Raw genomic sequence first — 57,671 nt, 5'->3', positions numbered from 1 at the left:
TACCACGCATCAATGGCGGCAGAGCCTGCTTTGGCGTTGGTGATCATGAAGGGCAACGACGCCGCAGCAAAGATGGGGAAGCGGCCGGGCTGGTAGCCAGGGTTGACGTACGAGAAATCAGAAATGCCGTCGCGTGCCATGTCGTAATGGTCAAACGCTTTGCCCAGTTGTTCCGACGGAAACAAGGTGGCGCTGATGGTGCCGCCCGAAGCCGCTTTCAAGCTTTCGCCCCACGCTTGCAAGGCAGGGTTGAGGGCGTGTTGTGCAGGCACCCAGCTGGCCATTTTGACCATGACGGGTTTGTCTTGCGCTTGGGCTGCACCGAAAGTGAGTGCGGCGATGGCGGTGGCGACCAGTGTGCGTGAGAGTTTGACTTGCATGGGTTCCTCGCAAAAAAAGTGGACGAAATAGACGGACGAAAAATGAATCAATACCAAGCGCGATACATGGGGGTGTGGACGGCTTGAACGTTATAAGTTGTAAGTGTTTTGAGTGGTGCTGACTACAGGTGTTTCCCCGTGTCACCGAGGTGGCACAGGGCGTGGCTGGCTGTTCGCGTTGGGGCGTGGCATCCAACGGATGGGTTGCGCTTTGACTTCGCGGGCTGGCGCACCGTGGGCGCGCAGGGTTTGGTCCAAGGCGATACCGGCTTCGTCGCGCAAAGCGGCTTCGCGGGCTTGGTCAATCGCGTGGGCGCGTTCGGCAGGGCTGTCAAATGCAGCGCCTTGGGCTAAGTGACGCAGGATGTGCAGCAGGTTGTCGCGCCCGCGGTCGTGGGTGCCGCCGTAGCCTTTGATCAACCGTCCGCATCGGGCCAGCGAGAGGCCCAATGCCGCGCTTTGCGCGCTGCCATGGGCGACGGCGCTCAGCCATTCCTCGATCAAGGCTTGTTCTTCGGCGTAGCGGTGGCCGCGCACGCGCAGCCATGTCAGGCTGGCCAGCAGACGCAACATCACCATGCCAAACACGCTGTGTGTGCCCACTTTGATGGGGAATGCCAAGGGCTGTTTGCCACGTACGACGCGGGCGTTGTCCCAGCGCGTGAGCGTTAAAGCCAAGGGCTTGGGAAGCAGCGCGGCGAATTCGGGAATGCCGGGTTTGAAGTGGTCAAACAGCTTCACCACGTCGTCGTCTTTGGCTTTGACTTCGCCACGCACACGGGCCCAGCGACTGGCGCGGCTCTTGAGGTCGGCGACGCGCACGATGTCGTCAAACGCCATCCACAAGGCCAGCCAGCGGGCGGTTTCTTGGGTGACGGCCGATTGGCCAGCGGGCTCGGTGGCCAGCACGGTGCGCAGGCGCTGCACGTACAGGTCCGCATAGGCTTGGCCTTGGTAGTCCATGAGCCGGTCAACGCCCAAGGTCAGCATCTCGTGGGTGGCGGCGGGGAACTGACTGGCCAGGCTGCTCGGCAACTCGTGGGCTGCGTTGGCAAGGGCTGATGTGGCGTTGGCTTTCGGAGCCAGCACCGCATCAACGTAACGTGATTGTGTTTTTTGGTTCTGCACCGCGTCCCACGCCAAGCTAAAGCCGCGCAAGCTGGCGCGTTGGCTGGCGCTGAGTTTGTCGGTGGGCGTGCCGTCGGCAATGGCGGCTTCGTAGTCGGCGCGTTGCAGTGGCAGCACACCGCTGGCCGCGATGCTGCCCAGCATCACCGCGCTGACCACCGTGCCTGCGTCGCGGGTGAGGCTGGCCATGTCCAGCACATGGCTGGCGCGGCTGTGTTGTTGCAGCAGTTGCACCAGTGCGGCGTCGTCCAAGCGGCCATCGCCCATTTGCATTTTTTCTTGCGTGGTCAAGGCGCGGTTGCCTGCGCTGATGAGCAAGGTGCGGTCGGCCGAACTCAAGCCGTTGCTGATTTGCCGTGCTGTTTCAAGCAGCTCGGACGACACCAGCAAATCAAGGCGACCGGGCAAGGGGTTGAGGCCAAACACCGGTTTGCGCCCGCCCAGCTCGCGGCTGTGGGTGGGGAACACTTCGAGGTAATAGGTGGTGGCCCCTGTGCGCTGTGCCACGCCGGGGATGGAGGTGGCTTGCGCGGGGTAGCCCGCGTGACGCGCGGCATCGATCAGCCAATCGGCCAACACGCCGCCGCCTTCGCCGCCGAGGGCGCACAACAAAATAGAAATAGGTTGGGTCATGGCAAGTCTTGAAGGGTCTTTAAGCCGGTTGAAGCACGCGCACCACTTGGCCGCGCACCGAGGCGATGAAGCGTTCCCACAGCGACGCGTTTTGCACCACTTCTGCGCGGTAGAACGACGGGCACAGCGTGGCTGCATGGGCGTTTTCGCCGCACAAGCCACAACCCACGCAGCCGTCGATCACGGTGGCCACGGGGTCGACCTTGAGCGGGTCGGGGTTGTCTTTGAGGGTGAGCGTGGGGCAGCCCGACAAGCGGATGCAGGCGTGGTCGCCGTTGCACACGTCTTCGTCCACGCCGTATTTCACGCGCTGAACGCGCTCGCCTTTTTTGAGCAAGCTGGCAATCCACGGCTTGATGCGTCGCTGGCGCTCTAGCTGGCATTCGCCCTCGGCGATGATGACTTTGAGGCCTTGAAAGTCGGAGGTGAAGGCGTCCACCAAGGTCTCGCGCACTTTGGCCACTTCGTAGGTGTGCACCGTGCGCATCCACTTCACGCCCAAGCCTTGCAGCGTGCGCTCGATGGTTTGGTTGGTGTGCGCCAAGCTTTGCCATTTGTCGGCGGCGGCGAGTTTGGCGGCGTCATCGGGGGTGGAGATGATGTCTTGCGTGCCCGTGGCCGAGGTGTAGCCGTTTTTGAAAATCAGCAGCACGGCATCGTCGCCATTGAACAGCGCGCTTTGCACGCCGGTCAGCAAACCGTTGTGCCAAAACCCGCCGTCGCCCATGATGGACAACACCCGCCGTTGCATGGCGGGCGACACCCCCGCGCGGCTGGCCAAGCTCATGCCGTAGCCCAAGATCGTGTGGCCGGTGGAGAAGGGCTCAAACGTGCCCAGCGCGTGGCAGCCAATGTCGGCGGCCACATGCACCGCGCCAATGTCTTGCTGCGCGAGTTTGATGGCCGAGAACACGGGCCTCTCGGGGCAACCCACGCAAAACCCCGGGGGACGCGCAGGCAGGGTTTGGCCTTTGGCGCTCAAGGTTTGGGTGACGGCGACACGGCGCTCGCGGTTGCCTTGCAGCCATTGCTGCACGCCGGACGTAGCGGTGGCGTCTGCTGCGCTGGCGCTGGATACCGTGGCATTGGCCGCTGGGGCTGTCAAATACGTGTTCACAAACTGCAACAAGCCCTGGGCCATCACCTCGGCGGTGTACTCGCCGCCTTGGGGCAACCAGTCTTTGCCGTGCAGGGGGGTGGGCACGTCGCGGCGGCGCAGCAGGGTGGCAATTTCTTGCTCGATGTACTCGGGTTGGCCTTCTTCCATCACCAACACGCCGCGTTTGCCAATGCAGAAGTTGGCAACTTGGTCAGGCACCAAGGGGCAGGTGACGTTGAGCACCAGCAGCGGAATTTTGGACTCGCCAAACGCGTCGGCCAAGCCGAACTGTTGCAGCGCGCGAATCAACGTGTTGTACAGACCGCCTTGCACGATGATGCCGAGGTCCGCGTGCTCGCCGTCAAAGTGTTCGTTCAGCCCATGCGCTTCGATGTAGGCGCGGGCGGCAGGAATGCGCTCTTGGTGCTTGAGCTTTTCGTGGCCAAAGGTGACGGGCGGGTGGGCGAGTCGGCTGTAGTCAAACTTGGCGGGCTCGTTCATCAAATGCAGTGCTGAGATCGCAGGCGCTTGGTTGTCTTTGGCCACAAAGCTTCCGCGCACATGGCAGGCGCGAATGCGCAGCTCCATCAAGGCGGGCATGTTGGATGCTTCGGACAGCCGAAACCCGTGCTCCACCATGTCCACCATGCGGCTCAAATCGGGGCGGGGGTCGAGCAGCAGCATGCCCGACTTCAGCGCATAGGCGTGGGTGCGTTCTTGGATGACCGAGGCGCCTTCGCCATAGTCTTCGCCCACCACCACCAGCACGCCGCCTTTGACGCCGGGTGACGACAAATTGCTCAGCGCATCGGCCGCCACGTTGGTGCCGACGATGGACTTCCACGTCACCGCGCCGCGCAAGGGGTAATGGATAGAGGCGCCCAGCATGGCCGCCGCCGAGGCTTCGTTGGCACAGGCTTCGACGTGCACGCCCAGCTCTTGCATGTAGTCTTTGCCCTGCACCATCACGTCGAGCAAGTGCGACACCGGCGCGCCTTGGTAGCCGCCCACGTAGGCCACGCCCGATTGCAACAAGGCTTTGGTGATGGCCAAGATGCCCTCGCCGTGAAACGTTTCGCCCGCGCCCATGCGCAGCATTTCCACTTCTTGGCTGAATGAAACTTCCACGGTGTGTCTCCTGTTATGGCGGCAGTGTGCGTGGGCTTGGCTCATTCATCCATACAATGAATCGACTAAGTACTATTAGTTTTATGCATATCAAAGACGTCGACCTCAACCTGCTGCGCCTGTTCGATGCGGTGTACCGCACCCGCAGCGTGAGCCGCGCCGCGCAAGCGCTGGGCCTGACGCAGCCCGCTGCCAGTCAAGGTTTGACGCGTTTGCGCCTGCTCATCCAAGACCCGCTGTTCACCCGCGCCCCAGGCGGCGTGCAGCCCACGGCCAAGGCCGATCGCTTGTCGGCGGCGGTGGCCTCGGCCTTGACCACCTTGGAGCTGGCGCTCAACGAGTCGTCCTCGTTTGAACCCGCCGTGTCAGCGCAAACCTTTCGGCTGCACTTGAGCGACATTGGCGAAGCGCGGTTTTTGCCCGCCCTGATTTCGGCGGTGCGCCGCCAAGCGCCCAGCATTCGGGTGGAGTCGGCGCCGCTGCCGCATGACGACATTGCCGCTGCGCTCAACAGCGGGCGCTTGGATGTGGCGATTGGCTTTTTGCCCACCGTCCAAGGCACACGCCAACACGCCTTGCTGCAAGACCGTTACATCGTGCTGCTGCGCAAAGACCACCCGTGGCTGAGCGCGGCGGACGCATCGCCTAGCGTGACGGTGGCGCCCATGACGCCCCTCTCGCGTTTGCGCCAACTCGACTACGCCGCCGTGCGCTCGCACGCCGAGACCCTGCACATCTTGCAACTGCTGCAACTCGAAGACCGGCTGCGCCTCACCGCTGCCCACTTTCTGGCCCTGCCCGACATCGTGCGCGACACCGACTTGGCCGTGCTCATGCCCCGCAACATCGCCCAAGGTTTTGCGCAAAGTGGCGACTATGTGTTGGTCGAGCCCCAGTTGCCGCTGCGCGATTTCACCGTCTCGCTGCACTGGAGCGCGCGGTTTGAGCACGACCCCGCCAACCGCTGGCTGCGCGAGCTGGTCACCGCCTTGTTCGAGGCCATGCCGCCTGCACAAACGGGTGTGTAGCCTTGGCGACGGTGGGGTGTTGGCGGGCCAAGCGAGGGGCTGAGCGATCGCATTAACATGCCAGTTAACCGCAATTGACCTTTAGGAGTTCTCTCATGGCCCACGCCGCATTCAACTGGCAAGACCCGTTTTTGCTCGACCAGCAACTGACCGACGAAGAGCGCATGATCCGCGAAGCCGCGGCCGCTTACTGCCAAGACAAATTGCAGCCACGCGTGTTGAACGCGTTTCGCAACGAAAAAACTGACATCGAAATCTTCCGCGAGATGGGCGAGTTGGGCTTGTTGGGCCCTACCATCCCCACCGAGTACGGCGGCCCTGGCCTGAACTACGTGGCCTACGGCCTGATTGCCCGCGAAGTCGAACGCGTGGACTCGGGCTACCGTTCCATGATGAGCGTGCAGTCGTCGCTGGTGATGGTGCCCATCAACGAGTTTGGCACCGAAGAACAAAAACACCGCTTCTTGCCCAAGCTCGCCACCGGCGAGTGGATCGGCTGCTTCGGCTTGACCGAACCCGATCACGGTTCTGACCCCGCCAGCATGGCCACGCGCGCCCAAAAGGTGGCCGGCGGCTACATGCTCAAGGGCAACAAGATGTGGATTTCCAACAGCCCCATCGCCGATGTGTTTGTGGTGTGGGCCAAAGAGGTGAGCGAAGGCGGCCAAGTCGGCCCCATCCGCGGCTTCATTTTGGAAAAAGGCATGAAGGGCTTGAGCGCTCCCGCCATCCACGGCAAAGTGGGTTTGCGCGCTTCGATCACCGGCGAAATCGTGATGGACGGCGTGTTTGTGCCCGAAGACAACGCCTTCCCTGAAGTGCAAGGCCTGAAAGGCCCGTTCACCTGTTTGAACAGCGCCCGCTACGGCATTGCTTGGGGTGCCTTGGGTGCCGCTGAAGACTGCTGGCACCGCGCCCGCCAATACACGCTGGACCGCCAACAGTTTGGTCGCCCGCTCGCGGCCAACCAGCTCATTCAAAAGAAGCTGGCCGACATGCAAACCGAAATCGCGCTGGGCCTGCAAGGCTGCTTGCGCTTGGGTCGCATGAAAGACGAAGGTACAGCCAGCGTGGAGATCACCTCCATCTTGAAGCGCAACTCCTGCGGCAAAGCCTTGGACATTGCCCGCATGGCCCGCGACATGATGGGCGGCAACGGTATCAGCGATGAGTTTGGTGTGGCGCGTCATTTGGTGAACCTCGAAGTGGTCAACACCTACGAAGGCACACACGACATTCACGCCCTCATCTTGGGCCGTGCACAAACCGGCATTGCCGCTTTTTCTAACTGAGTTTTTTTCAGGAGCTCGCCATGACTGACACCTCGCAACCCAAAGCCTCTCTCGATCTCACACGTCGCCAAACGCTGCAGGGCCTCGCCGGTTCTTTGGCCAGCTTCGCTGCGCCTGCTTTTGTCAGCAGCGCGGCGCTGGCGCAAGACAAGTTCCCCAACAAACCCATCACGTTGATCGTGCCATGGACAGCCGGTGGACCTAGCGACGGTGTGCTGCGCGCGTTTGCTGAGAGCGTCAGTCGCATCTTGGGCGTGTCGGTGATTTGCGAAAACAAACCCGGTGCGGGTGGTGCTTTGGGCGCAGCAGCCATGATGAGTGCGCGCCCCGATGGCTACACGCTGACGCAATTGCCCTTGGGCATTTACCGCCAGCCGCATATGCAAAAAACCAGCTATGACCCGATCAAAGACATCACGCACATCGCGTGCTTGACGGGCTACACCTTCTGCATCGCCGCGTCGCTGGACGCGCCGTTCAAGACGCTCAAAGAAATGGTGGCCTACGCCAAAGCCAACCCTGGCAAACTGGAATACGGCCACACCGGCACGGGCACCACGCCGCATTTGGCGATTGAAGAGTTCAGTCAAAAAGCGGGCATTGAGCTCAACCCGATTGCCTACAAAGGGGCGTCTGAAATCGTTCAGTCTATTTTGGGCGGCCACATTCGCATGGCCAGCAGCACGACCGAGATCATTCCCTTGGTCAAAGAAGGCCGCCTGCGTTTGCTGGCCACCTTGGGCAGCAAGCGCACCAAAGCGTTCCCCGACATTGCCACCGTCAAAGAAAACGGGTGGGACACCATTTCTGAATCGCCCTTTGGCATCGGTGGTCCCAAAGGCATGGACCCCGCCGTGGTGCGCGTGCTCAACGATGCGTTCAAGAAAACCTTGGACGACCCCAAAGTCATCGAGACCTTGGACAAGTTCTACCAGCCCGTGATTTACATGAACAGCGAGGACTACACCAAGTACGCAATGCGCACGTTCGAGGCCGAAAAGGCAACGGTCGAACGCTTGGGTTTGGCCAAAAAGACGTGATGGCCATGTCGCTGCTCGACACCTTGGCGTTGCAACGTGCTGCCTATTTGGCGCACCCCGTGCCCAGCTTGGACGAGCGCAAAAGCGACTTGAAAAAGCTGCAAGCCTTGGTGCGCGACAACCGCGACGCCATCGTGGCCGCCATCTCGGCCGATTACGGCCACCGCTCCACGCACGAGACCTTGTTTGCTGAAATCTTCCCCGTGCTCGATGGCGTGGACCACGCCCTCAAGCACCTCAAAAAATGGATGAAGCCCCAGCGCCGCGCCGTGGACTTTCGCAACTTTTTGGGCGCGAGCAACACCGTGGTGCCCCAGCCCTTGGGCGTGGTGGGCGTCATCGTGCCGTGGAACTTCCCCATTAACCTGAGCTTTTTGGGCCTGATCGCCATCTTCTCGGCGGGCAACCGCGCGATGGTGAAGATGTCCGAGAACTCGCGCCATTTGGCCAAGCTGTTGATCGAGAAAGTGCCCGCCTATTTCCCGCCCGAGAAGCTCGCCTTCTTTGACGAAACCGGCGGCGTGGGCATTGAGTTTTCCAAACTCAAATTCGACCACCTGATGTTCACGGGCTCTGGCCAAACCGGTCGCGCCGTGATGGCCGCTGCTGCGCACAACCTGTGCCCCGTCACCTTGGAGTTGGGCGGCAAGTCACCCGCTTTGGTGTGTGACGATTTTTCGCTGCGCACGGCGGCCGAGCGTTTGCTGTTTGTGAAGTGCTTCAACGCGGGCCAGATTTGCACCACGGTCGACCATGTGTACCTGCCCAACACGGCGGTCACCGAGTTCGTGGCCTTGGCCCAAAGCATCGTCACCCAACGCTACCCCTTCATCGACAGCCCTGATCTGACGGCCATCATTGACGACACCGCGTTTGCCCGTATCACCCACGCCATGGACGAAGCGCAGGCCCAAGGCGCCACCTTGGTGCAGCTGATTCCCGGCAAAAAATGGGACGCCCAAACCCGCAAAATCGCACCGCACTTGGTGCTCAACTTGCCCCCAGACACAGCGCTGCACTCGCGAGAAATCTTCGGCCCCGTGCTGCCCGTCATTGGCTATGCGTCGCTGGAAGAGCCGATCCGCGCCATCAACAACGGCCCACGACCGTTGGCGTTTTACCCCTTCAGCCACAACAAAAAGGTGGTGAATGAGTTGCTGGACCGCGTCATGTCAGGCGGCGTCAGCGTGAACGATGCGCTGTTTCATGTGGCGCAGCACGACTTGCCGTTTGGCGGCGTGGGCGAGAGCGGCATGGGCCACTACCACGGCTATGAAGGCTTTGTGACCTTCTCCAAAATGCGCCCCATCTTCAAGCAAGCGTCGTTCAGCGCGGTCAAGTTTTTGTGGCCGCCGTATGGCAAGTTCGCCAGCAAGTATTTGGACTTTTTAAGCCGCTAAGTCTTTTTGTTCACCAACACAATGCCTGCCGCCACAGCCACCAGTGCGGCGAGGGTGTGCGTGGACACCGTTTCGCCCAACCACAACGCGCCAAACACCATGGCAAATACGGGCGTCAAAAACACGAACGAGCCCAAGCGTGTGGCGGGGTAGTGGCGCAGCAGCCACATCCACACCAAGTAGCTGGCAAACGCGCCCGCCACGGTTTGAATGAGCAGCGAACCCCACGCAAACGCGCTCAGGTTGAATTGCCACACCTCGCCCAACTCGACCGACACAAACGGCAGCAAGACTGCACTCATGGTGACTTGGTAATACAAGAGTTTTTCGGGGCTGATGCTAGCCAGTCGTGTGGTGCGAATGACCACGGTGGTCAGGGCCCACAGCGCACCAGACGCTAACGCCAAGGCATCGCCCAGTCCAATCGCACCACTGGCACCATTGGCGTGCAAGCCGTCTTGCAAGGCAAATGCCACCGCCGCAAATGCCAGCCCCAAGCCCAGCCATTGCACAGCACGCAATCGCTCGGTGGGCACAAACAGCGGCAGCAACAACGACACCCAAAACGGTGAGGTGTACAAAAACAGCGTCAAACGCGAGGCGGTGGTGTGTTGCAAGCCCACGTAAATGCACACAAATTCCCCGCAAAACAGCACACCTGCCAGCAGGCCTGCGCGCAACGTGCCATCGCGTTCAAACAGCGCCACGCCACGGCGGTGGCACCACACCCACAACAAAGCCGTGGCGCCCATGAACCGAATGGCCGCTTGCAGCACGGGCGGCACTTCGGGCAGCGTGGCTTTGACCAGCACTTGCTGAAAGCCCCAAAACAGGCAGCAAGCCACCAGCAGCGCAATGGCCAGTGCATCCAAATGGTCGCGACGTTGGGTCATGGGGGTCCTTCGAGGTTCAGCTTTGAACTTAACATGCCGCATCTGTTTCCACGCTGACAAGCCCCCTTTTTCATGAACCGTCGCGACTTCAACCTCCACCTTCAACGCAGCGCCCTCGCGCTGGCCATGGCCCCTTGGCTCACCGCCACGGCCCAGCCGAGTGAGCAGGTCCGTCGCTGGCGCACCAACCCCTTCGCGCTGGGTGTGGCCAGTGGCCGCCCCCGATCCGACAGCATGGTGCTTTGGACGCGCCTGTTGATCGCCGAAGAAGACCGCGCCTCCAGCGGCCCCGATGCGCTACGCGTGCAAGTGACGGTCTATGCCGACGCCGCCCTCAAACGTCGCGTGCAAAAAATGGACGTGGTGACTGATGCCAGCCGAGGCCACAGCGTGCATGTGCATCTGCAAAACCTGCAACCCGCCACCGACTATTGGTACCGCTTCAGCCAAGGCGACGCCTTCAGCACCGTGGGCCACACCCGCACCGCACCCGCTGCCAACGCCGATGTGCAGCAGCTGCGCATCGCCTTGGCCTCGTGCCAGCATTACGAGCACGGCCAATACATTGCGCATCAAGAGATTGCCCAGCAGTCGTTGGACTTTGTGCTGTTTGTGGGCGACTACATCTACGAGAGCACCAACCCGCAATACGCCGTGCGGCAACACAGCAGCGGCGAGCCCAAGACCTTGCCGCAATACCGCGAGCGCTACGCCCAATACAAACGCGACCCGCACCTGCAAGCCGCGCACGCCGCCCACCCGTGGGTGCTGATGTGGGACGACCACGAAGTGGTCAACGACTACGCCAACGACCAAGACCGCAACTACACCGACCCGCAGCAGTTTTTGCTGCGCCGCGCCGCCGCTTACCAAGCCTACTTTGAGCACCAACCCGTGTTGATCGGCCCCGACCCACAAAGCCCGCAGCAAGCCTCAATGCGTTTGTATGAGCAATTCAACTGGGGCAAGTTGGCCGACCTCTGGACTCTCGATTGCCGCCAATACCGCAGCCCCCAAGCCTGTCGCGACCCTGTGCGTGGCGGTGGCCGCATGGTGACGCAGTGCGATGAGCTCGACGACCCCAAGCGCAGCATGTTGGGCGCCGAGCAAGAGCGGTGGTTGGACCAAGGCCTGGCCACCTCGAAACGCACTTGGCGCTTGCTGGCGCAAGCCACCTTGATTGCCCCCACCAGCATCCCCGCACCCGTGGGCCGCGCCACTTACAACGACGCTTGGGACGGCTATGGCCCAGCCCGCCAACGGCTGCTGCAAAGCGTGGTCGATCACAAGTTGAGCAACGTGGTCACCTTGGGCGGCGACGTGCACATGAACGTGGCGTCGAACCTGCGTTTGGTGCCCAACGACCCGCAATCGCCCATCGTGGCCAGCGAGTTTGTGACCACCTCCATCACCTCACGCGGCATGGGCGACAACGTGCTGAGCGTCATCAAAGCCAACAACCCCGACTTGCTGCACGCCCGCGCCGATGAGCGTGGCTACAGCCTGATCACCGTCACACCAAGCAGCGTGCGCTGCGATTTCAGAAGCACCGCGTTTCCTGCGGGCAAAGAGGCGGGGCTGAAGACGCAGGCGAGCTATGTGGTGCGCAGCGGCAAGGCGGGGCCAATGCTGGCCTGATGCCGCTGGTTTCTCGCCTTTCGCAAGTTGTCGAGTGGCGAGCCCCGTTTAAGCGTTAGACCACCACCGAAATTTTGGCTGCTGCGGCGCGAGCGCGCGCCAAAGCGTTGGCATTTTTAGCCAGCGCCACGGCCATGCGTCGGTAAGGGCGCGTGGTGGGTTTGCCGAAGATACGCACATCCACATCGGGCTCGCTCAGTGCATCGGCCACGCCGGTGTAGGTGGGGTTGACGCCATCTTGTGTGGCCAGCACCACAGCGCTGGCGCCTTCGGTGCACACGATGTTGGCAATGGGCAAGCCCAAAATCGCACGGGCGTGTAAATCAAACTCGCTCAGGTTTTGGCTGATCATCGTGACCATGCCGGTGTCGTGCGGACGCGGGCTAAGTTCGCTGAAGATCACCTCGTCTTTCGTCACGAAAAACTCCACACCAAACAAGCCTGCGCCGCCTAAGTCGGCCGTCACTTTTTCGGCCATGTCTTGCGCGGCTTTGAGGTAGTTGGGCAGCATGGGCTGCGGTTGCCAGCTGTATTGGTAGTCGCCGCGTTCTTGCACATGGCCGATGGGTTCGCAAAACAGCGTGGGGCCCTTGCGTTGGCGAATGGTGAGCAGGGTGATTTCAAATTCGAAGTTGATGAACTCTTCGACGATCACTTTCTTGCGGTCGCCGCGCATGCCCGCGCACGCGTAGTCCCAGCTGGCTTGAATGTCGGCGGCGGTTTTGGCCACGCTTTGGCCTTTGCCCGACGAGCTCATCACGGGTTTGATGACCACCGGAAAGCCAATCGCGTTGGCCTGTGCCAAGAGTTCTTCCGCAGACTCGGCGTAGTTGAACTTGGCGGTGCGCACGCCCAAACCCACCGCCACATCGCGGATGCGGTCGCGGTTCATGGTGAGGTTGACGGCCTTCGCGCTGGGGATAACCTCAAAGCCTTCTTGCTCCACGTCCAACAACACCTCGGTGCGGATGGCCTCGATCTCGGGCACGATCAAATCAGGTTGGTGCTGGGCGATGGCGGCACGCAAGGGTGCTTCATCCAACATGTTGAACACGCACGATTCGTCGGCCACCTGCATGGCGGGTGCGCCCGCGTAGCTGTCGCAAGCCACCACATAGCAGCCCAAGCGCTTGGCGCTGATGACGAATTCTTTGCCCAGTTCACCTGAGCCCAAAAGTAAGATTTTTTTCATGCGTGACCCCGTGTGTGTCTGAGTTTGGTGTGCTCGAATTGTCTCTATTCGGGCACGGGCGGCGTATACAAACTACGCTGATTCAAATCACATCGACGCGATCACACCGCGATCCAGCGCGTAGCTACGGTCGCTCACCCAATCGGCGAAGTGGGTGTTTTGCTCAGACAGCAGCACGCTCACACCTTGGGCTTTGAGCGCCAAGATCATCTCGCCCATTTGCTCCACGATCACGGGGGCGACGCCTTCGGACGGTTCGTCGAGCAGCACCATCAGCGGGTTGCCCATGAGGGTGCGCGCCACGGTGAGCATTTGTTGTTCGCCACCGCTCATGTGGCTGGCGAGGCGCTGCTGCATCTCGGCCAAGTTGGGAAACAGCGCAAACACTTTTTCAAGGGACCACTGTGGCGCGGGGCTGCCATCGGCAAAGCTGCGGCCAGCTTGTTGGCCGATGGTGAGGTTTTCCAACACGGTGAGGTCGGTGAAGATGCGGCGGTCTTCGGGCACATAACCCAGCCCCAAGCGTGCGGCTTGGTAGGGCTCCGCCTTCGAGATGTCATGCCCCGCAAACAACACGCGCCCCGTGCGGCGCGGCATGAGCCCCATGATGGCTTTGAGCGTGCTGGACTTGCCCGCACCGTTGCGCCCAACGAGGGCCACCACTTCGCCACGTTGGACATGCAGCTGCGCGTCAAACACGACTTGCGCCGCGCCATACCAAGCGTTGAGGCTTTGCACATCGAGCAGGGGTGAGGTGGTCATAGGTGCGATGTGTGTGAATGGCCAAAGGTCTTGCCGCTGCCAAAGTACACGGCTTGCACTTGCGAGTTGGCCTGAATTTGTGCGGGCGTGCCTTCGGCAATCAGCGCGCCGCGTGCCATCACCAGCACGCGGTCGGCGTGTTCGAACACCACGTCCATGCTGTGTTCGGTGAAGAGCACAGCCACGCCGCGTTGGGTCACTAAGCGACGGGCGAGGTCCATCAGGGCGTGTCGTTCGTCGGGGGCCATGCCTGCAGTGGGTTCGTCCATCAGCAACAGGCGCGGTTGGTTGGCCAGCGCCATGGCCAGCTCTAAGCGTTTCACGTCGCCGTAGGCGAGGGCGCTGCAGGGGCGTGAGGCTTGGTCTTCCAAATGCACTTGGGCCAACAAGGCCAAGGCTTCGTCACGGCGGTAGCGGGTGGCGCGTTGCCAAGGGGCCAAGCTGCGACCGTCGGCAGAGAGCAGCGCCATTTGCACGTTTTCGGCCACAGTGAGCGAGGCAAAGGTTTGCGCAATTTGAAAGGTGCGGCTCACGCCCATGCGCCACAAGTCATGCGGTTGGCGGCCCAGCAGCGACACGCCGTTTAAGGTGATGCTGCCGCTGTCGGGCGCGAGTTGGCCGTTCACCAAATTGAAGGTGGTGGACTTGCCCGCGCCGTTCGGCCCGATGAGCGCCAGCAGCTCGCCCGCTTGCAAATTGAACGACACATCGTTGACGGCTTGGTTGCCGCCGAAGGCCTTGTGTACATGCTGAACATCTAACAATGCGCCACCACGGTGTGCGTTGGTTTGTGTTGGCGTACGAGTGGTTGCTGGAGGTGTGCGTGTGTTCATGTCGCACCTCGCTCCTCTGAGGCGCGCGCATCGCGTACACGCAGCCACAGGGCTTGCATAGATCCCGCGATGCCTTGCGGAAACACCAGCACCATCAGCAACATGCTGCCACCCAACACGGCGCGCCAGTAGTCGGTGCTGCGGGCCAAGCTGTCTTGCAACGCGGTGAAGGTCACCGCGCCAACCAACGGGCCGATCAGCGTGTGCACGCCGCCCAACAGCACCATGACCAAACCATCGACCGATTTGCTGACGCCCAATACATCGGGCGAAATGCTGCCTTTCGAGAACGCAAACAGCGCCCCCGCCAAACCTGCAAAGCCAGCGGCCAGCACGAATCCCAGCCATTGCACAAGCGCCACGTTCAAGCCCATGGCTTGGGCGCGGCCCACCGAGTCGCGGCTGGCGCGCAGTGCGTAACCCATTGGCGACATCAGCACGCGGCGCAATGCATAAACGCTGGCGCTCACCAGGGCGAGGGTCAGCCAGTAGTACGCCGCTTTGTCTTGCCACCACGCACTCGGCCACACGCCGGTGAGGCCGTTGCTGCCGCCCGTGAAGTCGTCCCACTGAAAACAGATGGACCACACGATTTGTGCAAAGGCCAAGGTGAGCATGGCCAAGTACACGCCCGACAAACGCACCGCAAACCACGCGATGGGCGCGGCCACCAAAGCGCTGACCAGTGGGGCCAACAACAACGCAGCTTCGGTGGACATGCCCGCGCGCAACACCAGCAGCGCCGCCGCATACGCGCCCACGCCAAAGTAAGCCGCGTGGCCAAACGAGTGCATGCCCGCCGGCCCCATGATGAAGTGCAAGCTGGCAGCAAACAACGCAGCCACCAACAAATCAATCCCTAGCACCAAGGTGTACGACGTGTCCGTGGTCAACAGCGGCAAGGCCCACAAGGCCGCGATCAGCAGCAGCCACAGGCGCTGTGTGCGCGCGCTGCCCAAAGCAAATGGCGCTTCTTGCTCGGTGTTGGCGCGTGGCGCACTTTGCGGTTTGCCCAACAGGCCCCAAGGCCGCACCATCAGCACAGCAGCCATCACCAAAAATTCGGCAACAAGCGTGAGTTTTGAAAATGCAAATGACACGCCAAACATATCCACCGTGCCCAGCGCAATGCACAGCGCTTTGATTTCGGCAATCAACAAGGCCGCCACAAACGCACCGGGAATGGAGCCCATGCCGCCAACCACGACCACCACAAACGCGTCGCCAATGGTGGCCATGTCCAACCCCAAGTGCGCGGGCTCACGGGGCAGTTGCAGCGCGCCACCCAAGCCCGCCAACGCGCAGCCCAGTGCAAACACGGCGGTGAACAAGTGGCGTGGGTTGATGCCCAGTGCGCCCAACATCTCGCGGTCTTGCGTGGCGGCGCGCACCAGCACGCCAAAGCGCGTGCGCTGCAAGCACCACCACAACGCAGCCAACACCAGCGGACCCGTGGCGATCAACAACAAGTCGTAGGTGGGAAAGCGTCGGCCCAAAATATCCACAGCGCCGCTCAGGCCCGGCGCACGCGGCCCCAGCAAATCTTCCGCACCCCATAGCCACAGCGTGCCGTCTTGAATCACCAGCGCCAACGCGAAGGTGGCGAGCAATTGGAACAACTCCGGCGCTTGGTAAATGCGGCGCAGCACCAGCACCTCGACCAGCGCACCCAATGCGCCTGTGACGAGCGCTGCACAAAGTAAAAGCAGAAAGTAAGCGGCGGTTTGGCTGGCCGCATCGCCCCACAGCGCGTCAGTTGCCCCGCCCATGAAGCCGCCCAGCAAGGTCGCTAAGGCTGCCGACAAACTGGGCGCCGCGTGTGACACCAGCGAGTACGCCACATACACACCCAGCATGAAGAACGAGCCGTGCGCAAAGTTGACGATGCGCGTCACCCCAAAAATCAGCGACAAGCCTGCGGCCACCAAAAACAAAGACGACGCGCTCGCCAGCCCGTTGAGGGCCTGCACAAAAAAGCTAGCGATGTCCATGGTGGTTGAGGCTTGAAATTAAAACGCCCGCAAGAGGCGGGCGTTGTGCTGGGTTGAGTGGCTTTTAATTGGCGGGCCGGAGTTTTTTCACAACGTCATCGCTGGGTTGCACGCTGGCGCCATCGATGTAGCGGTAGTCTACCAACACGCCTTTGCCGCCATCGTTCTTGGTGCGACCCAAGAAGGCCCCCATGGTGGACTGGTTGTCTTGTTTGCGGAACATCACTTTGCCGTAGGGCGTGCTAAAGCTCAGGCCGCTGAAGGCCGTGACCAGCTTCTCGCTGTCGGTGCTCTTGGCCTTGGTGATGCCTGCGGCCAATGCCTGAATCATGCTGTAGCCCACGACCGAGCCCAAACGGGGGTGGTCGTTGTACTTGCGGTGGTAGGCCAAGAAGAAGGCTTTGTGCTCAGGCGTTTGCACGCCGTACCAAGGGTAGCCGGTGACGATCCAGCCGTTGGGCGTTTCGTCTTTGAGGGGCTCCAAATACTCGGGCTCGCCCGTCAACAGGCTTACCACCTCGCGGCCTTGGAACAAACCGCGCGTGTTGCCTTCACGCACAAACTTGGCGAGGTCAGTGGCAAACAGCACGTTGAAGATGGCGTCGGGTTTGGCATCGGCCAGAGCTTGCGTCACCGAGCCTGCATCAATCTTGCCCAGTGCTGGCGCTTGCTCGCCCACAAACTCCACATCGGGTTGCGCGGCTTTCAGCAGTTGCTTGAAGGTGGCGGCTGCTGACTGGCCGTATTCGTAGTTGGGGTACACCACGGCCCAGCGTTTTTTCTTGAGCTTGGCGGCTTCGGGCACCAGCATGGCCACTTGCATGTAGGTGCTGGCGCGCAAGCGGTAGGTGTAGCGGTTGCCGTTTTGCCACACCATTTTGTCGGTCAGTGGCTCGCCCGCGAGGAAGAACACTTTGCGTTGCTTGGCAAAGTCGCCCAGTGCCAAACCAATGTGCGAGAGGAAGGCGCCTGAGAGCACATCCACCTTTTCGCGGCTCAGCAGTTCTTCAGCGGCGCGCACGGCGTCGCCGGGGGAGGCGTTGTCGTCACGCGTGATGAGTTTCAGTGGCTTGCCGTTCACGCCACCCGCAGCGTTGATTTCTTCGACCGCCAACTCCATGCCCTTTTTGTAGGGGTCGAGGAAGGCGGGCTGGGCTTTGTAGCTGTTGATCTCGCCAATTTTGATGACGTTTTGGGCCATGACGGGTAAGACGGGCAGGACGGCCACGCTCAAAGCGAGGGCGGCGGTGCGGAGTGTGGAGATGAGTGTGGTGTTCACGACAGTGGCCTTTGAAAGCGGGTGTTGGTTGTGACAACCAACATCAGAAAATTGTGAAGCTGAGATTGTCTTGCAAACCTTCGGCGCTATTGCATACGAGATAAAGCCCCGCAAACTTTGCAGCTTGCGGGGCCTTTTAAATTTTCAGTCCTCGTGTTCAGCACCCAGCGCGAGCCAAGTGCTGCTGGGGCCAATTACGCTTCCAAACGCGCAGCCAAAGCCACTTTGGTTGCGGTCATTTCAACGGGCAGGTGGTAGGCCAGTTGGGTGAACAACTCTTCGTGCAACTTCAACTCGTCGACCCAAGCCGCTTTGTCGATGCTGGTGACGGTGTTGAATTGGTCGGCGGTGAAGTTCAAGCCAGTCCAGTTGATTTCTTCATACGTGGGGCTCACACCAAACACGTTTTCAGCGCCTTGGGCTTGGCCCTCGATGCGGTCAATCATCCACTTCAAGACGCGCATGTTTTCGCCGTAACCAGGCCACACAAACTTGCCGTCTTCGCCTTTGCGGAACCAGTTCACGCAGTAGATCGATGGCAGTTTGGCTTTGGCAGCTTCCAACTTTTCGCCCATGTCCAGCCAGTGTTGGAAGTAGTCGCTCATGTTGTAGCCCATAAACGGCAGCATGGCGAACGGGTCACGGCGCACCACGCCTTGTTGACCAGCCGCGGCAGCGGTGGTCTCAGAGCCCATGGTCGCGGCCATGTAAACGCCTTCGGTCCAGCTGCGCGCTTCGGTGACCAAAGGCACGGTGGTGGAGCGGCGGCCACCGAAGATGAACGCGTCAATGGCCACGCCGTTGGCGTCGTCCCACTGGCTGTCCAGCGCGGGGTTGTTGGTGGCGGCCACGGTGAAGCGGGCGTTGGGGTGCGCGGCTTTGGCACCGGTTTCTTTGGCAATGGCTGGGGTCCAGTCCTTGCCTTGCCAGTCGATCAAGTGGTCGGGCAATGAGCCGGTGTCTTTTTCCATGCCTTCCCACCACACGTCGCCGTCATCGGTCAGCGCGACGTTGGTGAAGATCACGTCCTTGTCCAAGCTGGCCATGCAGTTGGGGTTGGTGTGGAAGTTGGTGCCGGGGGCCACGCCAAAGTAACCCGCTTCAGGGTTGATGGCGTACAACTTGCCGTCCGAGTGCGGCTTGATCCAAGCAATGTCGTCACCAATGGTGGTGACTTTCCAGCCGTCGAAGCCTTCTGGGGGCACCAACATCGAGAAGTTGGTCTTGCCGCAAGCACTGGGGAAAGCAGCCGCGACGTGGTACTTCTTACCTTGGGGGTTGGTCACGCCCAAGATGAGCATGTGCTCGGCGAGCCATCCTTGGTCGCGGCCCATGTTGGAAGCAATGCGCAAGGCAAAGCACTTTTTGCCCAGCAAAGCGTTGCCGCCGTAGCCCGAGCCGTAAGACCAGATTTCGCGGGTCTCTGGGTAGTGCACGATGTACTTGGTTTTGCTGCAAGGCCACTTCACGTCGGCTTGACCGGCGGCCAAAGGTGCGCCCACGGTGTGCACGCAAGGCACAAACGCGCCGTCGGTGCCGATCACGTCAAACACAGCTTTGCCCATGCGGGTCATGATGCGTTGGTTCACGGCCACGTAGGCGCTGTCCGACAACTCAATGCCCACGTGTGCAATGTGCGAACCCATGGGGCCCATGCTGAACGGCACCACATACATGGTGCGGCCTTTCATGCACCCGTCGAACAAAGGGTTCAAGGTGGCGCGCATCTCGGCGGGGGCCATCCAGTTGTTGGTGGGACCGGCGTTTTCTTTTTTCTCTGAACAGATGTAGGTGCGGTCTTCCACGCGGGCCACGTCTGAGGGGTCAGAGCAGGCTAGAAATGAGTTGGGGCGCTTGGCCGCGTTGAGTTTGGTGAAGGTGCCAGCGTCTACCAATTGCTGGCAGAGGCGGTCGTACTCTTCTTGGCTGCCGTCACACCAGTAAACGGTGTCTGGTTTGCACAGGGCGGCCATCTCGGCCACCCAAGCCACCAGCTTGGGGTTCTTCACATATGCGGGTGCATTCACGTTCATCTAAAGCTCCTAAGTCAAAAAATTGAGGTCAGAGCCCAGCTTCGCGTGCACGAGGCGCTGACCTCAATTCATTGCCGTGGTGTGACACGGGTCGGCTATTTTAAGAATCGAACCCCTTACACAGCCTTTCAAAGGGGCATAAAGAAGGGCGCATGAATCAAAAAGGCAACAAAAAAGCGCCTGAGTAGGCGCTTTTTTGGGGCGTTGCGTCACCAATCCGTGCGCATCGTCATGGTTTAGGCCATGAACACGGCGATGAACGCCAACAAGAAAATCAGCACCGCGCCAGCCGCAGGCAACACGATGGGCATGAGTGGGACGATGGCTTCCACCACGTCTTGTTCGCCGGTGTGGGGGGTGTTGTGCGGGTTGGACATGATCAGCTCCTATAAGTAATGCGCGAAATTTTATGCTAATCCAAGATCGCCACTGTCGTGGTCGAGACCGTCAGGGCTGGGTTGAGCGAAATGCCTTGGCGCGCCAGCTGGTTTTTCAGCAAACCTTGGTAGCGCGTGTTGTGCACAGGTGTCGTCGAATGGTAGGCGGCAGCACCAAACCAGGTGTAGCCGTGGCGCTCTAAGTTGCGCTTCAAAAACCACGCCGAGACATAGGCCCCTTTGCAGCCGTCTAACAAATGTTTTTCGGTCACGCCGTAGCGCTGCAACTCGGGCAAATGCATGGAATTGATCTGGCCAATGCCAATGTCGACCGTGCCATTGGTGTTTTTGCCCACCGCGCTTGGGTTGAGTCCCGACTCCACCTGCAACACGGCCAACAGCAAATGGGGGTTCACACCGTGAAACTCTGCGGCTGACTGCAAACACGACACAGGCGGCGTGGCCCAAGTGGCAGGCGTCGAAAGTAGCAAAAAACAAGAAAGCAGCAACTTGATATTCATACTTTAATCACTTATAGTTAATGAAAGTAGTACTTTATCACGAATGTGATGCCTTGCTAACTAAAAATGATTAAACCGTTAAATTTGGAGTTTGCCGTTTCTATGGACAGTTTTCTGATCTTCGTCTTTGCGCTTTTGGGACTGCAGTTCGGCAGCTTCTTGAATGTGGTGATTTACCGCTTGCCCAAGCAGCTGCAACGGGAATGGCGTGCGGACTGCGCTGCCTACTTGAATGTGCCATGCCCGCCAGAGCAAGAAGCCATGCCACTAACGAGCTTGCAAACCCGTTCGCAATGCCCGCATTGCGGCGCCACATTACGCGCCCGCGATTTGGTGCCCGTGGTGAGCTTTTTGATGTTACGTGGCCGATGCGCCCATTGCCAACACCCTGTGTCGTGGCGCTATCCGCTCGTGGAGTTGGCCGTCATGGCTGCTTGGGGTTTGTGTGCTGCACATTGGGGGCCCAGCTTGGCCGCGGTGCTGTGGGCCTGTTTCGTCACCACGCTCATCGCGCTGGCCTTCATTGACGCCGACACCCAACTTTTGCCCGACCAACTCACCCAGCCTTTGTTGTGGGTCGGGTTAATCGGTGCCTTCATGGGCCACACCGGCGAACCCTTTGACACCGCCTTTTGGGGCGCCATTGCGGGCTACCTCAGCTTGTGGCTCGTGGCCTTTGTGTTTGAAAAAGTGCGCGGCCAAGTGGGCATGGGCGCGGGCGACTTCAAGTTGTTGGCCGCCTTGGGGGCTTGGTTGGGTGTGTGGGCGCTGCCCGTGCTGGTGCTGGGCGCCAGCGTGGGCTTGTTGGCCGTGGCGTTGGGGGCTCACCTGCTGAGGCGCGGCCCTGCCTCTGCGCGTATTCCTTTTGGCCCCGCGTTGGTGGCCAGCGCCTTGGTGATGCTGGTGTTGAAAGCCTGCGGTGTTGAACCCCTCAAGGCCTTGTTGGGTTGAAAACCGATCGTGAATGAAACATTAAATGTAAATTTTTTGCTGAATTTGGCAAATAGTAGTACTAAATGTTGGTTATGTATGTATAGTAATCACTACGTCAAAAAAATAAACATCATTTAAAGGTAAAACATCAAAAATGAAAACATCGTTTCAAATCAAAACCATCGCCCGACAAGCGGGTTACACCCTGATTGAGTTGGCCATCGCCATCGCCATCATTTCGGTGCTGGTGGTCGGCGCCTTGTTTGGGGTGCAAAAAATCATCGACAACAAGAATGTCAACGCCACCAGCCAGCACGTGAGCTTGGCTAACGCCAACATCCAAAAGTTTTCGAAGATGCTGGCTGACAAATCGTTCCCGATGAACACGAACACCGCTGCCAACTTGGGCATTTGGCCAGACAACATCACGACCAAGGTCAATGGCTCGGTCACCAACGTTGCGAACCCATTTGGTGGCAACTATTTCACTGCGACGAGCAGCGCCGACATTGGTGCCGTTAAGGCAGGCAATGGCTACTTCATCATCATCACCAACGTGCCCGACAAGGTGTGTGCTGCGGTGGCCGGTATGTTTGGCGCCTCGGCTTGGCAAATCCAGATCGACGATGAGAACGGTTACTACGCCATGCCCACAACCGCAATTGGCGGTAACACGCAACCGAAGGACGTGAAGTTGGCGGGTACGGACCGCATCAATCTGGCCAACCTGAATGCCAAGTGCGGCACCGCAGCCCCCCGTAAAACCATTTATTTGTATTTCCCCCTCTAAACCTGGCAGCCATGCCTTGATTTCAAAAAGGAGGGCGAGTAAAGCATTAAATACAAATTTTTTGTTAAATTTACCAAATAGTAGTACTAAATGGTATTTTTGACTGTATAGTTCACAACACATCAAAACGATGTACACCCAATTAACAAAGAGGTATTAAAAAATGAAGATTAATTCACAAATCAAATCGCTGGGTCAGCAAGCGGGTTACACCCTGATTGAGTTGGCCATCGCCATCTCCATCATTTCGGTGTTGGTGGTCAGCGCCTTGTTTGGCGTGCAAAAAATCATCGACAACAACAATGTCAATGCGACAAGCCAGCAAGTGAGTTTGGCCACGACAAATATTGCCAAGTTCGCCGCCATGTTGTCTGACAAAACGTTTATCAAAGACACAAACGTCGCCGCCAATTTGGGCATCTGGCCAGACAACATCCTCACCAAAGGTGGAACAGGGCAAGTCACCAACGTTGCCAACCCATTTGGTGGCAATTTCTACACCGCCTCGAACTCAGCTGCCGTCGGTGCTGTCGCGCCGGCTAATGGTTACTACATCTACATCACCAACGTGCCCGACAAGGTGTGCGCCGCAGTGGCCGGTATGTTTGGCGCTTCGACCTGGGAAATTCGCGTTGCCGATGAGGCTGCTGCTGTTGCCATGCCAGCTGCGGCTGTTTCAATTGCAGCGGGCACTGCAGTGAAAGTTGCTGGTACAGACCGTATCAATTTGGCCAACTTGAACTCGGCGTGTGGCTCAGTAGCAGCACGCAAAACTGTGTATTTGTTCTACCCCTTGTAATTCACGGCGGTTTGAATCCATTGAACCCAAACACAAATGTCGCGTCTTTGCCCATGCCTTGTGGTGTGGGTGGCGGCGCGCCCATTTGTGTTGCTATCTCTACAACTGAAAGTCTCTGAGCATGCCTCAATTAAACCGATGGTGGTGTTTCGCCCTGTGCGCCATCGCCACAGCTGGCAGTGCCCAAACTCAAGACCCCTCGATCTCTGCATCGCGTGTGGCCCTCGATGTGGAGTGGGTCCGCTCCCCCCGTGCCGTCTTGAGTTTGGACAATGGTCTCACCACCCAACAACGCGCCATCGCTGCCACATCGGCGGCAAGGCCTGTGATGCTCGAAGCCAACACCACCCGCTACGGACGTCGACAGGTTTGGAGCATTGAGCAGTCTGAAAAACGCTTGTCCAGCGCCCTAGAGCGTTGGGCCCAGCTCGCGGGTTGGCAACTGGTGTGGGAGGCGGAGCGTGACTTTGCCATCGAATCCAACCTGCACTTGGAAGGCGAATTTTTAAAGGCAGTGGGCACCGTGATGCAGTCGCTGGCTAACACCGACTACCCGTTGCAGGCCAAGGCCAACAGCGCGACATTGACCCTCCGAATTTCAAGGTACCAAGATGCTGGCGTTCAATAAGCTGTCCATCGCGCTGAGCCTCGCGTTGCTGGGCGGATGCGCTCAAGATTTGCATCAAAAAATCTCCAACGATCAAATGGAGACGCAAGCCCGAGGTGAAGTGGCCCAGACGCTGATTCGTAAAAAGCAAGTGGCCAGCCCCTACTTGGTGGAAGAAAGCCTGCCGCGTTTCACCACACGTTCGGTGCCCTATGAACGTATCGACAAATTGCCCGTGCATTTGGGCAAGGTGACCATGCGCGTGCCTGGTCGCCACAGCTTGAGCAGCGTGGGCGAGATGGTGCAGCGCTTGATCGAGATTCCTGTGGTCTTGACCCCCGATGCCTTGCTCGATGTGGCGCTCTTTGCGCCTGGACAAGCTGCGGGCGCTGCCACGCTAGGCGCCAATACGGGGTCGAACGCCGGTGTCAGCAAGGCGATGCAAGACAACAACGACATCAAACAACGTGCGGTCGATGCAGGCGCTAACCAAGCCACGTTCACCGACAGAGAGCTGAGCAGCACCTTCGAGCTGAACTACAGCGGCACCGCGACGGGCTTGTTGGACTACATCGCCATTCGTGCGGGCGTGCAGTGGCAGTACCAGCAAGGGCGCATCACGTTTTCGCGCGTGGTGACACGCTCGATGTCCGTCAAGGCTTTGGCCGGTGGTTTGAAAACAGCGGGTGCCGTCAGTATGGGCGGTGGCATGACCGCCACGGCCTCAGCCGAAAGCGATGTGTGGCCCATGCTGGAAGCCACGTTGAAGAATTTGATCTCGCCACGCGGTCGCATTCAAGTGGACCCCAAAAACGGCACCGTCACCGTCACCGATGCCCTGCAAAACGTGAATGCCGTGTCTAAGTTTCTCGACAAACAAAACGACACCATGCTGCGCCAAATCGTGCTCGATGTTGAAGTGCTGCAAGTGGACTTGAAGCAAGAACACGCCTCTGGCATCGACTGGAGCGTGGTGAGCCGTGGACTGGGTGGCGCTTTGAGTCTGAATGCGCCCGGCTCAGTCGGTGTGTTCAGCGGGTCCACCGGTGGCTCGGTCGGGGCTGCGATGTCGCGCAACGACGGTGGCTCGGTCAAGGCCTTGGTCAACGCGTTGGAGCAATACGGCCGCGTGACTTCCACCTACTCCACGGTGGTGGCCACCACCAACCGCCAGCCCGTGCCGTTGGGCGTGCAAAGCAGCGAGTCGTATTTGGCCCAAGTCACCGCGGGTACAAGCAATGCCGCTACTGGCGTCGCCACGGGCGCCACGCTGACGCCAGGCACGGTCAGCACGGGCTTCAGCATGGTGTTGATGCCCGTCATCATGGACTCCAACCGCGTTTTGATTGAAAGCACCTTGCAAGTCAGCGCCCTGCGCGAGTTGAAAGATTTTTCCAGCGGCGCAGGTGCCACGTTGAACCGCATTCAATTGCCCAGCGTGGACAGCTACAGCACCATGCAGCGCATCAATGTGGCTTCGGGCGACACGATGGTGATGTCGGGCTTTGAGCGCGAAACCAATCTGCGCGATGAGAACGACATGGTGCGTGGCGTGGTGCCGGGTAGCCGCCGTGGCAAAACCAGCAAACAAAGCACGGTGATCTTGATCACGCCGCGCCTTCAGTGAGCTTGGCGTTGATGTTGAATTTCTTTCAAAAGCTCAAAAGCCGAGCGCAGGCCGCAGCCCCCGTGGCCGCCCGTGACGCACACGAGGTGCCATCAAGCCCGTCCGCAGAAGATGCGCGAGACGACAGCGCCCAAGTCCCGACTTGCCAGTCGATGGTCGTGAACGGCAAAAACTTGGCGTTTGGTGGGGCGTGGACACCTGCGAGCGAAGAGACGGGTTGGAAAAAAATTCTGAGTACCGCCTTCAACGACGGCTACACACATTACGCGGCCCATGAGCACGAGAGCACCGTGGGCCTGTTTGGCGCGTTGCCCAAAGACGCCCCCAACGCCTACGCTGCAGCGCTGGTGGTTGCCCAGCACTTTTCAGCGGGCGGCACCGAGCTGTTCGTGTTTCAAACTGGCGAGCAATGCGGCTTGGTGGGTTTGATGGAGTACGCCCCCATTCCCGGCTATGACGTCATGGGGACGCAAGAGCAAATTCAGCAACTCATCCGTGAGTTCCACGACATCAATACATCGCAACTGGTGCACAGCTACGGCAATGTGAACTGGGTGGCAGACATTCAGTCGTTGGAGCTCAACAAGCTGGCCTACAAAGCCGACGCGAAGTCCAAGCTCAAGCGCATTCCCAACATCAAGTTGCGCGTGCTGATGGGCTTGGTGAGCGTGCTGTGCGTGGCGGCCTGTTTGTTTGGTTTTCAGCAGTACTTAGAAATGCGCCAAGCAGAAGAAGATGCTTTGGCAGCAACGTCGCGAAACCCCAATTTGCTGTACGAGCAAAGCTTGGCCTTCGCACTCAAAACCACAGGTGAGCCGGGTGCAAGCCACTTGCAGGTTTGGCGTCAATTCTTTGCCAAAGTGCCTTTGAACGTCGGGGGCTGGAATTTCAAAACCCTGGAATGCAAACCGTTGGTGTGTGACATCGTGTGGGCTCGGTCATCGGGCACGTTCAAAAGTTTTGAAACCCAATTGCCACCCGCCATGAAAGCGGTGACCACGTTCAAGCTCGACACCGACTTGGTCAAAGCTGAAGTGCACACGCAGCACAAGCTCACAGAGCTGTTTCCCGCAGACGGGCAAAAAACTGTTGACATCAAAAATCTGCCCGTTGAACGCGATGTGCAGAAGTTGTGGGGCAGTCAGTTGCAAGACCTCTCGTTGTTGAAAAACTTGAATGTGAATTTGAGCAAAACAACCCTGTTCGGAGGCCAAGGCAATCCGGCGGAGTTGATGCGTCCCATCGTCAAAGGGACGTGGAGCATTGAGCATGACATTTGGAGTCTGCCTGAGCTGCCCATGCCCGACTACGTCGTGCCCGAGAACTTGAAGGTCGCGCGCAGCGATGCCCGCGATTTTCGATACAAGATAGAAGGAAGTTACTATGCAAAAGCCAAATAAGTGCTGGGCCACTTGGCTACTGTGCATGCTCTTTTTCGGTGCTGCCTGTGCCCAAAATTCGAACTCAACCTTAGAGCAAGCGATTGAAATCGCGCGTGCCAACAAGTCTGGCGAATTGGGGTTGCGCCCCGCTGCACGCGCAGACAGCGAGCCTTTGGTTTCTTTGCCGAAAACGGTACGAGCTCAGACGGCAGCCCCCAAAGTTTGGAGCATCACGGGCGTCGGGCGTGACTTAACCGCAGAAGTGATCTACGAGGGCAAGGTGTATCCCCTGTCGTTGGTCAGAGATCAAGTCCGCGCGGGTCCTTGGATGCTGTTGCGTTTGAGCACCCATTCGGCCGATTTTGCGTATTTACCCACTGGCAAACGTTGGACCGAGAAGACCCCTGTCGTGCAAGCTTTTCCGCCCACCGATCCCGCGCAGATGCAAAGTTACTTTGACGCACCCATGGCGCTGACCACACCCGTGGCCAGTGTGGGTGTTGGGGCTGGCGCCTTAGGCGCGCGTCCACCGCTGCCTCCCGAATTAATGCGCCCAGCGATGCAGCCATGAGCGTCGCCAACATCATCAACCCCGGCAGTGTGACGGGGCAATACATCAGCAACTTCAAAGATGTTCCCACCTTCAGCGGTCTGCTGACGCATGGGCATGAAGCCGTGACCACCGTGCCTCGGGAAAAAGAACGCACCTTGGTGGCGCTGGGCTTGGATGACAAAGGCTACTTTTTGTTGTGTATGCCCGAGGAACAAAACAAGGTGGCATGGTTTGCGTTGCGCGAGCGCTTGAAAGCGCGTGGCTATCAGCCACGCGGTCACGCGACATGCAGCGAAGAAGTGATGAACGTGCTGCTGCGCGATGTGGGGCGCGTGAGCAAAGAGACCGCCCGTCAAATTGAAGAAGATGCGGATGTGGTCAACGACATCGTGAACGAGTCGCAGCCCATCGGTTGGTTTCGGGACGTGTTGACCAGTTGCATCAACCTAGGTGCTACCGACATGCACTTTGAGTTGCGCGGCAACCGCGCCATGGTGCGCGTGCGCTTAGACGGGTTGATGCGCGAGTTAACCGCCGTACCGCAGCAAATTGCGCTCGACGGCATCTCGGCGGTCTACAACATCATTGCCGAAGAGCGGTCGCGCTCAGAGGGCGTGTTCAACCAATCGTTGGCGCAGCAAGCCATGATTCCGTTTGTGTTGGGCTCGGAGACGGTGAACCTGCGTTTTCAGAGCCATCCGGCCGTGTCGGGCATGGATGTGATCATGCGAATTTTGCGCACCAATAAAGACACCCGCAAAAAGCTGAGCTTGGACATGTTGGGCTACACCCCGTCGCAAGTGGACGCTTTGCAAACGGCGGTGGGCAGCTCGTGGGGCGGCATCTTCATTGCGGGCATCACCGGCTCGGGCAAGACCACCACCTTGAACACCTTGCTCACGCAGCTGGCGCAAGAAGGCAACCGAAAAATTGTGTCCATCGAAGACCCGGTCGAATACCACGTCAACGGCGTGTCGCATTTGTCGATTCAGCGTAGCGTCAGCGGCGACGAGTCGGTCAACCCTTTCAAAGGCGCCATGATGGCGTTCTTGCGGATGGACCCCGACGTGGGCATGTTTGGCGAGATTCGCGATGAGTTTTCGGCCGAGATGGCGCTGGGTGCTATTCAAACGGGCCACAAGATTTTGACCACCGTGCACGCCACGTCTGCCTTGGGCGTGGTGGACCGGTTGACCTCCAAGTCGCTGGGCTTGTTGCGCGACAACGTGTGCAACCCCGAGTTCTTGTCGGCCTTGGTGTACCAAGTGTTGACGCCACTCAACTGCCCCGCATGCAAGGTGCGTGCGATGGATGTGATGTCGCCCGCCACGTTGATTCCGTACCAAACCATTTTTGGCTTGGATGTGCGCGACATTTATTGCGCCAGCGATTGCGGTTGCGACGAGTGCCTCAAACCCAACATCGACTATTCCAACAGCAAACACGCAGGCGTGAAGGGCGTGAAGGTGAGTGCGGAAGTGATCTTGCCGGACGAAGAGATGTTCTTGCTGCTTAAAGACGGCAAAGACATTGAAGCCCGCAAAGCATGGCGCGCCAAGCGCATCGCCAAATTCAACGAGCCTGACATGACGGGCAAAGAAGCGTGGGGTCATGCCCTGTACGACATGTCGCGTGGCTTGATTGACCCGTATTACTTTGAAATGAACTTTGGCTTGCCCAAGTTGTTCGCGTCCAAGGTGTAAGCGCGCATGCAGACCTCTTGGATCGATTCGTTTTTGCTTCGCAGCGCGCGCAATTCCTTGCGTGGGCGACGCGCTGAGTTTTATTACGACTTGGCGTCGTCGCTGGCCGACAAAGTGCCGTTGTTTTCAACGTTGAAAGACCACGAGGCACGGGCGCGCCGACGCAACCGTGGCGACGCCTTGATGTACTTGGAGATGTTGCAGGCCACGGAAGTGGGCTCGCTGTCGGATGCCTTGATTCCCATCGTCTCGCCCACCGAGTTGATCTTGTTGGATGCGATTCAACGCGGCGGTGACGCTGAGTTGGCCAAGGGTTTGTTCTTCTTGTCGGAGACCGTTGAGAAGATCGACATGATGCAAGCCGCTGCCCGCAAAGCCGTGGTGTACCCCGTGGTGTTGATGGCCGTTTTTTCAATGATGTTGGTAGGCTTTGCACTCTTCGCCGTGCCCATCGTGGCGCAGTTGTTTGATCCCGCGCTGTGGCCTTTTATGGGGCGCGTCTTGTACAGCGTGTCGCAATTCATCTTGCACTACGGCATCTACACCTTCGTGGGGTTTGTGAGTTTGGTGGGAGCGTTTACCTACTCGCTGCCACGCTGGCAAGGGCCTGTGCGCCGTTATTTGGACCGCTTCATGCCCTACGCCATGTATCGGGTGTACACGGGCTCGATGTTGATCGTCTCGTTGTCGGTGCTGCTCAAGTCGGGCGTGTCTCTGCGCTCGGCCATCGAGCGCGCCATGAAGTACAGCAGCCCTTGGCTGCGCTGGCATTTGAGAGAAATTTTGCGCAGCCTGTCCGACCAAAGTGCCGCCAAGTTTGGCACCGCATTTCGCACCGGCTTGCTGACCCAAATGATCGAAGACCGCATTGAAGACGCAGCCAAACGCCGCGACCCAGTGACGGCCTTTGTGAAGATCGGCGTGGGTTCGATCGACAAAATTGTGCGCACGGTGGAAGACGCATCCGGCAAAGTGAACACCGCCATGTTGGTGATTGGCGGTGTGATCTTGGGCGGCATGATGCTGGGCTTCATGCAGACCACCATGGAAATTCAAAGCGCAATTCGACCCACATGACCCCCATATCCATGAACCAATTTCGCCGCGCACAAGGCTTCATCTTGATTGAGGTCGTGATCGCCATGGCCATATTCATGGGCATGGTGAGCTATGGCTTGTATCTGCAAAACTTGGCCTACAGAACAGAGCAAGGTAAGCGGGTGGGGCAGCAATATGCTGCCATCAACAAAGCGGTGGGCAATTACATGGTCACCCACTACACGGTCCTGAAGGGCAAGCATGCTGACTGCAGCAAAACCACCTTCAAAGTGGGAATGTCAGAGACGTTCACGCCTATGAATTGTGGCTTTCAGATTTCGAGCAAGGTGGGCACTCAACCTGACGTGAATATTGCTAACGCCATGCAACCCACTGTGGCCGAATTGATTGCGGCCGGCTATTTGCCTGCAGACAAAGCCGGCGTAGTCCCTGGCGTGCCTTCGTTGCCTATGGATTCGGTGGTTGCTGAAGCTGACCCGATCACGGGCGCCGCATCCATTACCAAGGCTGTAGGACGTTTGTTCATCAACATTGACCGCGTTTGCTTGGCTACGCACACTGCCAACCCCGGCACAGTGAGCGCCCCGCAAAAGCCTGACCCTAAGATTGGCCTTTGCGACCCGTTAACCACCACCACCAGTTTGACGAGCTTGGTGTTCAACACCCAGCCTTTCCAGTTCAGTAATGCCAGCATCCTTGGTTTTGTCAACCGCATGGACGGCGTTTGGACCGAGATCGGTGCGGATGCCGCCATGTCTCATACTTTGAACGGTGGTGAGTTGAAAGGGGCGAATTTTCAAGTGACCAACCCCATTCGCCAAGACGTTCGCGCGGTGGCTAACGTGATGGGCGTCACTTATGTGGCCGTGGGCTTACCCGGCATCGTGGCGGTGCGCAACGGGTATGGCGCCAACTATGCCAACAACCACGCCCGCGTGGATGGCAGCAACCCGCCCACCGCAGATTGGAGCTTTGCCAACAACAGCATCTCTGGGGTGGGCAAGATGACTGCACTGACGGTGGATGCGGATGTGTTGAAGTTGGGCGACCGAACGGCTGGCGCTGCCTGCGATGCCACCAAAGAAAACGTGTCGTTTGGTGCGGGCACGATTTTGATGTGCACCGCCAGCAAATGGACACCGCTTGGTTCCAAGGGGACTGTGAATGGCCTTGACTACTATGAGTATGTCGCGAAAAAAAGTGGGTCAACAAGGACCGTTACTTTTACGTGCACCAGACCGCCCTGCATTGACGGGGGGCTCTCGTTCAGTAGCAACGACAACTATTTTTTAACATGGTTCCAAAAAGATGCATGGTTACCTGTGTTGGTACGTTACGGCGATTCCGGTTCGTCTGATTTCGGATTTGAAGTCAACAGCGCCGGAAATTATTACTTCATGTTTGACACGAACGTCGCCACCATCGTCGTTCGCTTCTACCGCATCAACCTATGATCAACCACGTTTCATTCACGCCCCAAAATTACTTGGGCCCCGTCATCAGCGCCCATTACGACCACGTCGAGGTGCTGGCCAACATGCATGCACAGCCCGACGTGCAAGGGCTGACGCGCGGTAGTTTTGTGGTGATGGTGGGTCACACCAGCATGGGCACACCGTTTCAAGCAGGGCTGCAAGCCCCACCCGCGGAAGACGTGAGCCGCACTGAATTCACGGTGCTGCGTTTGCGCGATGTGAAGTCGCCGCTCGAATTGAGCGAGCACCACTTGCGCCACTGCGACCGCTTGGTGGCCGCCACGCCCGGCTGCGATGCGCTCAGTTTGAGTGTGCTGTCGTTTGAGGTGTTGGGCACCTTGTTGCTCGATGCGACGGGCGCCAATGGCTTTCGTTTTTCGGGCGACGCAGGGCGTCTTGGCCATGCCAGCCGCTACTGTGCGTTCATGCCGTGTCAGCTGATGCTGGCCATCATTTTGAATGGCACGGTGCCGCGTGGGCAGCGCATCAGCTTGGGTGTGTTGCGCGACAGTGAAACAAACATTCACACGGAGCAGCCGCAGCCGATTTACCTGTCGATGGGCGATGTGCGCGGCAAGCGCAGCGCCATGTTTGGCAAGACGCGTTTGGGTAAAAGTAACGTGGTGAAGTTGCTGGTGCAGGGCATGCTGGACGTCACCGCACACGAGCCATCGGTGGGGCAGCTCATTTTTGACGTGAACGGCGAATACGCCAACGACAACCCGCAAGACGGTGGCTCCATCGCGTCGTCTTACCGCGACCGATGCTTGGTGTATTTCTTGACCGATCGAGGTGGCAACGCCGACGGCAAGTTGCTGCGCTTTAACTTCTTTGAGCAAACAGACAAAGCGTTCGAGATCATGCGTGAGTTGTTGCCCGAGTCCACGGCGTCGTCGGACTATGTGCGCACCTTGTTGAATTGCCGCTTGCCAGCGTTGGTGCGTGACCCTTCTGTCACGGAAGACTTGGCGCTGCGCATGCTTCGCAAAATCATGTTGTTTTGGACGATCTTGCATGAAGCAGGGTTTGATCACGACGAGCCGCGTTTGGTTCAGATCTTGAATCAGATGGGCTTTAAAACCTTGTTCAACCCCTGCTTTGCGCAATCGTTACGTTTGGCTGCTTACCAAGCGATCAATGGCCAACCGGCACCCGCGAGCCCAAAGTCATTTTTAGAGATGTGCGCCGAAATGCGCGTGATCGCCAAGTTTTCGCTGTCTTATACCAACGACCCAGGCTTGATGCGCAACGGCGTGTTTTTGTTTGAGCTGGACGAGATGATCATGGCGCGCTTCCTGACACCCAACACCTCGGATGGTCCGTTCGTGCTGCGCTCTTGCATGCCGTTTCATGCGCCGATTGCGGATGGTTTCATCGACGAAATTTTGCAGGCGCTGCACATTGGTAAAACGGTGATCGTTGACTTGGGTGGAGCGAACGAAAAAATCATTCGTTACTTTGCCAAGACCTTGTCGGTGGCGGTGTTTCACGCACAAGAGCAGAAGTTTGTGAACAACGCGCTGAACGACCGGTATGTGCAGATCTACTTCGAAGAAGCGCACATGATTTTCCCGTCCAGTGCGTCCAACGTGATCGACGTGTATTCGCGTTTTGCCAAAGAGGGTGCGAAGTTTCACATTGGCATTGTTTACTCGACGCAGTCGCCGTCCACCGTGAACGAGGATTTGCTGGCGCAGACCGAAAACTTCTTCATTGGTCACTTATCCAGCGACCGCGAGGTGGAGAAATTGGCGGCCGTGCAATTTGCGTTCAAAGGTTGCGAAGACGATATTTTGCGCATGCGCACACCGGGTTTGATGCGCATCTTGGCGTACTCGAACCGGTATTTGATTCCCGTGCAAGCGGGGCGCTACGACGGTCAATCGCGGTTTGTGGACGCGCCTTGAGCTAAGCCCGCCTTACGCCACCACGCGCAACACTTCTTCGCCGTAGGCTTCGAGTTTTTTGGCGCCAATGCCGGCAATGCCTTGCAGGCTTGTCAAATCGTGCGGTGCGGCCTGTGCAATGGCGGCCAAGGTGGCGTCATGAAAAATCACATAGGCGGGTAGGTTGTGTGAGCGTGCTACTTCGCCGCGCCAAGTCTTGAGGGCCTCGTAGCGTTTTTGGCCTTCGTCGTCCAGCGCAATCGGTGCGGCCTTGGTTGCGCCGCTGGCGGTACGCTTGGCTTTGCGGTCGGCGGGGGTGGACACCGAGGCACGCAAGCGCACGGTCACTTCGCCTTTGAGCACGCCGCGTGAGGCCTCGGTCAAATACAGGGTGTTGAAGGCCTGAGCGTCCACACCCAAAGCGCCGATGGCAATCAATTGGCGCAACACGCCGCGCAGCTGCACCTCGCTGAAATGGGCGCCGATGCCAAAAGTGCTGAGCTTGTCGTGACCGTATTGGGTGACTTTTTCGGTGACCTTGCCGCGCAAAATGTCCATCATGTGGCCCGCGCCAAATGACATGCCGCTTTGCTGCTTCACGCGGTAGATGGTGGACAGCAACATGCGGGCGGCTTCGGTGCCGTCCCAAATGTCGGGCGGGTTGAGGCAGTTGTCGCAGTTGCCGCAGATGTAGCGGGGCGCGCCGTCTTCGGGTGATGTGTAGGTTTCGCCAAAGTAGCCCAACAGCCGCACGCGTCGGCAGTCGGTGGCTTCGGCCAAGGCCAGCAGGGCGTCGAGTTTGCCGCGCATGACTTGTTTGAAGTCTTCGCCTGCAGGGCTCTCGTCGATCATGCGGCGTTGGTTCACCACGTCGTTCAAGCCGTAGGCCATCCACGCGTGGGCAGCTTGGCCGTCGCGGCCGCCACGGCCGGTTTCTTGGTAATAGCCTTCGATGTTTTTAGGCATGTCCAAGTGCGCCACAAAGCGCACATCGGGCTTGTCGATGCCCATGCCAAACGCCACGGTGGCGACCATCACCAAACCTTCTTCACGCAAAAAGCGGTTCTGGTGCTTTTGGCGAATCGCGCCGTCCAAGCCTGCGTGGTAGGGCAGCGCGGCAATGCCGGCGTCGCACAAATTCTTGGCCACCTCTTCCACCCGCTTGCGTGATTGGCAATAGACGATGCCGCTGTCTTGCCAGTCTGGCCCCGTGTGCTCGCGCTGAATGAAGCGCAGCAGCTGGGTGGACGCGTCTTTCTTTTCGACGATGGTGTAGCGGATGTTCGGGCGGTCAAAGCTGCTGACGAACTGTTGTGCGTCTTCCAGCTGCAAGCGCTCCACGATGTCGGCGCGCGTCAGTGCATCGGCCGTGGCGGTGAGTGCCATGCGCGGCACGCCTGCGTAGCGCTCGTGCAGCACGGTCAGCGCCCGATATTCGGGGCGAAAGTCGTGACCCCACTGGCTCACGCAATGTGCTTCGTCAATGGCAAACAGGCTGAGCTGGCCCTGCTCGTGCAGCGCATCCAGCTGCGCCAAAAAGCGCGGCGTGGTGATGCGCTCGGGCGCGGCGTACAGCAGGGTGATGTCGCCACGGCGCAGGCGCTGCTCCACCGCGTTGGCTTCTTCGCCACTCAGGCTGGAATTTAAAAAGGCGGCTTCAACCCCCGCCTCGTGCAACGCGCCCACTTGGTCGTGCATGAGCGCGATGAGCGGCGACACCACGATGGTGATGCCGTAGCCTGCGCGTTGCCGCGCAATGGCCGGAATTTGGTAGCAGAGTGATTTGCCGCCGCCCGTGGGCATGAGCACCAGCGCATCGCCGCCTGCGCTGACGTGCTGCACGATGGCCTCTTGCGGACCGCGAAAAGCGTCGTAACCAAAAACTTCACGCAGGATGGGGAGGAGGGAGGGCAAAAGAGGGGGTGTGTGACAGAAAAACAGCTGGCATTGTCCCCCACTTGCCGCGACGGTGTCGTGAAGTTTTTAGAATGATGCCGATGAACCGTCCCGCTTTGTCGGCTGAAAATTTTCGAGATTGGTATTGGCTCAAGACAGAGCTGCAGAGCTACTGCCGCACACAAGGGCTGCCGACTTCTGGCAGCAAGGAAGACCTTACCTTGCGTGTGCAAGCGCATTTGTCGGGGCATGCGTTGCCGCCGATGGCGCATAAGCGGCCAAGACGTGACATGCCAACCCAATTGACGCCCGAGACCGTGATTGAGCCAGGCTGGCGGTTGAACGATGCGCTGCGCGCCTTCTTTGTGGCGCACACGGGCAGGGGGTTTCGCTTCAATCAAGCGCTGCGCGATTTGTTTAAAAACCCGCAGGGGCAAACTTTGGCGCAGGCCTTGGTGATGTATGCCCAAAGTTGCGAAGGCCGCACGGTGCTCATTCAGCGACAATTCCAGTTCAATCAGCACATTCGCGATTTCTTTGCGCAACACCCCAAGGCCACGCGCGCGCAAGCCTTAGACGCTTGGCAAAAGAAACGCGAGACAGCGCAAGCCCTTGTTTTTCCAAGTCACAACGAATGAAACCTCTGAACTACACACGCGCACAAGCGCTGCCCGAAATTCTGAAAAATCGCATCGCCATCCTCGACGGCGCGATGGGCACCATGATTCAGCGCTTCAAGTTGACCGAAGCGCAATACCGCGGCGAGCGCTTCAAAGACTTTCACAAAGACGTGAAGGGCAACAACGAGTTGCTTAGCCTCACCCGCCCCGACGTGATTCGCGACATCCACGAGCGTTACTTGGCGGCTGGCGCTGACTTGATCGAGACCAACACCTTTGGTGCCACCACCATCGCCCAAGCCGACTACGACATGGCCGATTTGGCCTACGAGATGAACCTGGCCTCAGCGCGCATTGCCCGCGAAGCCTGCGACAAATACAGCACGCCAGACAAACCCCGCTTTGTGGCGGGCGCTGTGGGCCCCACACCCAAAACCGCCAGCATCAGCCCCGATGTGAACGACGCTGGCGCCCGCAATGTGAACTTTGAAGAACTGCGCGCGGCCTATTACGACCAAGTCAAAGCCTTGGTTGAAGGCGGTTCGGATGTGTTGTTGGTGGAAACCATTTTTGACACGCTCAACGCCAAAGCCGCCTTGTTTGCGATTGAAGAATTCTTTGAAGCCTCGGGTGAGCGCTTGCCGCTCATCATCAGCGGCACCGTGACCGATGCCTCGGGCCGCATCTTGAGTGGTCAAACTGTGACTGCGTTTTGGCACAGCGTACGCCACTCGCAGCCGCTGGCCATTGGCCTCAACTGCGCTTTGGGTGCGACGCTGATGCGCCCTTACATCCAAGAGTTGAATAAGGTTGCCGGCGACACCTTCATCAGTTGCTACCCCAACGCGGGTTTGCCCAACCCCATGAGCGACACCGGCTTTGACGAAACGCCTGATGTGACCAGCCGTTTGTTGCACGAGTTTGCGGCCGAAGGCTTGGTGAACATCGTGGGTGGCTGCTGCGGCACCACGCCTGAGCACATCGCGGCCATTGGCAGCGCGGTGGCTGACCAAAAGGCGCGCGCTTTGAGCGCGGGGCCGTTTTACCGCGAAGCGGCTTAATAGCCTTTGAGCTATTGCAAGTAACGCAAGCGTTCTAGCGTGGGGCTGCGCGATAACTCGCGCACCAGTTCATAGCGCGTGTCGGCCATGTCGGCGGGTGGGTTGTGTATGGGCGTCACGCGGACCAACAAGGTGTAACGCACACCCGGCGTGAAGGTGAAGCCCTCAATGCGGCTGTAAAAGTTAGACCACGTTGACGCATCGCCCTCTTTCACTTGCAAACAGCGCATGGGTGCGGCCCCCATGCACGCCACATCTTCGGCGGCCACGGTGAGCGTGATCTCTTTGGATTGCGTGGTGGGCTGTGTGGCTGGGCAAGCCCCGTCTGAAACCCAAGTGCCCCCTTGGCTCAGCATCACACAACGGGTGGGGAATGTTCGGGTTTCATGCCCCAATTGCCCGCAAACAGGTGCGTATTCGCGGGTGCAGATTTGGTTGGGCAACTGGGCTTGCGCTTGGGCCGACATGATGAGAAGCGAGGTCAACAGTGGGCGGGTGAACATGGTGTGCGTTCTTTGGGTGATCGGGTCTCTTTAACGTTTGGGGGCGAGGAAAGGTGCACAAAATGATTAAGAATACGAACATCACTTCATCGCGCCGATCAGTCAGCGAGAAACCCATTTGGACAAGAAACAACTCTCCGAAATCGACATCTGTGAAAAGTTCATCAGCCCAGCCATAGCGCTTGCTGGCTGGAACATTCACGACCAGATTTTTCGCGAATATCCGTTGCGCGTAGGCCGTGTGACGGTGCGGGGCAATAAATCGCACCGCGATCAAAGCACCGTGCTGCGCGCCGACTATGCGTTGTTCTACAAATCCAACATCCCCATCGCGGTAGTCGAGGCCAAGGACAACAACAAGGCCATAGGCGCAGGCATGGCCCAAGCCATTAACTATGCCGATTTGTTAGGCGTTCCCTTTAGCTTTGCCAGCAATGGCGATGGCTTCGTGTTTCGTGATGCCACCTTGGCCGATGGCGTGTTGGAGAAAAACCTCACCCTCGACGAATTCCCATCGCCCCAAGAGCTGTGGGAGCGCTACTGCGCTTGGAAAGGCTGGACGCCCGAAGTTCGCCAAGTGACCGAGTTTGACTACGCCCCCAGCAAAACCCCGCGCTACTACCAAATGAACGCCATCAACCGCACGGTTGAGGCCATTGCCCAAGGGCAAAAACGCGCCATGCTCGTCATGGCCACTGGCACGGGCAAGACGTACACCGCGTTTCAAATCATCTGGCGCTTGTGGAAAAGCGGCGCGAAAAAACGCATCTTGTTTTTGGCCGACCGCAACATCTTGATTGACCAAACCATGGTCAATGACTTTCGCCCGTTCAAGGGCGCAATGGCCAAACTCAGCCCCAACGCCAAAGGCGTGGAGCGCGTGGATGCCCAAGGCAAAGTCACCGTGGAAGACGTAGACCTCGCGGTCAACAAAACCACCAAGCTCGTTGATAAAAGCTACGAAATTTATTTGTCGCTCTACCAAGCCGTCACAGGCACAGAAGACGAGCGCAATATTTACAAACAGTTCTCGCCCGACTTCTTTGACCTCATCGTTATTGACGAGTGCCACCGAGGTAGCGCCGACGAAGACTCGGCTTGGCGCGAAATCTTGCGCTACTTTGGCAGCGCCGCCCATGTGGGCCTGACCGCCACACCCAAAGAAACCAAAGATGTTTCAAACAGCGACTACTTTGGCGACCCCATCTACACCTACAGCCTCAAGCAAGGCATTGAAGACGGCTACCTCGCACCCTACAAAGTGGTGCGCGTCGATTTAGACAAAGACACCTTTGGCTGGCGCCCCACCCAAGGCATGACCGACAAGTTTGGCCATGTGGTGGAAGACCGCGTTTACAACGCCAGCGACATGAACCGCAAACTCGTGCTCGAAAAGCGCGACCAAGTGGTTGCCGCCAAAATTACCGAATACCTCAAGGCCACCGACCGCTACGCCAAAACCATTGTGTTTTGTGAAGACATCGACCACGCCTCGCGCATGCGCCAAGCCCTGAGCAATTCCAACGCCGACATTTGCAAAGACAACCCCAAATACGTGGTGCAAATTACGGGTGACAACGCCGAAGGCAAGCTAGAGCTAGACAACTTCATCGACCCCGAAAAAACCTATCCCGTCATCGCCACCACATCCAAGCTGATGAGCACGGGCGTGGACGCGCAAACCTGCAAGCTCATCGTGCTGGACCAAAACATCAAGTCCATGACCTTGTTCAAGCAAATCATTGGTCGCGGCACGCGCTTGCGCGAAGACTTGGGCAAAACGTGGTTCACCATCATCGACTTCAAGCGCGCCACCGACAACTTTGCTGACCCCAAGTTTGACGGCGAGCCCGTGCAAATTTACGAACCTACACCCGACCAGCCTGTTGCACCACCCGAGCAACCGGGCGATACACCATTTCCTGGCAATCCACCCAGCGGCACACCCGTAGGCGAAGACGGTGGCATTTTTGCCCCAGGCAGTGGCAATGGCGGCACAGACACCGGCGAGCCCAAAAAATACGTGCTCGGCAATGTGTCTGTCTCTGTCGCGCGCGAGCGTGTGCAATACCTCAACGCCGACGGCAAGCTCATCACCGAAAGCCTGCGCGACTACACCCGCATCAACCTGGTGAAGCAATACGACTCGCTAGACAAGTTCTTGCAAGCGTGGAACCACGCTGAACGCAAAGCCGTGTTGATGGAAGAGCTAGAACGGCAAGGCGTGTTCATCGACGCCTTGGCTGCCGAAGTGGGCCAAGACCTAGACCCATTTGATTTGCTGCTGCACGTCGCCTACAACCAGCCGCCCCTCACTCGCCGCGAGCGTGCCAACCGCGTGAAAAAGCGCAACGTGTTCACCCAATACGGCGCAGTGGCCCGCAAAGTGATGGACGCGCTCATCGATAAATATGCCGATGAAGGTATTGCGACCATCGAGAGCAACGAGGTGCTGAAACTTCAGCCCATTAGCCTGATCGGCAGCCCAGTCGAGATCGTGCGCAGCTTCGGTGGCCGCCCTCAATACCTGCAAGCGCTCCATACTTTGGAAAAAGAGTTGTATTCCTCGCAAAGGTGATGGTGGAAATCCGGATCAAAAAATATCCATGAATATCTTCCCTGAGATAAAATATCTAAATCAGGATAGAAAAGGATAATTTGATGCTCTATCACGCACGCACCCCGCTAGCACAAGGCTTGGCCGACGCTTTGCAAGGTAAAACGCCTTTTAGCGATGCCCCAAATGGCTTGTTTTTGGCAGCACCGCGTCGCACAGGCAAGTCCACTTTTTTACAAGCCGACCTGATGCCCGAGCTGGCCCGTCGCCAAGTGGTCGGCGTCTATGTGGATCTGTGGGCAGACCAGAACCGTGACCCTGGTGCCTTGATTGCCGAGGCTGTGGGCCGTGCGCTGCTCAAGCAACTTGGCGTGGTGGCCAAAACAGCTCTGTCAGCGGGGCTGGAAAGTATCAATGTGGGCGGTATCAAAATTGACACGTCCAAAATTGGCAAAGTTGATGGCACCACGTTGGCCGATGCGCTCAGGGCTTTGGTGGAAGCTGCCAAAAATCCGGTGGCTTTGATCATCGATGAAGCTCAGCACGCCCTCACCAGCGAAGCTGGTGAAACCGCCATGGCCGCGCTCAAATCTGCGCGTGACCAGCTCAATCGTCCGGGCCAAGTACAGCTCATGCTCGTCATGTCGGGTTCTGATCGAGACAAGCTGCTGAGGCTAGTTAACACCAATGCCGCGCCGTTCTATGGCTCTCAAATTCAACGGCTACCTGAACTGGGGGCCGAATTCATCACGCACATTGCGGAACTCATTGTTCGTCAACGTCCAGAGTTGGCGCCGGTTAACGAAGCCGTTTTGGCCGAAGCATTTCAGCATTTTGGTCAGCGTCCACAATTTTTCATGGAGGCCTTGGGTCAAGTGCTCAGCCCCTTAGCCACGGACACCGGGAGGTTTGAAGACGCAATGCTCGCCAAAGCCCAGCAGCAACTCCAAGACGACGAAGATCAAATGGCGCGCGATTACGCTGCCCTCAAGCCCTTGGAGCGGGCCGTCCTCTGGCGCATGCTCGAACTCGGCACCCGTTTCAGACCCTATGACGCCGAGGCACTGACTTTTTACAAAGACAAAACTGGCGACAAGGTCACCGTGGCCAAAGCACAAAAAGCACTGGAAAGCCTGCGTGCCCATCAGCCGAGCCTGATCTGGAAATCGGCGCGCAGCGAATACACCGTAGAAGACGCCGCCATGGCGCGTTGGTATGCCCAACGCATCGCGGCCAATACTTGGCCGCCCGAGAGCGCACAACTCGACTGGCTAGAAGATTAAGCGCACACAGAACAACACTAACAAAAGCTACAGCAACCCATGTCCAACCTCTCCTCCGTCATCAAATCCATCCAAGACATCATGCGCCAAGACTCTGGCGTGGATGGCGACGCGCAGCGCATCTCGCAGCTCACTTGGCTCTTGTTCCTCAAAGTGTTCGACGCACTCGAAGAAGAGCTGGAGCTGACCCGCGACGACTACAAAAGCCCCATCCCCGAAGCCATGCGCTGGCGCAACTGGGCCACGGACGCCGAAGGCATCACCGGTGATGCCCTGCTGGACTTTGTGAACAACCAACTCTTTGCCACCCTCAAAAGCCTGAGCGGTGACGCCCAGCGCAACCCCCGTGGCTATGTGGTGCGCGGCGTGTTTGAAGACGCCTACAACTACATGAAAAGCGGCCAGCTGCTGCGCCAAGTCATCAACAAACTCAACGCGATCGACTTCAACCGCCAGGCCGAGCGCCACCAGTTCAACGACCTCTACGAAAAAATCCTCAAAGACCTGCAAAGCGCGGGCAACGCGGGCGAGTTCTACACGCCCCGCGCCGTGACGCAGTTCATGGTGGACATGGTCAACCCCCAGCTGGGCGAGCGCGTGATGGACCCGGCCACCGGCACAGGCGGTTTTTTGGTCTGCGCCATCGAACACCTGCGCAAGCAAGTGCACAACACCGACGAAGAAGCCACGCTGCAAAACAGCATCTTGGGCGTTGAGAAAAAACAAATGCCCCACATGCTGTGCGTGACCAACCTCATGCTGCACGGCATCGAAGTGCCCAGCCTGGTCCGCCATGACAACACCCTGAGCCGCCCGCTGCGCGACTACACCCCAGCCGACCGGGTGGACGTGATCTTGACCAACCCGCCCTTTGGCGGCATTGAAGAGCCGGGCATCGAACAAGGCTTTCCGGCCGATGTGCGCACCAAAGAAACGGCAGATTTGTTTTTGGTGCTCATCAAACACATCCTCAAAACCAACGGACGCGCCGCGCTGGTGCTGCCCGACGGCACGCTGTTTGGCGAAGGCGTGAAGACCCGCATCAAAGAACAACTGCTGGCCGAATGCAACCTGCACACCATCGTGCGCCTGCCCAACGGCGTGTTTGCGCCCTACACCGGCATCAAAACCAACCTGCTGTTCTTCACCAAAGGCAAACCTACCGAACACGTTTGGTACTACGAACACCCCTACCCAGTGGGCGTGAAAAACTACAACAAAACCAAGCCCATCCGCATCGAAGAATTCGATGCCGAAAAAGCCTGGTGGGGCAACGAGGACGACGGGTTTGCCGCCCGCGTGGAAAACGAACGCGCTTGGCGGGTGAGCATTGAGCAAATCAAAGCCGCCAACTACAACCTCGACCAAAAGAACCCGCACGCCGCCGAAGTGGTGAGCCACGACCCCGAGCAACTGCTGGCCGACTACGCCCGCTTGCAAACCGAGGCGCAAAGCCTGCGCGACCAACTCAAAAGCATCCTTGCCCAATCGCTGGGAGCCCCAGCGTGAGCGCAGAGCTGACGGCGCAAGAGCCCAGCGCCAAATACCTGGTGAATTTGCAGCCGCCGCTGGTGCGGCATTTCGACCTGATCGCGCATGCCCCCGGCGGCGTGGCCCGCCTGCGCGAACTCATCTTGACGCTGGCCGTGCAAGGCAAGTTGGTGCCGCAAGACCCGAGCGATGAACCGGCGAGTGAACTTCTACGGCGTGTTGCTACCTGCGTGAGCGAACGACCTGCTAAAACGTCCAAAGCGCCAATGGTCAGCGGAGAAACTTCCGCATCTTATGCACTTCCTGACGGATGGGCTTGGTGCCGACTCGGCGCAGTCGTTGAAAACATGGGGTCCGGTTGGAGTCCAGCCTGCGATGAAGGTGAACGGTCTGATCCGATGAGGTGGGCGGTCTTGCGTACAACTGCAGTCCAAGTTAACGAATACCGCGCTCGCGAACACAAAGCCCTTCCGACCAAGCTGTCACCTAGGCCAGAAATCGAAGTCAAAGACGGTGACATTCTGATCACGCGTGCGGGACCAATGAACCGCGTCGGAATTTCCTGCTGGGTCAATGACACGCCACCGCGTTTAATGCTCTCGGACAAGATTGTTCGCTTCCACTCCATCGCAGATGAAATGCTTCCAGCCTTCATCGTTTTAGCTTTGAATGCTGGTTGGACAAAAGACCAGATCGAAGAGGCAAAAACAGGGATGGCAGCAAGTCAGGTGAATATCTCGCAAACAGACCTTCGTGCTCTTTGGCTTCCGGTATGTAGCAAAGCCGAACAATCCCGCATCGTCACCCGCGTCGAAGAACTGATGCAAATCTGCGACGCCCTCGAAGTCAGCGGCCAGCTCGAAGCGCAGCAACACGCCCAACTCGTCAGCACCCTGTTGGGCACGCTCACCCAAAGCGAAATGCCCGAGGCACTGGCCGACAACTGGCAACGCATCGCCACCCACTTCGACCTGCTGCTCGACCGCCCCAAAGCAGTAGACGCCCTCGAACAAACCATCCTCCAACTGGCGGTCCGCGGCCTCCTCGTCCCCCAAGACCCCACCGACGAACCCGCCAGCGTCCTCCTGCAAAAAATCCGCACCGAAAAAGACCACCTCATTTCCCAAGGCAAGATCAAACGCGACAAACCCCTTCTACCCATCACTGACGAAGAAAAACCGTTCGAGTTGCCGCAGGGGTGGGAGTGGGTTCGTTTTCCTGATGTGTGTTCAATTTCTGGTGGCGCAACTCCGAGCAAAGCGGTGCCGCAAAACTGGGAGGGGACTATTCCTTGGGTCAGCCCAAAAGATATGAAAGTGCCATTCATTGCCGATGCGCAAGATCACGTGTCGGATGCTGCAGTCAATGGAAGTCTTTCGCTCATTCCTTCAGGTAGTTTGTTGATGGTCGTCAGAGGAATGATCCTCGCGCACTCCTTCCCCGTAGCAGATACCTTGACACCAGTCACGATCAATCAGGATATGAAAGCGCTGACCCCTTTTGAGCCAAAGCTTCTGTCTTTTCTTGCATTGCTATGTCGTGGCATGAAGCCGGAGATTCTGGCCCTGATTGATCGATCCACCCACGGCACTTGCAAGTTGGAATCATCCAAAATATTTGGCTTGCTGATTCCCCTTCCTCCCTTGGTCGAACAATCCCGCATCGTCACCCGTGTCAACGAACTCCGCAATCTTTGCGCTGATTTGCGCCAACGCCTAGCAGCCGGGCAAACCGTGCAGTCGCATTTGGCCGATGCCTTGGTGACGGGTTAAGGCGAGCAATCAAGCCATGGCCTCACGCAACGGAAAACCTTGGTTGAGTGTGGACGACCAACTCGTTCAGTTGGTGGATCGGGGCATGGCCATCAGCGACCCAGCCAAAGCCCGCGATTACTTGGAACGCATTGGTTATTACCGGCTCAGTGGTTATTGGTATGACATGCGGGTGCGCGATGTGCCGTTTTCTCCCTTGGACCCCAAGACAGGCAGCAAGCCCAAAAAGGTGGTGATTGAGCGCCCCGTGTTGGATGCTTTTAAACCCGGTACGCGCTTTCAGGATGCGGTGGACTTGTATGTTTTCGACAAGAAGCTGCGCTTGCTGACGATGGACGCGCTGGAGCGCATCGAGATTGCTTTGCGGGTGGACTTGTCGCATTGCTTAGGCAAGGTGGACCGCTTTGCGTACATGAACCCAGCGATTTTTCACAACACCTTTGCCAGCGATGTCAGCCTGGATTCGGGTTTGACCAAGCACCACGAATGGTTGGTCAAGCACGCGAAGTTGATCAATCGGTCTCGCGAAGAATTCATCAAACACAACAAACAAAAATACGGCTTGCCTTTGCCCATTTGGGTGGCTTGTGAGGTGTGGGACTTCGGCTGCATGTCGACCTTGTTTGCTGGCTTGACCACCGAGATGCAAGACAACATTGCAGCCGCCTATGGCGTGAGTGATGGTCGTGTGTTTGCCAGTTGGTTGCGCAGCTTGAACTATTTGCGCAATGTGTGTGCGCACCACAGCCGCTTATGGAACCGTAACGTGGTGGATCAGCCCAAATTGCCTGTCGTGGGCGAGGTGCCAGCGCTGGATGGTTTTCAGGGCAACCCGAACGCCAGCTTGCGTGCCCGCCCGTTTGTGTTGCTTTGCATTTGCCAACATTTGATGACGGTGATCAACCCATCGTCAGGCTGGGGGCAGCGTTTGGTGAGCTTGCTGCAACAAGATTTCCCGGACTTGCGTCACGTAGGACTGACGCTGCACGGCATGGGCGTCGATGCCTCGTGGGAACAGCGAGTTTGGTGAACGGCCAAAGAAAAACCCCCAAGCAGCTTGACGCCGAAGCGCTTTGCCGAAGGGGGCCGTGTTGGGAACAGTCTACCAAACTCACCCAGGATTTTTTAAAACCCGTTCTCTAAAACCTTTAAATTTGTTATCTGTGTCGCTGGATAACAACTCGCGCACGGGCTAAATACGCATAAGAATCAAAGAGTTATAGGCCTGCTTGTTATCTGTCGAGCCGGTAGAGAGCAGAGCCACAACATGTTTATAGCATCCACAAACTCATTCGCTGCCGGCATTCAGCGTTAGGTAAACGAGAACCCGCATCCATCATGCTTTGCAAGCCTTTGGCGGCTTCTTTAGTTTTGATGGTTTGGTGAGCAACCAATTGATCCAAAAGCCAAAGCGCACCGTGCACTTGAAGGCCATCAGTTTTGGCTTGCTTGCGCAAGCGCCCATCACCTGTGAGCAATGGGTGTTTGGTTTGGTGGGCCAGTTGGTAGCAAGACACATCAGCCAATGAGCTGTTGTTGTGGGCTTGCATCAGGCCAAACAGTGCAGCGGTGGCTGCCGCATCTAAGGTTTCAACGACCAAGCCCCGTGCAAGCAGGTGCTGGGTGTCAAAGTCTTTCAGTTCATCCAATACAAAGTCGGTGCAGCACAGTTTGAAGGGCAGGCTAAACAGCGCATCCAGCAACCCCGCATTGCGAAAGTCAATCCAGATGTTGGTGTCGCTGATGTAGACCTGCTGTGTCATGCGAGTGCGGGCAACCTATCAAGTTTGGGGTCTAGCTCGTCAAGGCTGCACTGCAAAAATTCGGCAGCGCGAGAGGGAGTAAAGAGTTCTTCAGCCAAGCCGCGATAGACCAAAGATTCAAACCGACGTGGGTGTTCGCAGGCCAACATTTCGGGTTCATCTTTGCGCCAACCCTTGCGGCTGAACTCAATCATGGCGCTCATGTAGCCCGAATCAGTTAGAAGCTTGAGGTCTTTGAGGCGGCGCAGCGCTACCTGCATAGACACACCGTAACGGCGTTTGGCGTTGAGCAATTCGGCCATGAAAACGCGTGAGCGTTGGTGGTTGCCAAAGTCTTGCAACACACGGTCTTTGGGGTACAAAAACGCACCTGCAAATCGGTGGCAGCAGTTTTCTTTGTCTTTTTCGTGCATGTTGTCGGGCAGCTTCATCACCCAGTGGCCCAGCTCGTGGGCGGCAGTAAAGCGCATGCGCTCGCCTGGGCGCTCGCAATTAAGCGCAATCAGCACATGCTGGTTGTCATGGGTGGCAGCGCATGCGCCGTCAAAGTCATCGGGGCCATTGAGCAGCGCCACTTTGATGCCGTGCCCTTCTAGCAACTCAGTCAAGTGCGCAATAGCGTCGCCGCCAATTTGCAATTGTTCACGCAGTTGCTGTGCAGCAGCCTCGGCTTGCGCAAAGTCGTGCACCTCTAATGATTGAGGCGGCAACGCCTGAATAGCTGCATCAGTTGCATCAAAGCACCGTTCTAGGGCTTCGTACCGTTCAAGATGGTCGCGCATTTGTTCAGTTACTTGGCTTTGGCGCGACTGAGGCATTTTGGCGAGCTTGCGAAACTCTAAAGGGGCAAGCTCGATGGCGTCAGAACGGAAGAAATACTCGGGCTTAACTTGAAGCGACTTGGCCAACTGCAAGATGCGCGCAGAGTTGGGCATGGCTTTGCCTTGCTCAAACTTGCCTAACGCTTGCTTGCTTATGTCGCCGAGACTCTGCGCGAGGGCCTCCAGACTAAGACCCCGAAGTACTCGCGCACGGCGGATTCGATCGTGAATCATCGTGTGCTCCTTGGTTGACAAAAATTAGATTGTATTTATTTTTGTCAACCAATCAATTGCCAAGGGTTTTTAGAATATCGAGCATTGGCTGGGGGTGGGTTTAGAGACGGTTAAAATCTAACCTTCCCCAAGGAGCGTTGCAGCTTCACCCGTCCTTTCAGGACTCGCGCGTGAAGTCAGGCTTGGGGCCGAATCTTTAGCAACGACGCTCACCTGACAATTTGCACCCAGGTGAGTACCCCATGAATTCCACTGCAGTTCCCCCCATGAAGCTGTCTGGCCTTGAGCCAGTCTCTATTGGCGAGGGCAGTTTGTTCGTCAACGTTGGCGAGCGCACCAACGTCACTGGCTCTAAGGCCTTTGCGCGCATGATTTTGAACGGCGAGTACGAGCAAGCTTTGGCTGTGGCGCGTCAGCAGGTGGAGAACGGCGCACAGGTGATTGACGTCAACATGGACGAAGCCATGTTGGACAGCCAAGCCGCCATGGTGCGCTTCCTTAATTTGATGGCGGGCGAGCCCGACATTGCGCGTGTGCCGGTGATGGTGGACTCATCCAAGTGGTCAGTCATTGAGGCGGGTTTGCGTTGCATTCAAGGCAAAGGCATCGTCAACTCGATCAGCATGAAAGAGGGCTTGGACGAATTCAAGCGTCAAGCCACGCTGGTCAAGCGCTATGGCGCGGCGGCGGTGGTGATGGCGTTTGACGAAAAGGGCCAGGCCGACACATACGCCCGCAAGATTGAAATTTGCGAACGCGCTTACCGCGTGTTGGTCGACGAAGTGGACTTCCCTGCTGAGGACATCATCTTCGATCCCAACATCTTCGCCATTGCCACCGGCATTGAAGAGCACGACAACTACGCGGTGGACTTCATCAACGCGACGCGCTGGATCAAGCAAAACCTGCCCGGCGCAAAAGTGAGCGGCGGCGTGTCTAACGTGTCATTTAGCTTCCGCGGCAACGATCCCGTGCGCGAAGCCATTCACACCGTGTTTCTGTACCACGCCATCCAAGCAGGCATGGATATGGGCATCGTCAACGCGGGCATGGTCGGCGTGTACGACGACCTCGAACCCACGCTGCGCGAGCGTGTGGAAGACGTGGTGTTGAATCGCACACCCCAGTACAAAGAAGGCGAAGCGCACCTGACGCCAGGCGAGCGCCTGATTGAAGTGGCCGAAACCGCCAAGGGCGCAGCCAAAGACGACAGCCAAAAGCTGGCTTGGCGTGGCACGCCCGATGCGCCCGTCACCGTGGCGCATCGCCTGAGCCACGCGTTGGTGCACGGCATCACCGACTTCATCACCGACGACACGGAAGAGGCCTACCGCGACATCTTGGCCAAGGGCGGTCGCCCGCTGCACGTCATCGAAGGTCCGTTGATGGACGGCATGAACGTGGTGGGTGATTTGTTTGGCCAAGGCAAGATGTTTTTGCCGCAGGTGGTCAAGTCAGCCCGCGTGATGAAGCAAGCGGTGGCGCACTTGGTGCCCTACATCGAAGAAGAAAAACGCTTGCAAGCCGAAGCGGGCCAAGACGTCAAAGCCAAGGGCAAGATGGTCATCGCGACGGTCAAGGGCGACGTGCACGACATTGGCAAAAACATCGTCACCGTGGTCTTGCAGTGCAACAACTACGAAGTGGTGAACATGGGCGTGATGGTGCCGTGCCACGAAATTTTGGCCAAGGCCAAAGAAGAGGGCGCAGACATCATCGGCTTGTCGGGCCTCATCACACCGTCGCTGGAAGAAATGCAATACGTGGCCAGTGAGATGGAGAAAGACCCGTATTTCCGCAACCGTCAAATGCCGTTGCTGATTGGTGGCGCGACCTGCAGTCGTGTGCATACCGCCGTGAAGATTGCCCCCAACTACAGCGGCCCCGTGGTCTACGTGCCCGACGCCTCACGCAGCGTGAGCGTGGCGCAAGGTTTGTTGTCAGACCAAGCCGCCAAATACATTGCCGAGCTGAACGCCGACTACGCCAAGGTGCGCGAGCAGCACGCCAACAAGAAGCAAACACCGTTGGTCACGCTGGCCCAAGCACGCGCCAACGCCACACCTGTGAGCTTTGGCAACTACAAACCCGCCAAGCCAAAGTTCATTGGCCGCCGCGTGTTCAAAAACTTTGACCTCGCCGAGCTTGAGAAATACATCGACTGGGCACCGTTCTTCCAGACCTGGGATTTAGCGGGCCCATTCCCTGCCATCTTGGAAGACGCCGTCGTGGGGGTGGAAGCCAAGAAGGTGTATGCCGATGGTCAAGCGATGCTGAAAAAAATCATCGCCAACCGCTGGCTCACCGCCAACGCCGTCGTGGGCTTGTACCCCGCACAGCGCGTGGGTGACGACATTGTTTTGTACGCCGACGAAACCCGCCAACAAACAGTGATGACATGGCACGGCTTGCGCCAACAAACCGAAAAGCCCTCCCGTGATGAGGTGCGCAACCCCAACCGTTGCTTGGCCGACTTTGTGGCCGACCAAACCCAAGCCGCCGACTACGTGGGCCTCTTTGCCGTGACCGCAGGCCTAGGCGCAGAGAAGCAAGAAAAGCGTTTCATAGCCGCGCACGACGACTATTCAGCCATTTTGTTCAAAGCCTTGGCCGACCGCTTGGCCGAAGCCTTTGCCGAGTGCATGCACCACCGCGTGCGCACCGACCTGTGGGGCTACGCGGCAGACGAGGCGTTGAGCAATGAAGACCTGATCAAAGAAAAATACCAAGGCATTCGCCCCGCGCCCGGCTACCCTGCGTGCCCCGACCACAGCGCCAAACAAGACATGTTCCGCGTCTTGCAATGCGAAGACATCGATATGGGCTTGACCAGCAGCTTGGCCATGACGCCCGCTGCCAGCGTGAGCGGTTTTTACTTGGCCCACCCCGATGCCAAATACTTCAACGTGGGCCGCATTGGCGACGACCAAGTGCAAGACTTGGCGCAACGCCAAGGCGTGGCGGTGAAAGACTTAGAGCGCTTGCTGGCGCCTAATTTGTAATCAGTCACCAGCGCAAGAGCCAGCGTCCGAGCAAGGCGCCCATGGCGGGCATGAAGGCCATGCCCAGCATGTAGCCCAAGGTCTCAAAGGGCCCGGATGTCACGCTGGCATGCAGCGAGTACAGCAGCGCAGACAAGGCCCCCGCCATGAACCCTGCGCTGGCGCCTGCCCAAGCGGGGCGCGTGGGTGCCATGTCGCGCAAGGTCCACAGCAGCGCAGCCAGCCAAGGCACAGCCAGCGCTGAAATGCTGGCGCTGGCACGCAATACGGCTTGCCACGCTTGGGCGACGCCTGCCCAGCCGTGATCTACCCCAGCCAACATCCACGGCGAAGCTTGGGCCAGCAGGTCTTGTTCTTCGGGGCTGCCGGGCGCGAAGGGTGAAATTGTTACGGCCAACAAGCCGGTCAGCGATGCGCCCGCACTCCATGCCATAGGTCCCGCCGATTCGCCCGGCCGCGCCAAATGCAACACCATGGACCATGCGCTGGCGCACAGCCACAGCATCAGTCCTAGCTTGACCCAAAACACCGGCGTGTCCAACAGCGACACGATGCGCAAATCAATGCCCCAGAAACCCACCAACAACGCGACGCTGACCAAACTTGCCAGCAACAGCGCGTGGGTAAACATCAAATGAATGCGAACAGGCGCGACGGATTGGCTGTCTGCCACCAGTTGGGCAATGAGATCGTCGGTTTTCAAAATACCCCCCCGTAGAGTTTGGCCAACGCTTTCAAGCCGCGGTGAATGTTGACTTTGACGGCCGATTCGGACTGCCCGGTGAGCAGCGCCGCTTCGGCCACCGAATGACCTTCGAGCTTGGTGTGCTCAATCGGGAGGCGTTGTTTGTCTGGCAATCGGCTCAGCATGTGCGTCAAATGGGCTTTGGACGCATCGGCGTCGTCGGTGCTGGCCATCCAGAGTTGGTCGTGCCAGTCGTCAATCGAGTCGTTTTTGTCGTCATGTCGTGCTTGGGCGCGCAGGTGGTCGATCAGCTTGTAGCGGGCGATGGCGTAAATCCATGCCGTCAAAGGTTGTTTGGGATCGTAAGTATGACGCTTTTGATGTATTGATAACAATATTTCTTGTACTAAATCTTCCACATCATTGGGTTTGTCCCGTAATCGACGCCGTAGAAACAAGCGTAGGTGCCCGCTCAAGCGCGTCAGGACGGCTTGGTAGCTTGGCGCATCGCCTGCCAGCGCAACCATCCAAGCGGCGTGCAGGTCCGCTTCGACGGTTTGGAGTCGCGCATTCATAATTGTTTAGTATTAGGGGTTTGAATTACAAAGATTGTGATTTGCGTTCTCTTTCGTAACGAAAGAGGCCTTTGCGTCGAATTTAGTCACTCAGGCCCATTTATCGGCTACCCCTTGCTACAAAACGAGCTATGAACAATCACAGAATCACAGGCGCAGGCTTGGCATTAAAGCCTACGCCGATCGCCATCAACACCGTTGACACAACTTGGCAGGCCGATTTGGCCTTGCCAGCGCCGGATCAACTTCAATTTGTCGAGATTGCCGCAGAGCAATGGCTCGGCTTGGGTGGCATTTGGGGGCAGCGTTTGCACGACGCCACCGAGCGTTGGCCCAGTGTGTGTTTAAGTCGCAGCCTCTCTTTAGGTGGCCCGGGACGTTTGGACATGCGTGTGGTCAAACAACTTAGTGCGTTCATGCATGAACACCACATGACCATGCTCTCCGAAGCCTTGAGTTGGAGCGATGACGACACCCCATTGTTCACCTGTTTGCCCATCCCAGCCACGCCGGCGGCGTTGCAATGGACGGCCGATCGCATCACACAAGTACAAGACGCCTTGGGTCTGCCCGTGGGCATTCGCAACGTGTCTCACCATGCGGTGCCGCCCATGTCGGCCATGAATGAGGCGGAGTTCATTCACGAATTGGTGAATAAAACGGGTTGCAACGTGCATTTGGACATCACAGCTTTGGCAGAAAACAGCCATCGCTTTGGGTTTGATGCATCGGCGTTCTTAACAGCCTTGCCCATGAAGCGTGTGAATTACGTGTGCTTGGGCGGTTCAGACAGCACATCCGCCGACGCGTCCTTGAACCAAGTGGCATGGCGATTGTTGCCCACGGTTTTGTCGCATGTACACCCCGCTGTGCCTGTGTGTGTGGACGATTTGGCGCAACTCAAGCGTTGGTCTGACGCTGCGGTGAAGACACCGACAAAGGCCTTGGTATGTTGAACGATTTCCGTGAATTTCAGTTCACCTTAGCCCGTCACCTGCGCGATCCTCATACGGCGCCTTTGCCGTCGGGCGTCTCCTCTGAACAAGCTGCGGCGTATGAACGCGCCATGTTCAAAAACTTGTGCGACGTGCTGAACCCCGCTTTTCCTTTGACCCGTGCGCTGTTGGGCGACTGGGCGTGGCGCGCCACGGTGCGTTACTTTTTGCGCGATGCGCCAGCGCAAACCCCGTGGCCCCGCATCGTGCTGCGCGAGTTTGCGCGTTACCTGCGCGAAAGCCCTGTGACGCGTGACTTACCCGCTTGGCTCAACGATGTGTCGCATTTCGAGTGGCTCAAAGGCGCCGTGGCAACTTCTGCTTTGGTCTTGCCGCAAGCGGGCGTGGACGTGGATGTCACCGCTGATTTGATGACACACGTCGTGGTGATGAACCCGACTTATGTGGAGGTGTCTTACGAGTGGCCCGTGGACATCATCGACTTGGAGCATCGCCCCGACGAGATGCAAACCACTTACGTCTCCGTGCTGCGTGACGTGGACGGCGCGGTTCAAGTGGTGCCTAGCAACGTGTTTCGCGCACAGCTGCTGGCCTTGTTCAATGAGGGGATGACCGGCAGCCAAGCGTTCAAAGCCATGGCTGTCTGGTTGCAACACCCGAACCCCGAAGACCTCTTGAGCTACGGCCCCGATTTGCTGGCGCAGTACCAACGCGAAGGCGTGATCTTGGGCGGGAAGATGGGGGCCTGATCAGGCCTTCAAGCACTCGCTCATTTTGGCCTTGCGTTCATCGCCTTTGAGGCCTTTGGCTTCGGCGTTGCAGGTTTTCATTTTGGATTGCTGAGTGCCCCGTTTGTCGGCATCCTCGGGCGTGGCTTTGGCGCTGAGGCACTCTTTCATGAAGGCCTTGCGCTCGTCGCCTTTTTTGCCTTCGGCTTGTTGGTTGCACTGGCTCATTTTGTTTTTGCGCGGCGCTTTCTCTTCGTTGGCGTGCGCGATGCCGAGCATCAGCGAGACGCTCAGCGTGGTCAAGATCAGAAATTTAGACATGGCAGCTCCTAGGTAGGTGTCAAACACAGGCGCGGTGCTGAATGCACAACGCGTGTTCATTTTTAAAACCCGCCTCGTCTTGCGGTTCAAGCCTCACGCACATAAATAGAAGCTGCGGCTTGTTGTCAACGGCTGACCAAAACGCGTCGGTACTGCACAGCCTCGGCCACATGCGCCACTTCAATCTGGTTGGCATCGGCTAAATCGGCGATGGTGCGTGCCACCCGCAAGGCGCGGTGGGTGCTGCGGCCTGACCATCCCAACTTGCGGGCGGCGTTTTGTAAAAACTGCGCGGCAACCGCGTCGAGTTGCGCATGATCGTCGAGGGCTTGGCCTATCAAGGCTTGGTTCGGCGCACCTTGTCGAGCCACCGCTTTGGCATGTGCCGCCGCGCAGCGTGCCCGCACGGCAGACGTGGGCTCGCCGGGGCCCGCTTGCATCAACACCTCGGGCGCGAGGGTGGGCACTTCCACTTGCAGATCAATGCGGTCCAACAGTGGGCCACTGAGCTTGCCTTGGTAGCGCGCCACTTGGTCAGGCGTGCAGCGACACGCCTTGAGCGTCGACCCCAAATAGCCGCAAGGGCAGGGGTTCATGGCCGCAATCAGTTGCAACAATGGTAAATTGGCACTTACCATATCATTAAGCGTAAATTTATGCCAAAAGCTATTTCGTATGTGCGATTCTCATCCATGCAACAAGGCAGAGGAAGCACTGTTGAGCGTCAAGAGCAAATGATTCAAGAGTGGTTACGGAGTCATCCAGACTACGAACTCAGTCATTTAAGCCGTGTTGACGAAGGCTTGTCGGGATACAAAGCAAAGCATCTAGCAGAAGGGGCCGGACTAAAAGCTATTCAAGATGCAATCAAAGATGGGCAAATAGCTGCGGGCGATGTGCTTTTGGTGGAAGCCGTAGACCGTCTAGGAAGGCTTAAACATGTTGAGATGACCAAATTAATTGGGGACATTCTTAATGCAGGTGTCGATATAGTCACGCTTGAAGACAATCAGCGATACGACATCGGTCGGATGAACACAGATGGTGCTTGGCTCTTGACTGGAAAGATACAGCAAGCGCACAGCTACTCGGACTCTTTATCCAGAAGATTAAAGAAAAGCTATGAGAGTCGAAGAGAAAAAGCGAAAAGGGGCGAACCAATAAAAATAGCTAAAGCTCAGTGGTTAGACCAAAATGGTAAGCTAAAAGAGCAAGAGTCCGTCATGGTTAGAAAAGCCATAGAACTCTATAAGGAGGGAAAAGGGACAAGAGCTATTGTTGCAATACTGCAAAATGAATTTGGTGACATAGCACCAAAAGATGCAAAAAGCATAAGTCGTTGGATGACGACAAGAGCGCTTTTAGGTGAATGGCAAGGGTATAAAGTCTTTGACGCACTAGTTGAGCATTCGGAGTTTGTTGAAATTCAACAGTTATTTGAAAGTCGGCGATTAGTAGGCAAGCCACCGGAAAGTTTTTTTATGTCTGGTTTGGTTAAATGCGGACACTGCGGAAAAGCTTTTAATATTCGAAGACAAAAACCCAAAGCAACCAAAGCAGCTCCAATAGGTTCGCAGGAGTATGCAAATAAGCCGCAAATTCTTTACGCAAATTGTAGAAGTTATCTTAAAAATAAATCTTGTGATAACAATGCAACGTGGCCCCTTGAGGTTCTTGAGTACATATTGCACCAAACGAGCGGGGACTTATTAATAGGAATAGCCGAGGGAAGAGCAATTAGTCAAGCTGCGAGTAAGGAGTTAAACGAGTTAGAGGCAGAACGAGTCACAATAAAGAATCAAATTCCAAGGCTCTTAAAGGCATATGTTCTTACGGATGATGAAAGTTACTTTAAGCAAGGGGCAGCACATAAAGAGCGCTTAGTAGTCATTGAGGAAAAAATAAAAGCACTAAGTCAAAAAATTGTTAAACCGATTAACGGAAAGCTAAGCTATGAAGAGAGTGAATTGCAATATAACCAACATCATGAAAAAGCACAAAATGAACTTAATAGAATTTGTGCGGATGAAAAAATGATGAAGTCAGTGTTAAAAATGTACGGATACACCATACAAATTGATGCCCGACAAGCCTACTGTCCTGAAAGCTCGCAAGCTGAGACGTTTACCTTAGGAAAGCGAAAGCAAAAGTACGGTTGCTATGTTGTAGAAATATGCTATCCAGAAAATGACCAAATAAGGTTTGCTGCAATTCGAAGGGCAGGGCCAGTAACTTGGGACTACACAGAGGCAGATTTAATAGTCAAGCTTGAAAATCAACGATTAGCTGGCCTATGTCTCTGATAGGTTGAACGGCACGTAGCCTAATTATTGTTAGATTACAAAATATCAGAGCGAGTGCTTTGTGTGGCGCATAGTTGCAGCATGGCATCAGTAGGGTCTATTCCACATGCCTTGGCGTAGTCGATAAAAAGCCATACATCAACGAACTTCACAGCTCTTTCAAGCTTGGAAATTTGGGACTGTTCTAAGCCCATTCTCTCGGCGAGTTGCACTTGGGTGAGGCCTGAGTTCAGACGCAACTGCTTTAGGCAACTTCTAAGCTGAACGTGCCTTTGACTGTGGATAGATAGGGGCATGGCCCTATGCTGTATTCCAGATTAGAATATGCGAAATTTGACTATTTTATGTAGTCACTAAGAAGGCAACGCGAACAACTGAAAGAAAAAAGCAGTTCATATGAATGAGCCTATTGGTATGCACGAGACGTTGATGCAATTCAATTCGAAACTTCAAGATGATTTGTTGTTGGTTGAGGTGCTGAGGCTAAAACAACAGTATGTAGTCAGAGTTCTGGGTGAGACTGAAAAAACATTTAATTCTTCAACTGAAGCAATTAAATACGCCAAAGATAAAAACAGCACTTTTTATAAAAATAACCAATAAAGGAATGCAATGTCAAACATTATAAAAAGTAAACCATCATCTGGATTAGATAGGGTAATTGCAGGAGTTGTTTCAATAATTGCATTTTTATTGCTAGCGGCAATGCTTCTAAACGGAAAAAACTCAGAGAATTTCGCTGGTTCATTATTAACTGCAATCTTATTAACGGTACTTGTGTGGTTCATTACACTAAAAATGCTGTACACAGACCCAAAGATTAAAGAGCAAAACGAGAAATTGGAGCAGCAAAGAATTGCTCGGTCACAGTTCGTAAAAGATAGTAAGACTTATGTAGATGAGTCATTCTTGGGAATATATATAGGAGGTTCTGGTAATGAATTAAAAGAAAACACTAAGGTATTGCTTGGTTGCAGTGCTAATTCACTATATATTGGAAATTTGAGCGAGTTAGAAAACATAATAATTCCTCATAAAGAAATAACTCTGTTTGAGATTTCAGGTGAAGGAACTGTTACGACTAACGCTGGTATTGTTGGTGGTGGCTTTGGGGTGGAAGGATTCATAAAAGGCGCTGTGGTTGCAGAAATAGTAAACAAAGCAACCGCGAAAACTAGCACAAATACATTCATGAGGCTAATGACAGGCAATAGTGAGATGTACTTCCACATATCAGAACGAGAGCCAGCGCAGTTACAAATTCTATTTTCTAAGATATTTGTATTGCTGAATGCATCAAAAAATATTGGCGTAACTTCCAGCGATAAAGCCAAAAGTATTGGAGATGAACTAATTAAGTTGCATAGTCTGTTCAAAGATGGCGTACTTACAGAAGCTGAATTTGAACAGGCAAAGAAAAATTTGATAAGCTGAGGGTGTCCCGAATTTTGTGTAAACGGAGCGAGTGTTAATTCGTCGGCATCCTTCCCTCAAACTGGATCGTAAATCGGTTCAGCACAGGCTTCCAGTTTTGCACCGGCATCGTCCACTTCTTGGCGATGTTGTTCAGCGCCAAATAAAACAGTTTCAACAACGCCTCGTCACTTGGGAACGCTCCACGGTTTTTCGTGATCTTGCG

The 57,671-nt window shown here is 57.2% G+C and carries 49 protein-coding genes, 2 pseudogenes and 1 riboswitch (1 of these 52 running past the window's edge); of the genes and pseudogenes, 29 read left to right on the top strand and 22 right to left on the bottom strand.

Translation table 11 applies throughout. The features are described from left to right. The 3 genes from C5F52_RS08400 to C5F52_RS08390 form a co-directional block, all read right to left on the bottom strand. Window positions 1-380, bottom strand: the start of a protein-coding gene (locus tag C5F52_RS08400; protein WP_104797909.1) for a TRAP transporter substrate-binding protein. It extends 646 nt beyond the left edge of the window; 380 of the gene's 1,026 nt are visible here — the first part of the coding sequence; it begins with the start codon at window positions 378-380; its stop codon lies off the left edge, out of view. A 141-nt stretch (window positions 381-521) separates the two neighbouring features. Continuing rightward, window positions 522-2,141, bottom strand: a complete 1,620-nt coding sequence (locus C5F52_RS08395) for an indolepyruvate oxidoreductase subunit beta family protein (RefSeq protein ID WP_104797908.1) — start codon at window positions 2,139-2,141, stop codon at window positions 522-524. Window positions 2,142-2,160: 19 nt separating this feature from the next. Next, a complete protein-coding gene (locus C5F52_RS08390) occupies window positions 2,161-4,368 on the bottom strand; it encodes an indolepyruvate ferredoxin oxidoreductase subunit alpha (protein ID WP_104797907.1) in 2,208 nt (735 codons plus the stop codon). 83 nt (window positions 4,369-4,451) lie between these two features. On the opposite strand from C5F52_RS08390, the gene C5F52_RS08385 reads away from it, so the two are divergent. The 4 genes from C5F52_RS08385 to C5F52_RS08370 all read left to right on the top strand — a co-directional run bounded on the left by C5F52_RS08385 (window position 4,452) and on the right by C5F52_RS08370 (window position 9,128). Further along, on the top strand, window positions 4,452-5,396 hold the full coding sequence (locus C5F52_RS08385; RefSeq protein WP_201746987.1) for a LysR family transcriptional regulator: 945 nt from the start codon (window positions 4,452-4,454) through the stop codon (window positions 5,394-5,396). A gap of 95 nt (window positions 5,397-5,491) precedes the next feature. Further along, window positions 5,492-6,688: an acyl-CoA dehydrogenase gene (locus C5F52_RS08380; RefSeq protein WP_104797906.1), complete on the top strand. Its 1,197-nt coding sequence runs from the start codon at window positions 5,492-5,494 to the stop codon at window positions 6,686-6,688. A 20-nt stretch (window positions 6,689-6,708) separates the two neighbouring features. Then, window positions 6,709-7,728 carry a tripartite tricarboxylate transporter substrate binding protein gene (locus tag C5F52_RS08375; RefSeq protein ID WP_104797905.1) on the top strand — a complete coding sequence of 340 codons (1,020 nt, stop codon included), beginning with the start codon at window positions 6,709-6,711 and terminating at the stop codon, window positions 7,726-7,728. Then, window positions 7,728-9,128 carry a coniferyl aldehyde dehydrogenase gene (locus tag C5F52_RS08370; protein WP_104797904.1) on the top strand — a complete coding sequence of 467 codons (1,401 nt, stop codon included), beginning with the start codon at window positions 7,728-7,730 and terminating at the stop codon, window positions 9,126-9,128. The genes C5F52_RS08375 and C5F52_RS08370 overlap by 1 nt, the downstream gene beginning before the upstream one ends. Here the strand turns inward: C5F52_RS08370 and C5F52_RS08365 are convergent. Then, window positions 9,125-10,021, bottom strand: coding sequence for a DMT family transporter (locus tag C5F52_RS08365; protein WP_104797903.1), 897 nt, complete (start codon window positions 10,019-10,021; stop codon window positions 9,125-9,127). The genes C5F52_RS08370 and C5F52_RS08365 overlap by 4 nt on opposite strands. A gap of 72 nt (window positions 10,022-10,093) precedes the next feature. On the opposite strand from C5F52_RS08365, the gene C5F52_RS08360 reads away from it, so the two are divergent. Beyond that, on the top strand, window positions 10,094-11,659 hold the full coding sequence (locus C5F52_RS08360) for an alkaline phosphatase (RefSeq protein WP_104797902.1): 1,566 nt from the start codon (window positions 10,094-10,096) through the stop codon (window positions 11,657-11,659). A gap of 55 nt (window positions 11,660-11,714) precedes the next feature. Here C5F52_RS08360 and purT read toward each other — a convergent pair whose 3' ends face one another. The 8 genes from purT to C5F52_RS08325 all read right to left on the bottom strand — a co-directional run bounded on the left by purT (window position 11,715) and on the right by C5F52_RS08325 (window position 20,647). Beyond that, window positions 11,715-12,890 carry a formate-dependent phosphoribosylglycinamide formyltransferase gene (purT, locus tag C5F52_RS08355; RefSeq protein WP_255416359.1) on the bottom strand — a complete coding sequence of 392 codons (1,176 nt, stop codon included), beginning with the start codon at window positions 12,888-12,890 and terminating at the stop codon, window positions 11,715-11,717. Between the two features lie 48 nt (window positions 12,891-12,938). Beyond that, a complete protein-coding gene (locus tag C5F52_RS08350) occupies window positions 12,939-13,613 on the bottom strand; it encodes an ABC transporter ATP-binding protein (protein ID WP_104797900.1) in 675 nt (224 codons plus the stop codon). Beyond that, entirely contained in the window at window positions 13,610-14,446 is an 837-nt protein-coding gene (locus C5F52_RS08345) for an ABC transporter ATP-binding protein (protein ID WP_104797899.1), read from the bottom strand. The genes C5F52_RS08350 and C5F52_RS08345 overlap by 4 nt, the downstream gene beginning before the upstream one ends. Continuing rightward, window positions 14,443-16,437 (bottom strand): ABC transporter permease, encoded by a 1,995-nt coding sequence (locus tag C5F52_RS08340; protein ID WP_104797898.1) that lies wholly within the window; start codon window positions 16,435-16,437, stop codon window positions 14,443-14,445. Before C5F52_RS08340 ends, C5F52_RS08345 begins: the two co-directional genes overlap by 4 nt. Window positions 16,438-16,501: 64 nt before the next feature. Then, window positions 16,502-17,701 carry an ABC transporter substrate-binding protein gene (locus tag C5F52_RS08335; RefSeq protein ID WP_369952008.1) on the bottom strand — a complete coding sequence of 400 codons (1,200 nt, stop codon included), beginning with the start codon at window positions 17,699-17,701 and terminating at the stop codon, window positions 16,502-16,504. Between the two features lie 209 nt (window positions 17,702-17,910). Next, window positions 17,911-19,749 (bottom strand): phosphoenolpyruvate carboxykinase (GTP), encoded by a 1,839-nt coding sequence (locus C5F52_RS08330; RefSeq protein WP_104797897.1) that lies wholly within the window; start codon window positions 19,747-19,749, stop codon window positions 17,911-17,913. A gap of 236 nt (window positions 19,750-19,985) precedes the next feature. Continuing rightward, window positions 19,986-20,126, bottom strand: a complete 141-nt coding sequence (locus C5F52_RS30020) for a hypothetical protein (RefSeq protein WP_201746986.1) — start codon at window positions 20,124-20,126, stop codon at window positions 19,986-19,988. A 35-nt stretch (window positions 20,127-20,161) separates the two neighbouring features. Continuing rightward, window positions 20,162-20,647 (bottom strand): lytic transglycosylase domain-containing protein, encoded by a 486-nt coding sequence (locus C5F52_RS08325; RefSeq protein ID WP_104797896.1) that lies wholly within the window; start codon window positions 20,645-20,647, stop codon window positions 20,162-20,164. A 102-nt stretch (window positions 20,648-20,749) separates the two neighbouring features. On the opposite strand from C5F52_RS08325, the gene C5F52_RS08320 reads away from it, so the two are divergent. The 11 genes from C5F52_RS08320 (at window position 20,750) to C5F52_RS08270 (ending at window position 33,482) form a co-directional block, all read left to right on the top strand. After that, entirely contained in the window at window positions 20,750-21,598 is an 849-nt protein-coding gene (locus C5F52_RS08320; RefSeq protein ID WP_104797895.1) for an A24 family peptidase, read from the top strand. Between the two features lie 136 nt (window positions 21,599-21,734). Next, a complete protein-coding gene (locus C5F52_RS08315; RefSeq protein ID WP_104797894.1) occupies window positions 21,735-22,370 on the top strand; it encodes a type 4 pilus major pilin in 636 nt (211 codons plus the stop codon). A gap of 163 nt (window positions 22,371-22,533) precedes the next feature. After that, window positions 22,534-23,169: a type II secretion system protein gene (locus tag C5F52_RS08310; protein WP_104797893.1), complete on the top strand. Its 636-nt coding sequence runs from the start codon at window positions 22,534-22,536 to the stop codon at window positions 23,167-23,169. 121 nt (window positions 23,170-23,290) lie between these two features. Continuing rightward, entirely contained in the window at window positions 23,291-23,797 is a 507-nt protein-coding gene (locus C5F52_RS08305) for a toxin co-regulated pilus biosynthesis Q family protein (protein WP_104797892.1), read from the top strand. Beyond that, complete coding sequence (locus C5F52_RS08300; protein WP_104797891.1) at window positions 23,781-25,403, top strand: hypothetical protein; 1,623 nt, start codon at window positions 23,781-23,783, stop codon at window positions 25,401-25,403. The genes C5F52_RS08305 and C5F52_RS08300 overlap by 17 nt, the downstream gene beginning before the upstream one ends. Before the next feature lie 11 nt (window positions 25,404-25,414). Further along, a complete protein-coding gene (pilO2, locus tag C5F52_RS08295; protein ID WP_146100055.1) occupies window positions 25,415-26,803 on the top strand; it encodes a type 4b pilus protein PilO2 in 1,389 nt (462 codons plus the stop codon). Then, window positions 26,787-27,356, top strand: coding sequence for a hypothetical protein (locus C5F52_RS08290; protein WP_104797889.1), 570 nt, complete (start codon window positions 26,787-26,789; stop codon window positions 27,354-27,356). Before pilO2 ends, C5F52_RS08290 begins: the two co-directional genes overlap by 17 nt. After that, window positions 27,353-29,041 (top strand): GspE/PulE family protein, encoded by a 1,689-nt coding sequence (locus C5F52_RS08285; RefSeq protein ID WP_104797888.1) that lies wholly within the window; start codon window positions 27,353-27,355, stop codon window positions 29,039-29,041. The genes C5F52_RS08290 and C5F52_RS08285 overlap by 4 nt, the downstream gene beginning before the upstream one ends. 6 nt (window positions 29,042-29,047) lie before the next feature. Continuing rightward, the gene (locus C5F52_RS08280; protein WP_104797887.1) at window positions 29,048-30,118 is read left to right on the top strand and encodes a hypothetical protein; all 1,071 of its coding nucleotides are present in this window, start codon (window positions 29,048-29,050) and stop codon (window positions 30,116-30,118) included. A gap of 11 nt (window positions 30,119-30,129) precedes the next feature. After that, window positions 30,130-31,554: a type II secretion system protein gene (locus C5F52_RS08275; protein WP_104797886.1), complete on the top strand. Its 1,425-nt coding sequence runs from the start codon at window positions 30,130-30,132 to the stop codon at window positions 31,552-31,554. Then, the gene (locus C5F52_RS08270; RefSeq protein ID WP_104797885.1) at window positions 31,551-33,482 is read left to right on the top strand and encodes an ATP-binding protein; all 1,932 of its coding nucleotides are present in this window, start codon (window positions 31,551-31,553) and stop codon (window positions 33,480-33,482) included. Before C5F52_RS08275 ends, C5F52_RS08270 begins: the two co-directional genes overlap by 4 nt. A 12-nt stretch (window positions 33,483-33,494) precedes the next feature. On the opposite strand, the gene recQ is transcribed toward C5F52_RS08270, so the two are convergent. After that, a complete protein-coding gene (recQ, locus tag C5F52_RS08265) occupies window positions 33,495-35,375 on the bottom strand; it encodes a DNA helicase RecQ (protein WP_104797884.1) in 1,881 nt (626 codons plus the stop codon). Window positions 35,376-35,458: 83 nt separating this feature from the next. Between recQ and C5F52_RS08260 the strand changes: the two genes are divergently transcribed. Next, complete coding sequence (locus C5F52_RS08260; protein ID WP_104797883.1) at window positions 35,459-35,995, top strand: DUF6434 domain-containing protein; 537 nt, start codon at window positions 35,459-35,461, stop codon at window positions 35,993-35,995. Then, entirely contained in the window at window positions 35,992-37,038 is a 1,047-nt protein-coding gene (locus C5F52_RS08255) for a homocysteine S-methyltransferase family protein (RefSeq protein ID WP_104797882.1), read from the top strand. The genes C5F52_RS08260 and C5F52_RS08255 overlap by 4 nt, the downstream gene beginning before the upstream one ends. An 11-nt stretch (window positions 37,039-37,049) precedes the next feature. Here C5F52_RS08255 and C5F52_RS08250 read toward each other — a convergent pair whose 3' ends face one another. Beyond that, complete coding sequence (locus tag C5F52_RS08250; RefSeq protein WP_104797881.1) at window positions 37,050-37,541, bottom strand: DUF4377 domain-containing protein; 492 nt, start codon at window positions 37,539-37,541, stop codon at window positions 37,050-37,052. A gap of 118 nt (window positions 37,542-37,659) precedes the next feature. Here C5F52_RS08250 and hsdR point away from each other — a divergent pair, with 118 nt between their 5' ends. The 5 genes from hsdR to C5F52_RS08225 all read left to right on the top strand — a co-directional run bounded on the left by hsdR (window position 37,660) and on the right by C5F52_RS08225 (window position 45,674). Further along, window positions 37,660-40,119, top strand: coding sequence for an EcoAI/FtnUII family type I restriction enzme subunit R (hsdR, locus tag C5F52_RS08245; protein WP_104797880.1), 2,460 nt, complete (start codon window positions 37,660-37,662; stop codon window positions 40,117-40,119). Window positions 40,120-40,202: 83 nt separating this feature from the next. Beyond that, window positions 40,203-41,381, top strand: coding sequence for an AAA family ATPase (locus C5F52_RS08240; protein WP_104797879.1), 1,179 nt, complete (start codon window positions 40,203-40,205; stop codon window positions 41,379-41,381). Between the two features lie 39 nt (window positions 41,382-41,420). Next, window positions 41,421-42,890: a class I SAM-dependent DNA methyltransferase gene (locus C5F52_RS08235; RefSeq protein WP_104797878.1), complete on the top strand. Its 1,470-nt coding sequence runs from the start codon at window positions 41,421-41,423 to the stop codon at window positions 42,888-42,890. Continuing rightward, complete coding sequence (locus C5F52_RS08230) at window positions 42,887-44,644, top strand: restriction endonuclease subunit S (RefSeq protein ID WP_104797877.1); 1,758 nt, start codon at window positions 42,887-42,889, stop codon at window positions 44,642-44,644. The genes C5F52_RS08235 and C5F52_RS08230 overlap by 4 nt, the downstream gene beginning before the upstream one ends. A 16-nt stretch (window positions 44,645-44,660) precedes the next feature. Further along, window positions 44,661-45,674, top strand: a complete 1,014-nt coding sequence (locus tag C5F52_RS08225; RefSeq protein WP_104797876.1) for an Abi family protein — start codon at window positions 44,661-44,663, stop codon at window positions 45,672-45,674. A 241-nt stretch (window positions 45,675-45,915) separates the two neighbouring features. Here C5F52_RS08225 and C5F52_RS08220 read toward each other — a convergent pair whose 3' ends face one another. Together C5F52_RS08220 and C5F52_RS08215 are read right to left on the bottom strand one after the other, a co-directional pair. Beyond that, entirely contained in the window at window positions 45,916-46,407 is a 492-nt protein-coding gene (locus C5F52_RS08220; RefSeq protein ID WP_104797875.1) for a nucleotide-binding protein, read from the bottom strand. Beyond that, window positions 46,404-47,462: a helix-turn-helix domain-containing protein gene (locus tag C5F52_RS08215; protein ID WP_104797874.1), complete on the bottom strand. Its 1,059-nt coding sequence runs from the start codon at window positions 47,460-47,462 to the stop codon at window positions 46,404-46,406. Before C5F52_RS08215 ends, C5F52_RS08220 begins: the two co-directional genes overlap by 4 nt. A 123-nt stretch (window positions 47,463-47,585) precedes the next feature. Then, window positions 47,586-47,680, top strand: a riboswitch (S-adenosyl-L-homocysteine riboswitch). 48 nt (window positions 47,681-47,728) lie between these two features. Here C5F52_RS08215 and metH point away from each other — a divergent pair. Next, on the top strand, window positions 47,729-50,464 hold the full coding sequence (metH, locus tag C5F52_RS08210; protein ID WP_369952007.1) for a methionine synthase: 2,736 nt from the start codon (window positions 47,729-47,731) through the stop codon (window positions 50,462-50,464). A 4-nt stretch (window positions 50,465-50,468) separates the two neighbouring features. On the opposite strand, the gene C5F52_RS08205 is transcribed toward metH, so the two are convergent. Further along, a complete protein-coding gene (locus C5F52_RS08205) occupies window positions 50,469-51,167 on the bottom strand; it encodes an NrsF family protein (protein WP_104797873.1) in 699 nt (232 codons plus the stop codon). After that, window positions 51,164-51,724 carry a sigma-70 family RNA polymerase sigma factor gene (locus C5F52_RS08200; RefSeq protein WP_104797872.1) on the bottom strand — a complete coding sequence of 187 codons (561 nt, stop codon included), beginning with the start codon at window positions 51,722-51,724 and terminating at the stop codon, window positions 51,164-51,166. Before C5F52_RS08200 ends, C5F52_RS08205 begins: the two co-directional genes overlap by 4 nt. Window positions 51,725-51,855: 131 nt before the next feature. Between C5F52_RS08200 and C5F52_RS08195 the strand changes: the two genes are divergently transcribed. Together C5F52_RS08195 and C5F52_RS08190 are read left to right on the top strand one after the other, a co-directional pair. Beyond that, window positions 51,856-52,680 (top strand): DUF692 family multinuclear iron-containing protein, encoded by an 825-nt coding sequence (locus C5F52_RS08195; RefSeq protein ID WP_104797871.1) that lies wholly within the window; start codon window positions 51,856-51,858, stop codon window positions 52,678-52,680. After that, entirely contained in the window at window positions 52,674-53,429 is a 756-nt protein-coding gene (locus C5F52_RS08190) for a DUF2063 domain-containing protein (protein ID WP_104797870.1), read from the top strand. The genes C5F52_RS08195 and C5F52_RS08190 overlap by 7 nt, the downstream gene beginning before the upstream one ends. On the opposite strand, the gene C5F52_RS08185 is transcribed toward C5F52_RS08190, so the two are convergent. Together C5F52_RS08185 and C5F52_RS08180 are read right to left on the bottom strand one after the other, a co-directional pair. After that, window positions 53,430-53,729, bottom strand: a complete 300-nt coding sequence (locus C5F52_RS08185) for a PsiF family protein (RefSeq protein WP_104798160.1) — start codon at window positions 53,727-53,729, stop codon at window positions 53,430-53,432. Window positions 53,730-53,854: 125 nt separating this feature from the next. After that, window positions 53,855-54,340, bottom strand: a pseudogene (locus tag C5F52_RS08180) (ATP-binding protein); the annotation flags it as partial. 45 nt (window positions 54,341-54,385) lie between these two features. On the opposite strand from C5F52_RS08180, the gene C5F52_RS08175 reads away from it, so the two are divergent. Then, window positions 54,386-56,032 carry a recombinase family protein gene (locus tag C5F52_RS08175; RefSeq protein WP_104797868.1) on the top strand — a complete coding sequence of 549 codons (1,647 nt, stop codon included), beginning with the start codon at window positions 54,386-54,388 and terminating at the stop codon, window positions 56,030-56,032. A gap of 35 nt (window positions 56,033-56,067) precedes the next feature. Here C5F52_RS08175 and C5F52_RS08170 read toward each other — a convergent pair whose 3' ends face one another. Continuing rightward, window positions 56,068-56,328 (bottom strand): helix-turn-helix domain-containing protein, encoded by a 261-nt coding sequence (locus tag C5F52_RS08170; protein ID WP_104797867.1) that lies wholly within the window; start codon window positions 56,326-56,328, stop codon window positions 56,068-56,070. Window positions 56,329-56,428: 100 nt separating this feature from the next. On the opposite strand from C5F52_RS08170, the gene C5F52_RS08165 reads away from it, so the two are divergent. Both C5F52_RS08165 and C5F52_RS08160 read left to right on the top strand, forming a co-directional pair. After that, window positions 56,429-56,635, top strand: a complete 207-nt coding sequence (locus C5F52_RS08165) for a hypothetical protein (RefSeq protein WP_104797866.1) — start codon at window positions 56,429-56,431, stop codon at window positions 56,633-56,635. Window positions 56,636-56,644: 9 nt separating this feature from the next. Further along, entirely contained in the window at window positions 56,645-57,466 is an 822-nt protein-coding gene (locus tag C5F52_RS08160) for an SHOCT domain-containing protein (RefSeq protein WP_146100053.1), read from the top strand. 34 nt (window positions 57,467-57,500) lie between these two features. On the opposite strand, the pseudogene C5F52_RS08155 reads toward C5F52_RS08160, so the two are convergent. Next, window positions 57,501-57,671 (bottom strand): annotated as a pseudogene (locus C5F52_RS08155) (IS256 family transposase); the annotation flags it as partial.

This window comes from Limnohabitans sp. TS-CS-82 (assembly GCF_002943475.1).
This window is presented reverse-complemented; position numbering and strand designations above follow the sequence as displayed.

Excerpts from the sequence above, each read along its gene's own strand:
- C5F52_RS08170 (WP_104797867.1), bottom strand. The coding sequence starts at position 56,328 with ATGCCCCTATCTATCCACAGTCAAAGGCACGTTCAGCTTAGAAGTTGC.
- C5F52_RS08185 (WP_104798160.1), bottom strand. The coding sequence starts at position 53,729 with ATGTCTAAATTTCTGATCTTGACCACGCTGAGCGTCTCGCTGATGCTC.
- C5F52_RS08175 (WP_104797868.1), top strand. The coding sequence starts at position 54,386 with ATGCCAAAAGCTATTTCGTATGTGCGATTCTCATCCATGCAACAAGGC.
- C5F52_RS08365 (WP_104797903.1), bottom strand. The coding sequence starts at position 10,021 with ATGACCCAACGTCGCGACCATTTGGATGCACTGGCCATTGCGCTGCTG.
- C5F52_RS08225 (WP_104797876.1), top strand. The coding sequence starts at position 44,661 with ATGGCCTCACGCAACGGAAAACCTTGGTTGAGTGTGGACGACCAACTC.
- C5F52_RS08280 (WP_104797887.1), top strand. The coding sequence starts at position 29,048 with ATGCAGACCTCTTGGATCGATTCGTTTTTGCTTCGCAGCGCGCGCAAT.
- C5F52_RS08165 (WP_104797866.1), top strand. The coding sequence starts at position 56,429 with ATGAATGAGCCTATTGGTATGCACGAGACGTTGATGCAATTCAATTCG.
- C5F52_RS08270 (WP_104797885.1), top strand. The coding sequence starts at position 31,551 with ATGATCAACCACGTTTCATTCACGCCCCAAAATTACTTGGGCCCCGTC.
- C5F52_RS08235 (WP_104797878.1), top strand. The coding sequence starts at position 41,421 with ATGTCCAACCTCTCCTCCGTCATCAAATCCATCCAAGACATCATGCGC.
- C5F52_RS08340 (WP_104797898.1), bottom strand. The coding sequence starts at position 16,437 with ATGGACATCGCTAGCTTTTTTGTGCAGGCCCTCAACGGGCTGGCGAGC.
- C5F52_RS08215 (WP_104797874.1), bottom strand. The coding sequence starts at position 47,462 with ATGATTCACGATCGAATCCGCCGTGCGCGAGTACTTCGGGGTCTTAGT.
- C5F52_RS08305 (WP_104797892.1), top strand. The coding sequence starts at position 23,291 with ATGCCTCAATTAAACCGATGGTGGTGTTTCGCCCTGTGCGCCATCGCC.
- C5F52_RS08250 (WP_104797881.1), bottom strand. The coding sequence starts at position 37,541 with ATGTTCACCCGCCCACTGTTGACCTCGCTTCTCATCATGTCGGCCCAA.
- metH (WP_369952007.1), top strand. The coding sequence starts at position 47,729 with ATGAAGCTGTCTGGCCTTGAGCCAGTCTCTATTGGCGAGGGCAGTTTG.
- C5F52_RS08360 (WP_104797902.1), top strand. The coding sequence starts at position 10,094 with ATGAACCGTCGCGACTTCAACCTCCACCTTCAACGCAGCGCCCTCGCG.
- C5F52_RS08380 (WP_104797906.1), top strand. The coding sequence starts at position 5,492 with ATGGCCCACGCCGCATTCAACTGGCAAGACCCGTTTTTGCTCGACCAG.
- pilO2 (WP_146100055.1), top strand. The coding sequence starts at position 25,415 with ATGTTGAATTTCTTTCAAAAGCTCAAAAGCCGAGCGCAGGCCGCAGCC.
- C5F52_RS08260 (WP_104797883.1), top strand. The coding sequence starts at position 35,459 with ATGAACCGTCCCGCTTTGTCGGCTGAAAATTTTCGAGATTGGTATTGG.
- C5F52_RS08320 (WP_104797895.1), top strand. The coding sequence starts at position 20,750 with ATGGACAGTTTTCTGATCTTCGTCTTTGCGCTTTTGGGACTGCAGTTC.
- C5F52_RS08240 (WP_104797879.1), top strand. The coding sequence starts at position 40,203 with ATGCTCTATCACGCACGCACCCCGCTAGCACAAGGCTTGGCCGACGCT.
- C5F52_RS08195 (WP_104797871.1), top strand. The coding sequence starts at position 51,856 with ATGAACAATCACAGAATCACAGGCGCAGGCTTGGCATTAAAGCCTACG.
- C5F52_RS08255 (WP_104797882.1), top strand. The coding sequence starts at position 35,992 with ATGAAACCTCTGAACTACACACGCGCACAAGCGCTGCCCGAAATTCTG.
- C5F52_RS08325 (WP_104797896.1), bottom strand. The coding sequence starts at position 20,647 with ATGAATATCAAGTTGCTGCTTTCTTGTTTTTTGCTACTTTCGACGCCT.
- C5F52_RS08370 (WP_104797904.1), top strand. The coding sequence starts at position 7,728 with ATGGCCATGTCGCTGCTCGACACCTTGGCGTTGCAACGTGCTGCCTAT.
- C5F52_RS08345 (WP_104797899.1), bottom strand. The coding sequence starts at position 14,446 with ATGAACACACGCACACCTCCAGCAACCACTCGTACGCCAACACAAACC.
- C5F52_RS08200 (WP_104797872.1), bottom strand. The coding sequence starts at position 51,724 with ATGAATGCGCGACTCCAAACCGTCGAAGCGGACCTGCACGCCGCTTGG.
- C5F52_RS08395 (WP_104797908.1), bottom strand. The coding sequence starts at position 2,141 with ATGACCCAACCTATTTCTATTTTGTTGTGCGCCCTCGGCGGCGAAGGC.
- C5F52_RS08290 (WP_104797889.1), top strand. The coding sequence starts at position 26,787 with ATGCAAAAGCCAAATAAGTGCTGGGCCACTTGGCTACTGTGCATGCTC.
- C5F52_RS08275 (WP_104797886.1), top strand. The coding sequence starts at position 30,130 with ATGAACCAATTTCGCCGCGCACAAGGCTTCATCTTGATTGAGGTCGTG.
- C5F52_RS08310 (WP_104797893.1), top strand. The coding sequence starts at position 22,534 with ATGAAGATTAATTCACAAATCAAATCGCTGGGTCAGCAAGCGGGTTAC.
- C5F52_RS30020 (WP_201746986.1), bottom strand. The coding sequence starts at position 20,126 with ATGTCCAACCCGCACAACACCCCCCACACCGGCGAACAAGACGTGGTG.
- C5F52_RS08220 (WP_104797875.1), bottom strand. The coding sequence starts at position 46,407 with ATGACACAGCAGGTCTACATCAGCGACACCAACATCTGGATTGACTTT.
- C5F52_RS08385 (WP_201746987.1), top strand. The coding sequence starts at position 4,452 with ATGCATATCAAAGACGTCGACCTCAACCTGCTGCGCCTGTTCGATGCG.
- C5F52_RS08315 (WP_104797894.1), top strand. The coding sequence starts at position 21,735 with ATGAAAACATCGTTTCAAATCAAAACCATCGCCCGACAAGCGGGTTAC.
- C5F52_RS08160 (WP_146100053.1), top strand. The coding sequence starts at position 56,645 with ATGTCAAACATTATAAAAAGTAAACCATCATCTGGATTAGATAGGGTA.
- C5F52_RS08190 (WP_104797870.1), top strand. The coding sequence starts at position 52,674 with ATGTTGAACGATTTCCGTGAATTTCAGTTCACCTTAGCCCGTCACCTG.
- C5F52_RS08330 (WP_104797897.1), bottom strand. The coding sequence starts at position 19,749 with ATGAACGTGAATGCACCCGCATATGTGAAGAACCCCAAGCTGGTGGCT.
- C5F52_RS08350 (WP_104797900.1), bottom strand. The coding sequence starts at position 13,613 with ATGACCACCTCACCCCTGCTCGATGTGCAAAGCCTCAACGCTTGGTAT.
- C5F52_RS08285 (WP_104797888.1), top strand. The coding sequence starts at position 27,353 with ATGAGCGTCGCCAACATCATCAACCCCGGCAGTGTGACGGGGCAATAC.
- C5F52_RS08300 (WP_104797891.1), top strand. The coding sequence starts at position 23,781 with ATGCTGGCGTTCAATAAGCTGTCCATCGCGCTGAGCCTCGCGTTGCTG.
- C5F52_RS08375 (WP_104797905.1), top strand. The coding sequence starts at position 6,709 with ATGACTGACACCTCGCAACCCAAAGCCTCTCTCGATCTCACACGTCGC.